Raw genomic sequence first — 57,671 nt, forward strand, 5'->3', positions numbered from 1 at the left:
TCGGAGACGATGCCCTTCACTTGTTCCGGCAGCGGCTCCCCGCTCGTCATCAGCACCGTCCCTCCGCCCATGGAAACCCCGTGCAGCAAAATCCGGACGTCCTTGCCTTTGCGATCCACCAGGTATCGAATCCAGCGAACGTAGTCCTTGCGATCCGGCCAACCGAAGCCGATGTGCCGGCCTCCGCTGCTGCCGTGGCCGCGATTGTCGGGCATGAGCACCGTATAGCCCAGCTCCCGGTAAAAGTGGGCGAAAACCGTCATATCCTCGCCCCGGCCGGAGTAGCCGTGGGCCAACACAACCGCCTTGTTGACGGCGCCCCCGTCCTCCGCCTCCAAATAATGGCCGCGGAGCGTTATCCCGTCCTCCGCCCCGATTTCGACGCGCTCGAACGGCTGTTTGCCGAACCAGTCTTGCGCTTGCTTCACGATCGACGGATCGAGCTGGGGCACGTTCGGGTCCGTTTGCATGAACGTTTTCCGGTTTCGCCCGAACGCAAACCGGTACAAATACAAGCAAGTCGAAACGATCAGAGCCATCACGACGCCCAAGACGACCAACGCGATTGCCCATGCCGGCATGCCAACTTCCTCCTTCGGACCGGATTTCAAGCCGTGTGCCTCTAGTTTCCCGGTCCGGCCGAAAGTTCATACGCGAATAAAAGAAGGGACAGTCCGCAAGGCGCCATGACGCCCGGCTTTTCGTCCCTTCTTGCCGCTATGCGCGGCCGCTGCAAATGTCCGCATACAGCCGCTTGGTCAGCTCCGACGGCTCGATCGCCAATTCGTCGAACCGGTCGGTCAATTGGCGGTACACCCGATGAACTTCGTCGTGCTGACCCAGCCTTCGATGGCCGCTCATCAGCAGCCGGTACGCTTCCTCGTTGTACGGCCAGGTCTGAATGTAGACGCGCGCCGCCTTGATCAGCCGGGCATCGTCTCCTTGCGATTCGTATCTTCGAAGAAGCTCCATCCGCAGATTGGCGATCTCCTGGTCCAAATGCCGAATTTCGGGTTCGGCCCAAGGATAGTCCTCGTCCATAAACAACGGCCCCGCGTACATCGAAAGGACGCGCTCCAGTTCCTTGGTCGAAAGCTGCGACGCCTGCTTCATCGCCTGCAGCGACTCCTTGAGCTGACGGTAATCGGACTCCAGCAAGTCGGAACCGAGCATGTACTTTTCCTCCTCGTAAACGACCGCTTTAACCAGACCGTACTGCCTGAACTCCCTGCGCAAATAGCTGACGCACGTATGCAAATACACTTTCGCCTTATGAAACGGCTCCTCCGGCCACAGCTTGTCCAAAATATGATCGCGGTGCACGAACTCGTGAAGGTGCAGCGCAAGGCAAGCGAACAGTTCCTTTTCCTTCCCGGTCCGCCATTTCAAATAGTCTCCGCGGCCGTTCATCGCCCCGACGCCGCCCAGCAGCTTGATCCGGATCGGCTCGTCTGCCTGCTCCGCATCGCGTCCCGCGGCTTCTTCGGCGCTTTTGCCGACGGATTCGAAGAACGATTTCCCTTTGCGGATGCGCTGCACCGTCTTTTCCAGCCGGCTCGTCTCCAGCGGTTTGAGCAAATAATCGATGGCCGCCTGTTCGAACGCCGAAATCGCATAGCGATCGTACGCCGTCACGAAAACGATCTGCGTTTCCAGATTTTCGGCCAAAATGGTCTCGGCCAGCTCCACCCCGCTCATGCCGGGCATTTCGATATCGAGGAACACCGCGTCCGGACGCAACTTCCGGATCATTTCCAACCCTTCGTACCCGTTCCCCGCCATGCCCACGACTTCGACTTCGCCCGTTTTCTGCAGCAGGATGCTCAAAATGTTGAGCGCATGCTCCTCGTCGTCCACCAGACAAGCGCGTATCATGGCTCATCCCTCCCCTCTTTTTCGTCGCGTTCGTCAAGCGGCAGCCAAAACGTCACCTTCGTCCCCCGGTCCGGTACGCTTTCCAGCAGCGGACGCTTGCCCGTGCGATGCGTCAATCTTTTCATAATGTTTGCGAAGCCGACGCCACGCTCGCCGGCCTTCGGCTCCAGCAGCTCCTTTCGTCGGGCTTCCGGCATGCCGACCCCGTCGTCCTCGACAATCACTTCCGCAAAGCGGTCTTTTCGGCGGATCGAAATCGAGACGGTTCCCCCGTTCACTTTGCGCGCCACGCCGTGCCGGATCGCGTTTTCGACGAGGGGCTGAATCGTCAGCGGCATGATCGACTGTCCGAGCAGCTCTTCGTCGTATTCGAACTTTACGTTGAGCCTTTGGCCGAATCTCGCCTTTTCGATGTCGACATAGGCTTGAATCAGCTCGATTTCCTGCTCGAGCGGCACGATTTCTTCCATCCGGTTATGGTGGAACAAAATCCGCAAATACGTGCTGAGCACGGACAGCAGCTCGCCCGCCCGCACCCCGTCCGTGTAGCAGAGCGACATGATGGTGCCCAGAGCGTTGTAGAGAAAATGGGGCTTGATCTGCGATTGCAAAAACGCCATCTCGTTTTGCGCCGCTTCCCGCGCCAGACGCTTCATCGCGAGCTGCGTGCGAATGCGGACGCGGACTTCCCCGGCGTCGATCGGCTTGGCGATCACGTCGTTTCCGCCCGCCGACAGGCAAGCCTCCACGTCGGCTTGCGTGCTTCCGGCCATCAAATACAAAATCGGAAGCTCGATCTGGGTAAACAGCTTACGAATTTGCCTTCCCGTCTCGTATCCTTTGCCGCCCGACAGCATGACGTCCAGCAGAACGAGGTCGGGTCTTTGCGGCCGGCTGACGAATTCGAGCGCTTCCTTGTCCGTATGGGCCGTAACGACCCGATAGCCTTCGATCGCCAGCAAGTTGGCCATGATCTCGGAATTTTTCCACTCTCCGGCGATCAGGACGGTGTCGGTTCCCCCGGCAACCCCGGCGCTCCCGGCCGAGCGAGCCGCGGGTTCGGAAGCGGCCGCCGTCTCCGCCCGGCTTTTCTCCGCGCCGGCCAGCGCCGTGCCGGATGCGGCCGGAAGCCTGACCTCGAAGCCGATCCCGTCCTCGGAAACGCCGGCCTCCTCCATCAGTTGTCCTCCCATCCGCTCGATCAATTGCCGGGCGACGGAAAGCCCGATCCCGAAGCCGGCCTGTTCCGCCGCGTGCGTCTCCGGCGCGCCGCCGCCCTTCGCCTTGATCGCCACGACAACGTCTTCGCCGCCGCGCGCGCTGCTCACGGCCAGCTCCCCGCGCGCCGTATGCTGCAGCGCATAGCTGACGAGATTGGACATGACCTGCTTAAGGCGCGCTTCATCCGCGACGACATAGCGGGCATCGTCCGCGATTTGCCGGGACAGCGTCACCTTTTTCTCTTTGGATAAAAAGCCGTGCATCTCGAATTGGATCGAAACGACGGCGGCCAGATCGACCGATCCAAGCTCGACTTCCAGCTTGCCGTCCTCGATTTTCGCCAAATCGATAACGTCGTTCACCATGTTGGACATCCGAAATGCCGTGTTGCGGATCAGCAGCAGCTTGTCCCGGTTTTGCCGGACGCCGGCGGTTCCCGAAGGCGCATCCATCGCCGCTTGCGACAGGTTGATGATGCCGTTGAGCGGCGTATTCAGCTCGTGGGAAGTGCGAAGCAGAAATTCGGTTTTATATCGGTCGGCCTCCTTCAATTGCCCGGTCAATTTTTCCATCGAGCGGTAGGTATCGATGTAGCGGACCGCGAACATCATAAAGGTCAAAACGCCGAACGAATAAGCGAGCGCATCGGTTAAAATAAACATGGCCAGGCTGTCGTCCAACATATTGATGACCATATTCAACGGGAACAGCGTCAGGCTGAGAAGCGAAGCGATAAAAAGCTGCATCTCTCTTTTCCCGAAGGCCCCGTACTCCCCCCTCATATACAGCACGCTTAACGCTATGGCTAACAGACCGTAGGAAAGCGGAAGGCTGGCCAGAAAATACTCGAGCGCGTACGCGTAGACATAGTAGGGCACGAAAACGATAAACGCGCAGTAGGCAAGCACGGTGCCGCCCGCAACGGTAAGAACGGCTCGGAATACCGGCAGCTTCCTGAACATCGAATAAACGAAGCCGAGCATGATCGGAAACGGAAGGAACATCGTCAAATCCTTGAGCTTCCAGGTCAATTCGAAAGGGGCTTCGGGAAATACCTGCAAAAACGACCGTTCCCCGTTGAGCAGGATCGTGACGGCAAACAAGAGGTTGAACGCCCCGAACAGCAAAAAGCTTCTTTGGCGGCTCAGGAAAAAATGAGTGAGAAAGTAAAACAGACTGAACGCAAACAGCAGCAGAACGCCCGCCCACTCCAGCGAGATTTGCAGGAACCGGGCAAACTGGATGTCGGAATGGAGGCCGAGCCGGAGATGCGAAACGATGCCCCCGGTTTTGAAATCGAAATTGGCCACCTGGATGACGATATCGAGTTTGCCGTCTTCGGGAACGTAAAAGCTTACCGGATACGGCATGTTGCCCGGCCTGTATTCGTCCCGGGTCGGCGCAGGCTCGCCCGAGCCTCCGACGAGCTTGCCGTTGACGAAAATGTTTTCGGAAAAGCGGATGATCCGCTTTTGGATGGCCAGCAATTCGTCCGTCGGATCCACCCGAACCCGCAGCCGGTAGGTCGCGCTGCCCCAGGCTCCGATGCCTTCGCCGTTCCAAACGCCGGGAACGTTCAACAGCCTTTTGCCCGCGACGCTCCCGGCCTGGAGCTCTTCCGGCGTCAGCAATTGCCCGGGATAGAACTCCCACTCGCCGTCCAACGCGACCCGGCCCCGTTCCTTCAGATCCCACCCGCTCAAGTCCAGAATGCCGCCTTTGGCGACGGGGGAGGGGGCTTTGTCGAATTTATTGACCAACATAATGGCAACGACCGCCGCAACGCAAAGGACCAAAACCGCCAAATAGCCGTCTATGAAAAAAAACGTGCGTTTCCGTTTCAGCTGTCTCACCCGCGCCTTATGTAAAAGATTTGCCTGTCGGGCCGATTCGAGCTTCCCGAAATGAATCGGGTCCGTGCCTCAATTCTACAACGGTTTCGATTGCCCGGATATCCCGTTCTTTTGCCGTCCGGACCGAGATGCTTTTCATTATGCGCCGAGGCGCTTAACATTTGCTGAAAAACGCGGGAGCCCCCATCGATCCTGGACAGCTTTGCAATCTTACGCAGGATTTCGCCAAATCGGAATGGGTAGTCGGCGTGTCGCGATCTTCGTTGAAGTTTTGTCCGATAAAATCCAGTGGAGAGAGCCCCGGCGCAAAAAACCCGTCCTCGGCCGGAAGGGCCGCAAGACGGGCTTTCGCGAAGCGGAATTTTAAAACGTGTTCCAAACCGTCACGTCTTCGACGGGCAGCCGGGAAGTCGGACGCCCCGGGGTGGCCGCTTTGCCGACGGCGATGAGCATGACCGGCACGTAGGGGTCCGGAATGCGGAATTCGGCGATGAGCTGCTCCGCGTTGTAGCCGCCCATCGGAACGGTGTCATAGCCGCGGGCTTTCGCCGCCAGCATCAGCTGCATGCTGACGAGTCCGCCGTCGATCAGCGCGATTTTTTCTCTCCGTTCCGACGGAAGCGCGCCATAGAGCTTGGTGGAATTCGCCGTAAACGTTGCGGCGAACTCCTCCGTCATATACCCGGCTTCGACCGCCAGGCGGTTGATTTTCTCCGATTGCTTGTAAGCATCCCTGTCGCCCAGCACGGCGATGACGGCGGACGCTTCGACGACTTGCTGCTGATTGTTGGCGATCGGCAACAGACGTTTTTTCGCTTCCGGATCGTTGATCACCAGAAAGCGCCAAGGCTGCAAATTGCTGCTCGAAGGCGCCAGCGTCGCCTCCTTCAGCAGATCTTTCAATTCCTGTTCGGAAATTTGCGCCGAGGCGTCGTAATGGCGGACGGAACGGCGTTCCCGGATGACCGATTCGAAGCTTGCCTGCGACTGCGCGGCGGATGAGACGGACATGTTCTCCACTCCTTTTTGGTTTCGATTGAACCCTTATTATTACTGTGCTAATATAATACACAGTAAATGCGACAAATGAACTGTAACGTCATATTGCACAGTATAAACCCCGCCCTATACCGATGTCAATACTAGGATAAATCTCTTTTTCCCAAACTCCCCATGCCTGCCGCGCTGCCGCGACCGGCCGCATCTCAAGTTTTCCCAACCCGCCTGCCGACATGCCTCTTACGAGAACCCGATATCGTCCAGCATCGCTTCTCCGGGACCCTCCGGGAACAAAAACGTGATGCGGACTATCTCGTCCGGATCGAATGCCGGATTCGCTTCGGCGAACAGCTCCAGCGGGAGCTCATACGTTTGAAATACGGCTTGTACGGACTCGTCGTATTTGCCGTTGTCCATCGTCTCTTCCAGCAAGGAAAAATAGGTGAACGTCGTGGCCGGCGAGGGCAAAATCGGCATGACGTCGCTTATCGCCACGCGCGCCGACGCTCCGGACGCATCCGCGAGCTCGACTTCCGCCTCGGACAGCGAAATGCCCGCTTCGCCCGGCTGCGGTTCCGCCGCGCCGCCCTCCGCATCCGGCCTGTCCGGCGACTCCGGCCCGCTTCCGGGCTCGGTCTCCGATTCGCCGCCCCGATCCGCGGCCCCGTCCGACATGGAAAAAACCAGGCTGACGCTGCCGCCTTCTTTCTCCCCCGCGAACGGCCCATCCATCGCTTCCTCCGCAAGAAGCGTATAGCGGGCCTCTTCCTCCCATTTCAAGGCGACCGCCCGGTTGCCGGTTTTACGGCCGTCCCGGTCCGTCGTTTCCTCATGCGTCCAGTAGGACGTTCCGGCCGCTTCCGCGTCGATCCTGTCCGCGGGAGCTTCGATGTCGCTCGCTTCCTCGAAGCGGGCGACGGGCACGAATTCCGCGCTCTCGTAGCGGCTCCAGTATCCCGTATCCGGCAGAAAAAGCGCCCCCGCCCGATAATCGCGGAACAAGGCTTCATAACCGGATTCGCCTTTCAGCACCGTCTCCGCGAACGCCGTCAGGTACGCTTTCGCGATCTGCCGCTGGTCCTCGCCCGAAAGAGACGGAGAGCGCAAAAACAAAGCGGCCGGCATCGCCTCGTCCTTGCTCCCCCACGTCGTATTGAATTGGCCGTGGTTGGCGCCGTCCACGTACAACGAAGCTTTGAACCCTTCGGAAGACGGCGAAAAGCCGGCGCGTCCGTACTGCCTTTCGCCGTAATAACTCGTAATATCGGCATCCGCCGCCCCCTGCAGCACGAGGTACGAAACGTCGGTCAGCCGCGTGACACGTCCGTCTACCGCCGTATCCGTAGGCGCCAGCGCCGCCACGCCCGCGATCGAATAGCTGTCCGGATCCGGCAAGCCGGCATCCTCCCCGAACCACTGATCGGCCGCGGCCGCCATGGCCGCCGCCTGGCCGCCTCGCGAGTGCCCGATCAGCGCGATCCGGTCAAAATCGATCCGATCGTAAAAAGGCGTCGACCCGTCCGCGGCGAAAGCCTGCAGCTGCCGGATATGCTGCAGCAAAAGCCACGCCCGCGGCTTCATATCCTCGTCGGGAATGCCCGACCAGACGGAAAAATTCAAAAAATTTTCGTCGACGGAAACCGCGGCGATTCCCCGACTCGCCAGTTGTTCCCCCAGGTAGGCGTACCCGCCGTCGGAGAAATCCTCCATCAGATGATTGCCGTGCACGATCAGGACAAGCGGAAAAGGCCCCTCCCCTTCCGGCATCCACACTCGGCCGTTCAGCGGAAGGGACGTCTCGTCGAACCCCCAGAATCGTTCGCGGAGCCACGCCCAATTGCGGATATAGGCCGATCCGTCGACGGAGGCCGACACGACGGCCGCCTCCTCGCCGTATTCCGGCCGGTGCCGGTCTTGCCCGCTCCCGTACGTAAAGGCCTCGAACGCATAGCTTCCCGGCCGGGAGGGATCGTCCGCCCGCAAGGGGGCGATCGCTTCGCCCGCTGCCTCCGGCGACGGCAAGGCCGCCGGCTCGGCCGCCGTTCCTCCCGACGCTGCGGTCGTCGCTCCGACGGCCAGGAGCGCCCCGGCAACGGCAAGCCACGCCCCCAGCTTGCGCCGCCATCCGAAGCGGCGGCTGAACGTCATCCGCGCGGCCGCCCCCGCAAGGGCGAGGGTTCCGACCGAAAAGAAGGCGAAACCAAGCGAAAACCACAGCCCGAGATCGCCGAAAAACAAAATCAGCGCGACCTCCGATAACGCAAAAAGCGCGGCGCCGCACGCGAAGCCGGGCAGCGCGAGATGCAGCACCGCGAGCAGCCAGGCGACGAGGCTTCCCGCGAGCAGCAAGCCGATCGTATGAAGCGCGACCGCCCCCGCGATATCGAAGGCGGCGCCGAATCCGGTCGGAGCGCCGAGCGCGCCTACGGCGGCCATCGCCCCGCCGACGGTCCACATGCCGGCGGCGGCGGCGCGCCACGGGGCAGTGTCCTGCGCCAGCATCCGCCTGCGCCCCGGACGCAATCTGCGCCCGAGGCGCGCGGCCATCGGAGAAGGATGTATCGTTTCGTGCCGCAAAGTCGGTTCCATTCGCAACGCCTCGTTCCGCCGTTCTTTTTCGCATTTCAAGCGCCATGAATCGGCACTTACCGCTGCCTTAAGCCTCTTCGTTCCGCCGGGCCACCCGCGCAAGCACATCCTCCAGCTCGTCCGGATACAGCAGCTCGACCGGGGAGAGCCCTTTCTCGAACTCGAACGTATCCCCTTCGATCAGCACGACGTATCGCCCCCTGAACCGGGCGATGTGCAGGCTGCCGCCGTAATCCGACATCCGCCCCTTGACGGAAATGTCGTCCAGCTTGAATTTAAGCTCCAGCTCCGGCTGAAGCTCGACAATTTGCGCCGTCGCTTCCATGACGTCGTCGTGCGTCCATTTTTCCTGCAGCTGCCTTTTGTCGCTGGCCGCCCAGGCTTCATACTGGCTGGCTTCCTGCTGCCGCCCGGGATGGCCTTGCGTCCTGGCGCCCGCGCCGCCGGGCTCGCCGGCATGCGCGCCGTAATCCGGGCTGTAATCCGGGCCGCCGCCGTCGGCGTTCCCCGCTCCGTCGCGCCGCCGATCTTCGGCTTCCGCCCCGCCGTCTTCGGCAAGCCGGAGCGGCGACTCGGCCGCGGGCTCGCCGCCCGCTTCCGGTTCCCGCGCCCGCTCGTACGCCCCGTCGTCCGCGGCCGTTTCGGCGGAAGCCGCGACGTATGGAGCCGCGTAAGGCGGCATCGCGTCCTCTTCGCCTTCCCCGCCTTGCCACTTCGTCTCCATATATTGCTGAACGAGATCGAGCACCTGGTCGGTCACGATTTCGGGCTTCGACTTTTCGTAGGAGACGTACTTGAGAAAGTCCTCGAAATAGCGGGCGTGCGAGGCCTGGTGAATTTTCAGCTCGAACGGCTCCAGCATCCCTTCCTCCGGCATGTTCGGATACTGGATCGATTTGATGTTGCGGGCGCTGATCGCCATTTCGACGTGCGAGATGAGGCTTTTTTCGTCGGAGACGCGCGCGATTTTGGACTCGAAATCGCACTTCAGCACGAAGACGAACGGATCGTCGAACAGCTCGTTCAGCTTGCCCTGCGCGACGATGAAGGCTCCCCCCCGCACCGCGCTCGTGTTCATGTACAGCCGCACCATATCGTCGCAGGCGTAATGAAACTGCTGCTTGTCCCGCGCCGAACGAAGCTTTTGAAACAGATTGTAGTTCGGATTGCTGTCCGGATCGTGCCCCGGCTCCACCACAAACCGGCCGATTTTCGTCGGGGCGTTTTCCGAAACGGCATGGACGTCGGCTTTTCGCTTGGCGATTCGCGCGAACTCCGAGTCCAGAAACGATTTGATTTCGCTTTCCTCGTAATCGAACTGATCCAGCGTCTGGTAGTGCTTGAACCGCCTGCCCGAATCCGGATCGCCGGCTCCTTCCGTCTGAATCACGAAAAACGACAAATATTGTATGGAAAATTTCATGCTCCTGAAAAAGGCTCCTTTTCCGGACGGCCGCGCGCCGCCCGATGCTTCCCGTCGCGCGGGATGTTCCGCTCTTCATTGTATAGCAAGACGGCGCGGTTTGGAAAAGGGGAATTTCGGGACTTCGGCTTGACGGGGCAATTGAGGGGCTAGGCGGGCCGAGCACGGCCCTCAGAGACGACCCGTTAGGATCAAAAATAGCGTCCGGCCAATGTCCGGGAGATGCTCAGGAGAGGTCGGACCTGACCCGGGCCATCGAAATCCGGAGCGACTCGCGCGTGTGGACGAGCATAAGCGGAGTCAGCTTTTGCTTGCTGCGGCTCACGCGGTTCGCCCCTTCCGGATGCATGAACCGCAACAACGTCTGCAAATAGACGGTCGACGTCCTTTCGAACCCTTTGGACGGTAGCGGCTTGCATTCGAACCCCAAGCCGTGAATAAGCCCCCGATGGAGCAGGGTGACGCCCACCAGCGCCTTCACTTCGATCAACTCCGGCCTCGTTTCCATCGCCTCGTCGATCCGTTTCAACGACGCCCGCGCCAGCCTTGCCGTCTGCAAAGCCGCCCGATCGGGCCCTAGCGTCCGCGCCAGCTCCAGCATCTGTCGGTTGTCCAGGTGCAGCTCGCCGATCCGGTCGCCGGGTTCGATCCTCGTGCCGTCCTCGCAGTCGATCGCTTCTCCCGTGTGACGTTTGACCATGACCTTGCAGATGCCGAACTCCAGCACATAATCGCATCCGAGTTTCATACCCCAGCCCGCGAGCTTCTCCCATAGAAGCCATATCTTCTGCATGACCGTATAGTTGGCAGCCCGCGGCGCTCGCGCTGAAGGCAGCGTTTGGCCCGCCGCCGCTGCCGGGCATTCAAGGGAATTCGTTTCCCGTCCGTTCATTTCCTCTCCCCGCTTCCGTCCGTATTCGTTCGAAGATCCATCTTCATTGTAGCCGCGCCGAATCCATTCGCCCCTCACCCGGCGTCGCATCGGATGCCCCACCTTTTGTCCCGTGAGGGACTGGACGGAGATCGGGGTTTTGCATTTTAGCCAAAAATGGTGTTGTCAAAAAACTGCGTATATAATATATTGTTTATGATATATACTGTTTATGAAATACACATGATTCGCGAAGGAGAGGAGCCTATCCATGAACGACCTTGCAATCGAAACGAAAGGGCTGCGGAAATCGTTCGGCCGCCATACCGTGCTTGACGGAATCGACCTGACGGTCCCCGCGGGCGCCGTCTATGCGCTGCTCGGCCCGAACGGCGCGGGCAAAACGACGCTGATTCACATTTTATCGACGCTCGTCCCGCCGGACGAAGGCTTGGTCCGGGTGGCCGGATTCGACGTCAAAACCGAAAAAAACAAGGTCAAACACGCCATCAGCCTTACCGGCCAGTTCGCCGCGGTCGACGAAATGCTGACCGCCGAAGAAAACTTGCGCATGATGGGCCGGCTGTCCGGGCTCTCGCCCGCCGAAACGACGGCCAGAGCCCGCCAGCTGCTGAACCGCTTCGACCTGGCCGCCGCGGCCCGCAAGCGCGTCAAAACCTACTCGGGCGGCATGCGGCGGCGGCTCGATCTCGCGATCAGCCTGGTCGTGCCGAGACCGATTCTGTTTCTGGACGAACCGACGACCGGCCTCGACACGACAAGCCGGCGGGCCCTGTGGGAGATCATCCTGCGTTTGAAGGAACAAGGGACGACCGTTTTTCTGACCACGCAGTACCTGGAAGAAGCCGATCAGCTGGCCGATCTGATTTCCGTCATTTCGGGCGGGCGCGTCATCGCGACCGGAACGGCGAAGGAATTGAAATCGCGCGTGGCCGGCGAAGTGATCGAATTGCGAGGGGCGGACGACGAGCTGCTCCAGTCGCTTCCCACGACCGGGCATCTCGCGGACATTCGGGAAACGCTGGACGGGTTGTATCCGCTGTTTCCGCGGGAAACCCGGGTCGCCATTCGCAAACCGAGCATGGACGACGTCTTTCTGTCGCTCACATCCAAAAAAAAGGAGGGAATTCCGTCATGATGACTCCAACGACAAGCAAGTCCGCCTCTTTTCTCGTGACGAACGCCGTCTTCATCGGGCGCAGCATCCGATTGAGCTTGCGCAATGCCGAAGCGCTGCTTATGGCCATTCTGCTGCCCGTTCTGCTGATGCTGATGTTTACGTATGTGTTCGGAGGGGCGATCGATACGAGCGGAAACTACGTCAATTACGTCGTGCCGGGAATCATTCTGCTGTGCGCCGGCTTCGGCTCGTCCGGCACCGCGGTCGACGTCGCGCTCGATATGAAGAACGGCATCGTCGACCGGTTTCGTACGATGCCGATCCGCAGCCTCGGCGTCATTACCGGGCACGTCGTCGCGAGCCTGGCCCGCAATTTGCTGGCGACCGCCATCGTCATCGGCGTCGCGCTTCTCGTCGGGTTTCGGCCTTCCGCGAGCGCGCCGGAATGGCTGGCGGCGGTAGCCGTCATCGCTTTGTTCATCCTGGCGCTCACCTGGCTTTTCGCCGCCATCGGCATGGTCGCCGGCAGTCCTTCCGCCGCCAGCGGATACGGCTTCATCCTGCTGTTCCTCCCTTATTTGTCCAGCGCCTTCGTTCCGACCGACACGATGCCGGATTGGCTGCAAGGCGTCGCGGACCATCAGCCGATTACGCCCGTCATTGAACTCATACGCGGCCTGCTGATGGGAACCCCGATCGGCTCGAACGGCTGGCTGGCCGTCGGCTGGTGCGCGGCGATTTTGCTCGCGTCCGTCGTTTGGTGCCTCGCCGCGTTCCGCCGCAAGGCCGGGCGCCGGTAAGGCGGGAAGTCGGCAAACGCGGGATGCCGGATGCCGGCTAGGCAAAGGACGCGGACTAAGAAAACGTCTGGACGCGCCCTTGGCAAGCCGGACATCCCGGCCGCTCGCGAACTAAAGGGGCTTGCCGGACTTTCGCGAGGCCCGGCGTGGCTTCATTGGATTTCGTCCAACCAAAACCGCTTTTTTTGCGAAGCTCGCCGGCTCCGTTGGATTTTGTCCAACCAGGCGAGGCCTTTCCGGCGATTTCGGCCTCATTTCAAGTTCTTCGTTGGATAAAATCCACTCTAGACCGAGTTTTCCTCGCTTTTCGCTCTGTCCGTTGGATATAATCCAACATAAGCCCCTCACCTGACCACCGCTTCCCCCGCCGCACGATCGACCGACCGCCGCCATGCAGCGAACCGCCGGCCGGGAGCTCAGTCAAGCGGCAGTTCAAGCTTATCTCATCGAATTCGGCAACTTCGGCAACTTGTCCGTTTTGGCAGGTGCGGAAAAATAACTCATCTCAACGACGGAGACGGGCTTTATTTTTGCTTTCTCCTTGCGTTCTTTGAAGCCTTCGTCTTGATTTAACTTTAAATAACCGGGAAAAATCGGGGATTGCCGAACCGTTATGGTTGAAAATCATCCATACTCCAGGATGGTTCCCTATCGCAGATAAAGCTTAAACGCAGCGGATTCCTTTCGGAGATCCGCCGCACGGATTCTAAAAAATCGCCGGCAAACCTTTCCGAGTTCTCCGCGAAGCCGGGCAAACCGATTCTGTGCCCCGGCCTCGTCTACTCGCCCTCGTTCGCCCCGGCGTTTTTGGAGGCGAGGTAATGCTCGATCCCGTCCAAAATCCGCTCCAGCCCGAAATCGAAATCGTTGCCGACCGTATTTTCGACCTCGCTTTCTTCCGTATACGCGCCGGACGCGACGATCGGATACAGGTCCGGAAAGCGTTCGGGATCGAGCAGCAGCTTGAGGGCGGCCCCGTAGCCGACTCCGCTGAACGTTCCCAGGTCGGAGCCGGCCTGAATGGCCCGGTCCATGTCCCGCTGGAGAATGCCGGCCGAACGCGAGTAGCCGCTGAGCAGCAAGATGATCGACATTTTCTCGAAATCGTTCAACGGAAATCGGCGAAGCGGCCGAAGCGCCCAGTCGACCACCCGCAAATTGTTCGGCCCGAGCGGGACGCCCGTAATCGGAATATCCGCAAACCACGGGTGAACCCGGAACACCTGAATGCATGCCGCGACATATTCCCGCATGCTTTGCCGCCAGTCCTTCTCCGGGTCGTCGGGCGGAATCGGAATCTCGCATACGGCGTCCTGCATAAGGAAAAGCAGGTCCTCCTTGCCGGATATGTACCGGTAGAGGGACATCGGCGTAAACCCGAGCCTGGAGGCGACCCGATTCATCGAAACCGCGGGCAGCCCGTCCGAGTCGGCAATCTCGATCGCCGCGTCGACGATTTTTTTGACGTTTAATTCGCCCTTCGGGCCTCTCCGGGACGGCTTGGCCAATCCCCAACTGAGCTTGGCTCCGTTCGGAAAGTTTTTGAACGCTTCGTGGTCCGAAAAATCATGGCTATCCATCTATCCGTCCTCCGCAGGCAACCCCAAAAAGTGTGTATCCTGTAAACAGTATATCATAATCATGGACCGGGAGCCGGATCGGATCGCCAAAAAGAAGGCCTTTCCCGAACGGGAAAGACGCTTTTAAATCGTTTCGCCGGCCGGCGGCTTCAGGTATTGACCGTCGACGTCGAAGCCGGCGCGAAATTCAGCACTTCGAGCACAACCGGGGAATCCGCAAGGATGGGGTCTCCGCCTGCGGGGACGGCGATGGCAAGCGAACCGACGCCGGTGGCGCCGGGCGTATAGGTGCAAATGCCTTCCATTTGAAGGACGCCGTTGACGTATACGCTGAAATAGCTGTTGTCCGTCGCCAACGCCGGCAGTGCCGCGACCGCCGCGCCGGTATTGTCGAAAAAGCTGGCGGCATCGATGCTGAGCGTCGCTCCCGCGGCCGTTTCCGCCGTCGTCACGTAAAAAAACTTGTCGGAGGCGGGTCCGACCGTCACCGACGTCTGGATCGAGACGGCGAGTTTCATTAGTTGCAATGCCATGAGATGAACCTCCTTTCCCAAAAGGAGTTGCGCGTAGCTTTATACCATATTCAAGGAAAGATTCGACAGCTTGTGCGCATCCCTTGGGAAAAGAACACCGGTTTTCAGGAAACGCGGACGAGGAAGCCGACCGATTCGAGAATGATCGGAGCGCCCGCAATAATCGTCTGGCCCGTCGGCGCCAACGCAACCGAGCGCGAATCCACGCGATAAAGGCTTCCCTCCTGCAAAACCCCGTTCACGTACAAATTATAGTAACCGGATCTCCCGAAGTCCGGAAATTCGGTCGCGGGCTCGCCCTGATCGTTCTCGAACCGTTCCGCGGCCAAAACTTGCGGCTCCGACATTGAAATCGCGGAGGGAGGAACGAAGAAAAACCGCTGCACGACCGGATGAACGGAGATGGCAGGCCATGCGGCCGGATCCGTTGGTCCCGCCGGACCCTCCGGTCCTGCAGCATCCGCAAAGCCTGCGGGACCCGCAGGGCAGGCAAGCCCAGCCGATCCGATCGGCCCGACCGGTCCTGCCTGCCCCTGCGGCCCGGGAGCGCCCGGCGGCGGATCGGCGAACCCGGCCTGCCGGAGCAATCGCGGCGGCGAGACGCGCTTTTTGCGGCATGCCGCGCTCGGCCGCCGGGCTTTGCGGCGGCGCCGCTGGCGCGGTCTCTTTTTGGAGAGAGCCGGGCAGGGGCGGATTTTTCGCTTGCGCCGCTTTTTTTTGCGGGAGATGGACCTCATCGCTCTCTCCCCCCTTTTGGCATGATGTATATTGTATGCGCCTGCCTTGCGAAGCGCACTTCCTTTTCCGGCGCAAAAAGAAACCCCTCCGCTCGCGAAAGGGCCTCGCCGGGCCCCCGCCGCTCAAAGGAGAGGTTGGTTTTATTCATCGAGCCCGCAAACCGCGGTTTAGCCGTTTTGCTTCTTCTCCGCGACCCAGGCGTCCAGTTGCTTTTGCAGCTCCGCATGCACCTTTTCGACGCCGGCTTTTTTCAGCTTGTCGATATATTCCGGCAAATATTCGGCGGGATCGACCGTGCCCGTGAACAGCAGCGGCTCGTATTCGGCCCGGATGGCCGCCACGTTGGCGTTTTCCGCCTTCACCGCCGTATCGTCGAAATTGAACCCGAACGTCGGCTGCACGACGGCGGACTGGTTCCACTCCTCGGTGACCTCCCACGTATCTTCCGCCTGGCCTTCGATCAGATAGCCGTTGAACACGTTGCCGAACACCCAGTTGGAAGCCGTATAGCCTCCGTTCGGATTCGTTTTGACGATGTTGTCGCTCAGCTTCTCGTAGTGCTTCCCTTCCAAACCGAAGCTCAGCAGGTTGAACAGCTCCCGGTCCGTATTGACCAGTTCGATCAGCATCATGGCGCGCTCCGGATTTTTGGAGGTGCGGCTGATTGCCGTCAGCGTCGCGATATTGGAGGTACGGGTCGTCGTCACGTCCGTGAGCGGAATGCCGATGATGTCCCGGCCGCCGTTTTTCGCCTTGATTTCCGCTTCGTAGCCCGGCTTCATCGTGTATTCGATGGACGCGGCGAACGTGCCGTTATGGCTGCTGTCGATCTGCTTGACCGTGGACGCGTCCTCGTTGATGTAGCCTTTTTCGAACCAGCTGTGCATCAATTCGACGAATTGCTTGTATTCCGGCGAAGCTTCCAGGAAATTCACCTTATACGTCTCGTCCCCGAGCTTCACCCCGTAATCGTCGTAGCCCCAGAAAAACGGATGAAACTTCGTCAGCGGGCCGACGAGCATGAAAGGTACGATGCCGGGCTCGTTTTGCTTGATCAACTCGAGGAACGGCTCCAGGTCCTCATACCGTTTGACGCTGGCGGGGTCCAGCCCGTATTTGTCCGCATATTCCTTGATCACGTTGATGCCGTAGCGGGAAATGACCGTCTGGTAGTTCGGAACGGCATAGATTTGCCCCTGGTGCTTCGTCGCGTCCCACGTAAAGTCCGGAATCGCTTTTTTCGTCTCGGGAGCGTATTCGTCGATCAGGTCGTCGAGCGGCAGGAACGCGCCCTTTTTCACGTTTTCGTCGTAGTTGAACGCCCAGTTCGCCGTCCAGACCAAGTCGAACTCCTCGCCCGCGGCGCTTGCCGTATTCAGCTTCGTCGTGTAGCTGCCGAAATCGATCGGCTTCAGCTTGACGGTCGCGTTGAGTTTCGGCTTGATGATTTTGTTGACCTCGTCTTCGATCAGCTGCTGGTCCGGCGACACTTGGGCGACGCCGTAATACCACGTGAGCGTGACTTCGGGCAGCCCGCTCTCGCTTCCCGACGCGGAAGCCGGCGCGGACGATTCGCCGCTTGCCGCGGGCTCGTTGGTTCCCCCGCCGTTGCCGCCTCCGCTGCACGCCGTCGCGAACAAAGCCAGGCAAATCATCAGAATGCCGACATACCGAACCTTTTTCATGCCAGAACCCCTCCGTTAAAAATATAGTTTATCAGAATGGGCAAGGAAGCTTAGCGCCGTTACCCTTTCAACGAACCTACCGTCATGCCTTGCACGAAATATTTTTGGAAAAACGGAAAAATGAACATCATCGGGCCCGCCACCAGAATGACCAGCGCCATCCGCATCGATTCGTTGGGCAACTGGCTCATGTCCAGCCCCAGGCTTTGGATGTACTCGCTGTTGTTGCGGAGAAAATCGAGCGTGTTCATAATCCGGACGAGCAGCAGCTGCAGCGGGACGAGTTTATCGTTGTCGATGAACAACAGCGCGTTGAACCACTCGTTCCAATAGTTGAACGCGATGAACAGGCCCAACGTCGCCAGCGCCGGCGTCGAAAGCGGGAGGATCATCTGGAAAAAGATGCGCCGCTCGCTCGCTCCGTCGACCTTCGCGGATTCGATCAGCTCGTGCGGGATTTTGCCCATGAAGCCCTTCATGATGAGCACGTAGAAGGGAGACAGCATGCCGGGAAGGATGATCGCCCACAGCGAGTCTTTCAGGTGCAAATATTGCGTCATCAAAATGTAGAACGGCACCAGACCGCCCGAGAACAGCATCGTGAAAAAGATGTAAACCGTCAAGGGCACTCTCAGCCGGTAATCTCTTCTCGAAACGACGTACGCGACCATGCTCGTGAGCAGCAGACTCAGGATCGTTCCGATGACGGTGATGAAAATGGTGTTGCCGTACGCCCGCAGCAAAGCGGCCGGCGACTGCAGAATGAAATCGTACGCGACCAGGCTGAAACGGGACGGAATAAACGAATACCCGAAATCCGCCAGCGCCTTCTCGTCGGTCAGGGAAACGGATACGATGAGCAGAAACGGGGCCAGAATCCCGATCGACAGGAGCACGAAAAACAGATGAAAAATCGCGTTGCTAATCCGGCCGCCCTTCAAAGCCGATTCGTTCACGGATGCCTCGCCTCCTACCAAAGGGAATTTTCCTCGTTGATTTTGCGGACGACGTAGTTGGCCGCCACCACCAGCACAAACCCGACCAGCGATTGATACAGCCCCACCGCGGCCGCCATCGACGTGTCGCCGCTGACGCTGAGTGCGCGATAGACGAACGTGTCGATGATGTCGACCGAGTTGTACAGAAGAGGCGAATTCCCCGATACGAAAAAGTGAAGGCCGAAATCGCCGCGGAACATGCTGCCGATATTCATGATGAGCAAAATCGTGATGAGCGGAGCCAGCATCGGAATCGTGATTTTGCGGACCATTTGAAACCGGGTCGCGCCGTCGATCCGCGCCGCCTCGTAATAAGACGGATCGATCGCGACGATGCCCGCGTAATAGACCAGCGCGGAAAACCCGATCGATTTCCACAGGTGGGCCACCGTCAGAATGGCCGGCCAGTTGGCCGGTTCCAAGTACCAGCGAACCCGCTCCGCCCCGAACGCTTGCAGCACCTGGTTAATGAAGCCGTAGTCGTGGTGGAGGAAAATTTCCGCCAAATACATGATGACGACCCAGGAGACGAAGGTCGGCAGAAACATGACGGTCTGGTAATACTTGCTCCATTTTCGCGAAATTTCGTTCAGCAGCACCGCCACGAGCAGCGCGCAGAGCGTCGTCACGATAAAAAACCAGACGTTGTAAAGAACGGTATTGCGGGTAACGATATACGCCTTCTCGGTCAGGAAAAAAAATTCGAAGTTGGCGAGCCCGACCCACTCGCTCCCCCAGATGCCCTTGTCGTACCGGTAATTTTTGAACGCGATGATGACGCCGAACATCGTCAGATAGCTGAAGACGAAAATATAGATCGCCGCAGGGAGCGCCAGAAGGCTGAGCTCCTTGTCGCTGCTCCTGAGCCGGGGCTTTCGGCGGGATTTCGGCCTGCCTTCGGCGGCGGCGCCGGACAGGACGGCTTCGGATTGGCGCATGCGTTCGGTCCCCCTCTCGTATGATGTCTCGCGGACGGCTCGATGCGGCCCGCTCCCTCATCATGGCACACCTGAAAGCGCTGCCGAAATCCTAAAAATCGCATTTCGTATCAATTTCGATCGCCGTATTTGCGAATCGCATCGAAAAATTCGTTTCCACGCTGGCGGCCATCGGCTTGAGGCCACGCAGGCGTCGCGGCCGGGCTTGCCGGAGCACTTTAACCGTCGATTTCGGCCGTTATTGTTATGCCGGCAAAAAGGAGCCGCCCTCGTCGATCCGGGCGGCTCCAGCCGTTACTTCGATTTAGCCGGCATCAGCTCGACCGCTTCTCCGTCCCCGCCGTAGTGGTAGACGTTGAAGTACCCTTCTCCGGCGATCGGGTTGTTCGCATCGGCATCCCATTCGTTCAGGACGACGCGGGAGCCCGATTTCAGAATGAACCGTTCTCCGCCGAAGGAGCGGATGACGCCGATTTCGATCTCGTACTCGCGCCCGGCTTCGAACGCGTCGTTCGGGATGATCCGCACCATCGTTTGCCCCGGCTTCCACGTCTGGAATTCGATCTGATCCTCCTTGATGACGACGAGGTACCCTTTGTTGCCGTTCACCCAGGTCGGATCGCCGGTGCGGTCGGAGCGCAGCGCGAACCCGTACCAGCCTCCGTCATACGCTCCGAACTTGGCGTTGAACCGCAGAAGCTCGCTGCCGAACTTCTTGCCTTCGTACCCGAACACGCCTTCGCCGGCGATGCGGACGTTCCCTTTGCGGAACTCGACCGCGTCCGAATCCGTCCAGCCCTTTTTGTCCTTGATGGCCTTGTTCAGCGTTTGGACCGGATACTTCGGCCACGGCCGGACGGTCACGGCCGATTCGGCCCGGATCTCGCCGTCGTCTTCCGAGACGGCGCGGATTGCCGCCGATCCGGACTTCACCGCCGTCACGACGCCCGCTTCGTCCACGGTCGCGACGGCCGGGTCGCTGGATTCCCACCGCACGTTCCGGTTCGACGCGTTCGGCGGCAGCACGGTCGCCGTCAACTGCTTTCTCTCGCCCATTTCGAGCGTCAGCGCTGCCGGGGACACTTCGATATCCGTGACCGGCTCCCGGAGCAGCGAAAATTTCACGTCGTCGAACCGCATATCCGCTACCCCTTCCACGTAGAACCCGACTTTGCCGCTCGGGCTGTGGGAAGGGTTCGCGCCTTGCAGGCGCAGCTCCCCGTCGACGTACAGGCTTACGTTCGGGCCTTGGACGACGAGCTTGATCGCATGAATGCCGCCGGGCAGCAGGTCTTCGCGGTCCAGCCCGACTTCGGCCAATGTGCGCCATTGCGAATCGTAAAGCGCCCATAAAGAGCCGCCGGCCGTCTTTTTGTAGAAAACGTATCCGCTGCCGTTCGATCCGTTGCGTTCGTACATCAGATAGTTCGCCCCTTCGGGCACCTCCGCGGGCATTTTCAGCCGATATTCGAGCACGTAGTCGGCGAATTCCCGCGGCGATTGGGCGTTCGCTCCCCCGACCAGGCGATACCAATGATTGCCTTCCTCATCCTCTTCGATGCTGCGATTGGGATCGACCGGCCAGCCGTTGCCGCCCGATTCGAAGTCGGTGAAGTGCATGACCCCGTCGCCGTCGGCAACCGTCACCTCGAGCGTGTCCGACAACGCCGGATTCGCGGCCGACCGCGCCGTAATCGTCGCTACTCCGGGCGCCAATGCCTGGATGCCGCCGTTCCCGTCAACCGCCGCAACCGCCGGATCGCTGCTGCCGTACGTCACCGAGACGTCCGCGGCGTTCCACGGAATGGCCTCGGCTTTGACGACGGCCGACTTGCCCAGTTCCAACGTGATCGCCTCGTAAGGGAATTCGACGTCGAGCAGCTCGACGGCATCCGGAGCGTGGGAAATCCCCACTTTCCCCTGCGTGCCGATCGCCTCGAACGGAATGTCGGCGAAGCCGGGAATTTGGCTGAACACCGGCGCGTCTTCCCGCAGGCGCAAATCGCCGGAGGCCAAATTTTCGAAGCCCGGATCCTGCGTCGTCACCCAGTTGTTTTCGTAATCAAGCAGGCCGAGAACGTCCCGCGCGCCTTCCGCATTGACGTCCTGCGACCGCTGAAGCGTCGGGTTGTACACGACGTTGCGCTTGAAATCGTTGCTGTCCGGATAATAGCGGTTCTCTTCGAAAAAGTTCGCAAGCTCCGGATACTTGGTCAAATACGGGGTGCCGATAAAATCGTTGTTGGCTTCGAAGAGCGCCTCCCATTGCGGCATGTAGTCGGTATCGATCTTGTTGCCCGGCGCGTTGCCCAGAAACATCTCATGGTTGTCGAACGGAACGTACGTGTCGACGAACAGGTTGTTGGTCGCCGAAATATAGGAGCCGGCGTTGTTTTTGATCGCGGCGTTTCCCATCTTGTAGAAAATGTTTTTCTCGATCGTCAACCCCATCGTCAGGTTGTCCGGGTAAACCCCCTCCACGCCCGGCTTGCCCTCGCCGATATGGTGGAAGTAATTGTGCCGGATGACCGTTCCCCGCTCCTGCGGAGTCGCCCCCGCGTTCATGTAAATGGCGCCGAGATCGGAAAACAGTTTGCAGACGTCATAAATGTCGTTGAATTCCACCAGATGATCGTTGCCGAAAATGAGAATTCCCGGATGCGGGGCGTCGTGAATTTCGTTGCCGATCGCCTGGTTGCCGACTCCCCGCAGGACGACGCCCGGATTGTAAGCCTTGTTGTAAAAGGCGAAGTCGCGAATATGGGAGTTGACGACCCGGTTGTTCCCGGGTTCGAGCGTTGCCGCGCTTCCGCCGTTGAGCGTGACGGCCAGCGATCCGATATGATGAATATGGGTGCTTTCGATCAAGTGGCCGGTGCCGTTCAGCCGATCGTCCGGGACCGGATCCATCTGCTTGCTCGGGACGTTGACGAAGACGGCGCCGCCCGCGAAGTTGCTGATGTCGCAGTGCGAGATCGTCACGTCGCTGCCCCCGATGATGACCGCCGCCGTGTCGCGGCCGTACTCCAGCGCGAGCTCCTCGAACCGGATGTGGGAGGCCCCTATCGTCGTGATCATGGGCTCCTTCAGCGTCGTTACCGTAACGTCGCCGTTTCCGTAAAGAAAAGCCGCGTTCGGAAGCAAATACAGCACGCCGCTGTTTCGGTCGATGTAGTATTCGCCCGGCATGTCGATTTCCTCAAGCAGGTTTTCGGCAAAATGGAAATCGGGATACCAGTTTTTTTGAATGCCCGACATTTCGCCGTACCGCAGCGTGATCGTCTTGTTTTCGGTATCGATGCTCGCGATCTTGTTGTAGGACCACTCCCAACTGTAGCCGAAAATGCCGTCCAGCCAAATATCGTCCGCCTGCGTCCAATACATCGGACGATCGTATTCGTACTTGAACGTCCCGCCCCTCTCCTGCAGGTCCGGATCGTTCGCCGTCGGTCCGGGATCGACGATATCGCCCATTTGAACGGTCCCGTCATTGGGCCAGCGGGCCAGCGTCATGCCCTGCCCCCCGATGTACAGCTGCATCGGCGGCAGCAGGCTGATATCGCTCGCTTTCCAGTAGCCGTGCCGGCTGATTTGGCCGTAGTCGGTCAACCCGTGAGCCGCCAGGTCGAACCGGACGACTTTGCCGCGCGCGGCCGGATCGATGATCCGCTGCAGCACGGCCGGGTCGGCGACGGGCTCGAAACCGGTACGGTCCAGGTTCGCGCCGCCCGACAGCCGAACCGTCTCGCCAGGGTAGGCGCGATAGACGATCGGAGATTCGGCCGTGCCGGAATCCTCCTCCGTCAGCTCGAACGACTCGCTTCTCGGATACGTGCCTTCCCTTAAGTAGACGGTGACGCCCCCCGCCGGCAAACCCTCCCCGTTCTTGAGCGAGCGAACGGCGTTCCTCGCCGCCTCCAGCGTGCGGAACGGATCGTTCGGCCCTCCTGAATTGGAATCGCTTCCATTTGGCGCCACGTAAAACGCTTTCGCCGCCCCCTCCTGCGCTTGACCGCTCGGGGCGGGAAGCCCTCCCAGCGCTAACGCGAACACCAATAGCGCCGCCAAAAACCGCTTGCTCATCCCACTTCACGCCTTTCCTTTTAGTGTGGATTGCGGTTTCATTCTGACAAAGGGAGTCGGCGGCGGCTATCCCAAAACGGAGACAACATGCCGTTAAACGTATCAGGATTTGCATTTTATATCAATTCCGCGTGCCGTCGAGCCTTCTTTCTTCCCCGAGCGCGACGCTCATCCGGAATTCCTTCGGCGTCATGCCGAACCTTTTTTTGAACAGCGTAATAAAGTAGCTTGCATTGTTGAAGCCGAGGTAATCGGCGATTTCCTTCACGCTGAAGCTGCTGCCGAGCAGCATTTCCCGCGCCTTCTCCAGCCGGTACCCGTTAATGTAGTCGCCGACGGAAACGTTCTCGTATTGCTTAAACAGGCGGCCGACGTAGGCCGAGGACATTTTGAAATTCGACGCGACCGACTGCAGGCTCAAATTGACGTCCAGCGCGTTTTTCTCCACGAATTCCTTGATGGCGTCGACGACCACTTTGTTTTTGTCCTCCTTCTGGGCTTCTCTCTCCGCCAGACAGACCTGCTCCAGAAACAACGCGATCTTCTCCTTCATCCCGGCTAACGTGTCGGAGCGAATGACGCTCGTTCCGAGCGTCTGCATCGCGATCGAGTTGAAATGGCCGGCGAACACGGGCTCGCGAAGCACCTGTCGGACGACCAGCAAAATTTGTTGGACCGCGAACGTCATATCGTCGTACGGAAAAGCGGAGATCGCGTCAAACCACTTGTCGAGCAGCGCGAGAATCGCCTTCTCGTCGCGGGCGCGAATGGCCTCGCCGAGCTTTTTTTCCCATTCGACCGGAATCGCAACGTCGCGGCGGGCCATGTTGCCTTCCACGTCCTCCGGCGCGATGACGGCTCCGGGGCCGTACAGCACGCGGTACATCAGTTGCTGTACCGAGGCGCGGTAAGCGAGGCTGACCGCCCTGAAATCGTTCGCGGGATGGCGAACCGCCGCGGAGAACGTTCGGCGATAAAACTGCCGGCAAGTATCGACCGCATCGCCGAGCAACCTCCGCACCGCCTCCGAGTCCGATCCGTCGGCCGACGTGCGCGCGACGGCGACCAGAAAATCGTTTTTCATATCGAGAACCCGAACCGGAAACGACCGGCCCACCGTTTCTTCGGTAATGTTGCACGCCGCGAACCGGAACAAATCGTCGCGAACGGACGAGCGGGAGCCCGGCGACGGCGGATCCGGCGTCAGGACGGCCACCGTCCAGCCCCGCCGCGCCCCCTCTTCCTTCGGGAACAGCCGGGGGAACGCTTTCCGGCACTCCTCCAATTCCTCCTCGGTCAGCGATTCGCTGTCGGCCATCCAGCGCCGCAAATAATAATCGTGCACGATTTGCTGGTTCCGGTTCTCTTCCTGGCGGGCGAGTCGCAGCTTGTTCAGCGTCAGCTCGTATACGCCGGAAATATAGCTCATCTCGTCTTGCGTCTTGGGCCCCCCCGCTGCCGGGACGAGCGCGCTGCGCTTAAACAGGTCGGTCAGCTTGCGGATCGGCTGGTACAGGCGGTTTGCGACCGCGGCCGAAAGCGCGACGGAAATCGCCAACGCGAATCCGATCAAAATAAAGGAAATATCGCGAAAAGACTCCACCCGCCCCATCACGTCGTCATAAGGCAAAACGCTCACGATCGTCCAATCGTTCACCCCGACGCTCATCTCGGACACGAGGACCTTCTCTCCGTCCATCCGGCTGATTTTGAACATTTCGGACTCCGGCCCGTTTGCGGTTGCCGGGCCGTTTGCGGACTTCCATTCGCTCGCGAACTTCCATTCCCTTGCGGGATCCGGCCCGTCTGCGGACTTCGCTTCGTCCGCGGAATCCGCCCGCCCCTCGGTCTCCCCGGCCATCGGCGCGGCCTCGCCGCGATAGGTCAGCGCCTCCCCGTTCCGATCCAGCACGACGATTCCGCCGCCATGCCCTCCAAGGTTGTTCAGATTGGAAATATTGTCGAACACCCACTCCGGCCGGATATTGACGACGACGGCATTCGGAACCGCGCCGTTCGTCGGGTGGTTTTCGAGGACGAAAAAAGAGAACAAATCCACGCTCTCGTTCCGACCGTCCGTCTTCATCGGAATGAGCCTTCCGCCGGTCGGACGCCCGGATTCCCGCAGGACGCGCAGCGTCATCTCCTCCAGTTCCTTCAAATGCGAGCGGGACCACGCTCCCGAGCCTCCGATGTACATTCGCTCCGCGACGCCGCTGTACACGGCGATGGAATCGACGAAGGAGGTGGAATCGGCGACCGTATCGAGCATCCGCATCGTTTGGAATTTCGTGAAGGGATCCGGTTCTTTTGCGTTTTTCAAATAGACGATGCTTTGGTCGAAGCTCATCATGATCGCGATATTTTGAACGATTTCATGCAAATAATTGATGTTGTATTTGATTTGGGACAACACTTTCTCGTTGGCTTCCTTCTGCGTCTCCAGGACGATGTTTTTGGAGACTGCGTAATAAGCGACGGAGAAAATGACCAGCAGCCCGACGAACGACAGGTTGAAATACAGCACGATGCGCTGCAAATATTTGCGGCTTTTCAGCAGCCGGATGATGCCCACCGGAGGAAGCCCCCCTTTCTTATGTAGAACTATCATTTATGGAATGCGCTTTCATGTCAATCCAAAAATATGCGAATCATATAAAAATGCAAAAGTTATCATCAAAACGGCTTTGCCGTGCTCCGCCCGTCAAACTTTTTTTTGGCTCAGCTTAGCTTGGAGTTTGTCCGATCAAAGCCAGCTTTTTGCTAACTGCGCGGTCCCCCTGATTGGATTTTGTCCAATCTGAAACCGGCTTTTAAGCTAGTCCTGCCGCCCTCGTTGGATTTTGTCCACTCAGGCGAGGCCTTTTCGGCGATTTCGTCCGAAAAACCCGATTTTCGTTGGATAAAATCCACTGTAGACGGAGATTTCCGTGTTTCTCGCTTCGGTCGTTGGACAAAATCCAACGTAGGCTTGTCCTGCATGCATGCGGAAGGACGAGATGAGTCGCAATGACTCATTTGAGTGCGGCTATATGTGTTTGGCGGGCTGAGGTGAGTCACTACGACTCAACTGGATCGACAGCGTTCATGCGGAGGGGTAAGATGAGTCATGAGGACTCATTTGAGCGCGGCTACATGGGGATGGCGGGTCGAGATGAGTCGATACGACTCAACTGCGGCGCTCCTTTGCCCCGCAAGCTTGCTCGAACGCCTTCGCAAGACGAAGAATTTAACATTCCTTCATAAAAAAATAAAGACGCGCCCTCGCGGGCGCATCTTTGGCCTTGCTAACGATTATAAGGGCAGCCGGTCGCTTGGCGCGAGCGGAAGCGTCGCTTCCGGCGATAATCCGCGGCTCGCTTCGCCGGCCGTTTCGCCGGGGACCCGTCTGGCCGTCACTCGGCTCCCGTTCCCCTCTTCCGTGACCATGACCGTCGGCGGCCGCTCCGCCTTCCCGCCGATCGCGAACGAGAAGAGGAACGCGGCTTTGCCGAGTGCGCGAAAATCGATCGTCCGCCGCTCGCCCGCATGGATAACCAAATCCAGGCCGCACGTTCCTCCCTCCCGGACGATTTCCCAGCGCCAATCTTTCCGTTCCCGGCTTTTCTCCGGATTTACCCGAGCCGCTGCATCTTTCCCGTCGGATACGTCTCCCCCGCCCACTGCGTCTTGCCCGTCCTTTGCGTCTCTCCAGGCCGAAGCGACTTTCCCGTCCTTTGCGTCTCTCCCGGCCGAAACATCTTCCCCGGCCGTTGCCGCATGCCGGATCGACGCATCCTTCTCCCCGAAAGCCGCGTACAAAATTTCGAACCGCAGCTTGAGGCCGTCAACGGTCGCGTGCGCGATCCGCCCGGACGTTTCGAAGCCGACGCCGTCCAGCGCCCCGCCGAACTCGAAGCGGAACCGAAAATCCGAGGCCCGAATCGAACCGTCGATCCGGTCGAGGTTCGGGTGAGTGTCACCGCCGTTGGTGACGAACCTCGCCCCGAGCAGCCAAAAGTCCCGCTCCGCCGACGCGCTCAGCACGGCCGAACTGTAATCGTACCCGTCATGCAGGCAGCGCATTTGCAAATAAACGGGCTCGTTCCCGTTCGCGAAATAGGCGACCATCCCGCGCGTCTGATTCCACATGATCTCTTCGCTGAACGTTCCGACCGCGTATCGCGGCGCGATTTGCGTGACGGCCCGCTTCACGTAGCCCGTCTCCGCATTGCGATAATAGGTCGTCTCCACGACCCGCTCCTCCGGCCGGACGAACATGTCCAAATAAGGCTCCGGACATTCGCACCCGATGCCGTACCATTCGGCGCTGTACTCCAGCTCGTCTTCGGCAAGGAGGAGCAGCCTGTTCCCCGAAGCCGCCTGCAGGAAAGACTTGACCGGTTTCGTCAGCAGCGTGCTGTAGCTGCGGCTGTGCGGCCCGGCCCACTGGCCGGTCGCCGGGTGAAAATGCTGGGCAATCATGCGCCAGGCGGCGTCCAGCAGGTCGGAGGCGATTTCCTTGGCCCGCAGCTGTACGGAAAATGCGCGGATTTTGGACAGTTCCACGATGGCGACCATCGTGTACGTCGGGCTGTTGAATTCCTGAAACGTCCCGAGCTCCTCCGTATGCCGCTTCAGCTTTTCCAGCCGTTGCAGGCCATACTCGGCAAACTCCTTCCGGCCGTAGAGCTCCCCTGCGATCAACGTGACAAGCGCGCCCATAATCGCGATATTCGTGTAATGGGGACCCACGTCGCGCTTGATAATCGCTTCGCAGGCGCAGCTTGCCGCTTCCCGGATTCGTTCGTTCAGCTCATCCGGCAGCCTGCCGCCGTGCCGCAAAGCCGCCAGCACGAGCTCCTTGCCGCAAAAATCGGCCCAGTTCCAATCCGGAGGCGCCATCCGCGCCAGCGGCTCCTCGTAAAACCACGGCCAGATGCCGTACGTATCGTTGCCCGGGTCTCGATCCTGCAGGGCGATGACGCGCTCGATGATCGCGGAGGCACGTTCCTCGTACGCGGAAATCCCCGTATTCAGCAGGCCGAGGGCGTACGCCAGCGACGGATAGGTCGGGTGCACCGTCGGATGCGTCTCCTTCGTCAGCGTCGTGTGATACCCGGGACTGCTGAACGGCAGCCGCAGCATGCCCGCATCCGGATCGAAGCTGCTTTCCTGAGACGCGATTTTTTTCAACAGCAGCGCTTCGTGGTCGAGCGCATTTGCCTTATTGCCCATTTTTCCGATCCTCGCTTTCCGTTTCCGAACTTCGTTCATTTGCCGTCACGGTCATTTCCGCGCTTTCCGTAATCCGCTTCAATTGCGATTACCGCATAAACTCCTTATTTTTCTCGTACCATTCCTGCGCCAGCTTCTCGACGTTTTCGCCTCCGAGGCGCTGCCATTCCTTGCGCACCTGCTCCAGGCCTTCCTCTGGGCTAAGCGCGTCGCCGCCGGTGACGACTTTGACCTCGATCTGCGCGGCGATCGGCGCGAACGTCGCGATCAGTTGGCTCGCTTCCGGAAAATCCGGGCTGTACGGAATGTCGCGGCGGTATTCGTTCTTCAGCGCGACTTCGAGCGAAGCCGACTTCGCCGTGGCGATTTTTTGCGAGATCGGATCCTGCGCGGCCATGACCGGAATCCAATCCGGCTTCGGGTCCCACTGGCTCAAAATCGCGTACTCCCGGGCGTAGAACGCTTCTTTCCGATATTTATCCGCGTCGATGCGCTGCGGGATTTCGCCGTTCACCAGCTTGTAATGCACGTTTTCTTCGCCTTGCTTCAGCGGCAGCCAGCCGTCCTCGATCATCCAGTCGAGAAATTTGACGGCCGTCTCGATTTTGTCCTCGTCCATCTTGCTGTTGAAGGCGACCAGAACGTTCGCGGGCAGTTCCTGATAAAGACCGTTTCGGCCGTACTTCGTCGCCACCGGCTCGAGCGGGGCGATTTCGGCGTCCGGCACGTTGGCGAGCAGATCCTGCATTTCGGTATCCATGCTCCAGGAGCCGAGATAGATGCCGGCCTTCCCGGTCGTCCACAGCTGGCGGGAGCGCTGGAAGTTGCTGTCCGTAATGTACTCCCTGTCGATGAGGCCCTGGTCGAACAGCGACTTCTGGAACGCGAGCGACTCGGCAAACCGGTCGAGCGTGCGGCCGTACTTCATCCGGCCGTCCTCCAGGTACCATTGATTTTCATTGTTGAAAAAGAACGCCCGCATAATTTGCACGCCGTTGCCGTTGAAGACGATCGGCACCGTATCCGCCGCGCCGTTTCCGTCCGGATCCTCGTCCTTGAATTTTTTCGCGACCTCGATCAGTTCTTCGACCGTCGTCGGCGCCGCAAGCCCCAGCTTGTCGAGCCAATCCTGGCGGATCCACATGCCGTGGTTGGCGATGACGTCGGTTCCGCGCGCGCTCGTAACCGCATACATTTTCCCGTTGATCGTGATGGCCGATTTCAGCTCGGGGTGCTCCGCCAGGTAGTTTTTCAAGGAAGTGCTGTACTTTTCGATATGCTCGTCGATCGGCTGAATCGCGCCCTGATTGGCGAGTTGGGCGATATAGGTTCGGTCGAACTCCCAGATCAGATCGGGCGCGCTGCCGGAGGCGATCAAGGCGCTCAGCTTCTGCTGCGCCTGGCCGCGGGGAACCGGCACCCATTTTACCTTTGCCGGGGAATTTTCGTCGATCCATTTCGTCCAGCGGTTGCTTTCGTAATTCCCCTCCTCCGTCGGCACCTCCCCGCGATCGAACATGGAAATGCCGATTTCCTGTTTCGTTTCGGCCGAGGCCGAGCTTCCGCCGGACGATGCCGCGCTTCCGGAGGGAGAAGAAGAATTCCCTCCCGATCCCCCGGAGCTGCAAGCCGCCGCGGCCAGCATCAAAAGCGACAAGCCGGCCGCCAGCAGCGGTTTCCTCGTTTTGTTCCGTGCGTTCAAATCGTTCATCCCCTTTTGAAATAGTCTAAACTATATCAAGGACTCATGGCCCTATGATATCATCCTTTGACCGAACCGATTAAGACGCCTTTCACGAAATGCTTCTGCAAAAACGGATACACGACGAGAATCGGCGCCACCGCGATGACGATCGCGGCCGCCTTGATCGCTTCCGGCGTCAGCAGCACCTGCGTGACCCCTTCGCTGCCCGAAAAGCTGTTGAGCAGGCTTTGGTCGACTTGCTGGATCATCTGGTAGAGCTTGAGCGTCAGCGTCTGCAGCGACGACTTCGTAATATAGAGCATCACGCTGAAATAGGAGTTCCACCAGCCGACGGCGTAAAACAGGGACAGCGCGGCGATGATCGGCTTGCACAGCGGAAGGATGATCCGCAGCAAAATCCGCCAGTCCCCCGCCCCATCGATCGCGGCCGACTCCTCGATTTCCTCCGGCAGGCCTTCCATGAACGTTTTCATGACGAACATGTTATACGTGCTGATAAGCGACGGCAGCCACAGCGCCCAGTAGGAATCCATCAAACCGAGCGATTTGATCAAAATAAAGTTCGGAATGACGCCGGTCACGAACAGCATCGTAAATGTGATCAGCATCAGCAGCGCGTTGCGGCCCATCAGCCGCTTTCGCGACAGCGGATAGGCGGCGAGAATCGTGAACGCCATATTGAACAGCGTCCCGATGACGGTGACGACGACCGTGTTGCGCATCGCCAGAAAAAGCTGGCCGTCCTCGAACAACCGTTTGTACGCCTCCACGTTGATTTCCACCGGCCACAGCGACACTTCTCCGGCGGTAATCGCCCTGCTGCTGCTCAAGGACGAAACGATGACGTACCAGAACGGGTACAGCGCGATCAGCGCGCATATTCCCAGGACGATATAGTTGGCGGCCGAGCCCAGACAAGACCAGCCCGGCCGGGCCGCTCTTCGGGTATTCATGCTTACCATAACCCCCTCTCCCCGAACAGCCGGGTCAGCCGGTTGACGCCCAGCACGAGGATCAAGCCGATGACCGACTGGAACAGGCCGAGCGCGGTCGTATAGCTGTAGTTCATGTTGAGCAGGCCGACCCGGTACACATAGGTGCTGATAACGTCGGCCACGTCGAGCACGGACGGATTTTGCAGGACGAGCGTCTGCTCCAGTCCGACGTCCATCATCTGGCCCATGCGGAGGACGAGCAGAATCGCGATCGTGCTGCGGATGCCGGGCAGCGTAATGTGCCAGATTTGCCGGAGCTTGTTCGCGCCGTCGATTTTGGCGGCTTCGTAAAGCTGCGGATCGATCGCGCCCATCGCGGCCAGGTACAGGATCGTGCCCCAGCCGGCGTCGCGCCAGATGCCCGATACCGTGTAGGCGACCGGCCACCAGGACGAGTCCGCCATGAAGTAGATCGGCTCGATGCCGAAGACGTTGCTCAGCAGCCAGTTCACGATGCCGGTGCTGGGCGAAAGCATCGCGACGAAGATGCCGCCCAGGACGACCCAGGAAATGAAATGAGGCAAATAGAGCAGGTTCTGCACCGTCCGCTTGAAGCCTTCCTTGCGCACCTCGTTCAGCATCAAGGCCAAAATAATCGGCACCGGAAACCCGAAGACGAGACTGTACAGGTTTAGAAGCAGCGTGTTCCGCAGCACCCGCCAAAAGTCGATGCTCGCAAACAGGCTTTGAAAATGGTCGAAACCGACCCACTTGCTGCCCAAAATTCCGTCTCCGAGCCGATAATCCTTGAACGCGATAATCTCGCCCGCCATCGGCGCGTATTTAAAGGCGAGATAAAACGCGAGCACCGGCAGCAGCATCAAATATAAATGCCGGTCCCGCTTAAGCCGGCTGCGGATGACGGAGCGGCTTGCGCCCGTCCTTGCCGCCCCCGGGCTTCCGCCCGCGAGCCGCGCGACTCCCGCCGGCGGGCCGCCGCCCCGGCTTGCGGGCGGCATTCTTCCCGGCCCTTTGCCGGTTCGATTTCCGTTCATGTTCGTTCACCCTTTCGTCGATGAGACCGTCTGGTCAGCCGGCGAACTCAGCGTACTCCGGGGCGGCCGTCGGCGATAGAGACACGTTTGGAACACGGTGCTTTTTTTTGCGGAAACGGCGGTGTCTTTTTTTGAGAAGGGTGCCTTTTCTTGCGGTGACAGGCGTATTTTCCTGCGGTTGCGAGGATTCGGCGCGGTTTGAGCCGAGGAAATCGCGCGAAAGGCGGTTCGGGCGAAAGGCGGATTTGGAGAAGGACGGGGAGGGGAGGGGGATCAAGAGGCGGCAAGTAGGAGCCGATTTACCCGCGAAGTTTAAAACGAAAAAGCGGGCGTGCGACGAGATCTACGAGTTCATCATGCGGATTTCCGCGCGTTTTTCTCGTTCCCTGTCCCGCTCACGGCTCCTCCCCCTGTCCCGCCGCGGTCTGCGTCCGGGCCGACCAGTCCCGGTACTCCATCGGCGTCATGCCCGCATACTTTTTGAACGTCCGCAAAAAACTGCGCGCATTCATGTATCCGACCGCTTCGGCGATCTCGTTGACCTTCATGTCCTTGCCCGACAGCAGTCTCTGCGCCTCGCGGATGCGGATTTCGATCAAATAATCGATGAAATTGCTGCCGGTATGCTCCTTGAACTGCTTGCTGATATACGTGGGACTCAACTGGAATTCGTGCGCGAGCCGGTCGAGGGACAAATCGCTTTCCTGAAAATGCTCCCCGATATACCGAAGCATCCGTTCGACGGCGGCGTTTTTTCCTTTTTGGCTGCGCCGCTCCTCCACTTGGCCGGCAAGCGATTCCAGGTAGGATACGACGATCCCGCTGACGTTCGCCAAGCTTCCGCTGCGGTTGATCCGTTCGTAAACGCCGTTGAGACGGCCCGCCGAAGCGCCGATTTCGACCCCCAGGGAGCTTGCGGCCTGCGCCGGTTTCATGACAAGGTCGAAAGCGAGCTGGCGAATGAGCTCCGGGGGCAAATTGCTGTCCGCGGCTTCCTTCAGCGTCTCCTCCACGCAGGCTTTCATTTTGGCGGCATCCGCCTGCTTCAGCGCGTCCGCAACGCGGTCCGCCATCCGGGTCAGCCGGTAGTAATCCTGGCTGTCGAGCGGCTGAAGATCCTCGATCGAAATGACCGAGTGCCGGCCGAATACCATTTTATATTGCAGCGCTTTTTGCGACTCGTCGTACGACTTCGGAATGTCTTTCATTTCTTTGCAGCACCGGCCGACGCCGACGGTCACGACAAGGCCGAACTGCCCCCGCATCACGTCGAGAAGCTGCTCCAAAATCGCGAGCGCCCGCAGGTGGTTCTGCTCGGCGTCCCCTTCGGCGAAGCTGAACAGCACCGCCGCTCTCCCCTGGCCCAAATCGATGGCGACGCCCGCGTTTTCGGAATTGATCAGCTCCTCCGCCACGTTGCAGAACGCATACGTATACAGCGTTTCGTCCCGCGCCTGGAAATCGACCCCTTCCTTGCCGATCTCGGCCGTGCATACGAGGAAACGCTCCGGAAACAGCCGAATGCCCACGGATTCCAAATGGTGCCGGACAGACGGATAATCCGTCCGATACCCGGCCAGCATATCCATCATCATCCGCCATTTCAGCACCGGCTTCGAATCCCGCATATGCTGCTCTAAATTGGACCGGTCCTGCACCAGCTGGTCGAACACCTTTTCCAGATAGGACAGCCCGGATCCCGGCCGCCCCTGCGGAATCCCCGCGCGGAACGACCCCGACATTTTGCCGACGAGCCGGTCGAGCGGCTTGAACGTCCACCGATTCACGTAAAAAAGGGCGAGCAAGGCGAGCGCGACCATGCCGGCGGCGAACGCCATCAGCAAGTTCCGCGTCACCTGCACCGGCTTGTAAATTTGCGACTCCGGCATGATGCTGATGAGCCGCCACCCCGTATAGACGGAGTCGTGATAAAATACCGATTGCCGGATTCCGTCCACCTCGCCCGCGAAATAACCGCTGCCCGTTTTGGACAACGCCGTCCGGATGTAGGGGACCTCCTTCAGATTGCGGTAAATTTGCGTTTTGTCGTCGTGCGTAACGACGTTGCCTTCCTTATCGATGATGAACAGGTGGCCAACCTTGTTGTCCTGAAAAACCTCCTTGATCATGTCGTACAGCACGTCTTCCTTGATGTTGACGGCGACCATTCCCTTGCGGTAGCCCGGACTGCTCAGGGTCGGGTAGGAGCGCACGAGCGTGACGACGTCCTGATTTTCGGTGCCGTCCCATACCTCGTGGGTCGTCAGCCATTTTACATACTCGGGCATGTTCTCGTAATCGTCGAGCCAGTTGTCCGCCAACGCGTCGTCGTCCTTGAAATAGGCTTTATCCGTTAAAATGTCACCGCTTACAGAAGAATAAACGAAAATCGATGCGAATTGGGGATTGGTCGTGATGAATTTTTTCAGCTTCGTGCTCAGGGCGTAAAAGTTCTCGTATCGCTGGGAATCCTCCAGGTAACTGTCCAGCATGAAATAAACGAACTCAAGCTCTTCGGTCAGCGTCAGCAAATCCTTCTCCGACTGGCGGAACGCGACTTCGATCTTTTCGTCGACTTGCTTCAACAGGGCCAGGTTCGTGTTCCGCAAATCGCTTTCCAGCTTGCCGACCGTTCCGACGTAAGAAAGCCAGAAGGTCAGCGCGATGACGAGCAGGAAAACGCCTCCATAGATTAACATCGCTTTCGTCGAGATGCTGGCTTTCATCGTCTCGCCCCCATTCGTCCGGTTGTACCTAATGATAGCGCATGCAAAAATTTCGTCAACGCCGCCTTATTGAGCGGGAAGGAGCCGGATCGGTCGGATGACGCTGGGCCAGCCGCGTATCCGACCCGCGGCTCGCCAATCGTCGGACGCGCCGAGCCGTCCCCCACATGCGAAGCTTGGTTGGATTTTGTCCATTCAAAAACGGCTTTACCGCCGTCCCCCTGCAGCTTAGCTTGTGATTCGAGCTCGATGCCTCTACCGGCTCTAAAAATAGGCCAACCAGAAATCTCTGGTTGACCTAATAATACGAAAGCCCCGAAGCCGCGCAGGCCCCGTTAGTCGTATAATCCTCCGTCAGTACGTCACCTTCCAGTTGCCGTCGCACGTCGCTCGAATCGTTTTGCGGGCGGAAATGTAGTCGGCCATGATTTCCGTCATGTCGGTCGGAACTTCGCGGACGACCGGCTTGCCCCGGAACATGTCGAAGTTGCCGCCGCCCCCCGACCGGTAGCTGTTCATGACGACCTCGTACGCCCCGTCCGGATCGAGCGGCTTTCCGCCTTGATTCAGCTTGACGACCCGCTGCCCCTCCGGCCGCGAAATGTCGAGCTCGTACTCGATGCCTTCCCACATGTCGTAATTGAAATGCTGGGGCTTCGGCGCCAAATAAGCGGGACAGATCCGCACCTGGCGTCCATCCCCATCCCCTTCCTCCAGCATGAAATAGCACGCGCTTTTTTCCAGACCCGCCTTGATGTCGCGGCCGCTCAGCAGCAGCACTTTGAGCGTGTTCGGGTAGATGTAGTTCGATACGATGTCCCGCATCGTGATCCGCTCGCCGAATCCTCTGGCCTCGTCGGTAAAGATCGCCGCGCAGGAGACGGCCGCGCCCGTCGTCTCCATCTGCACCCGGTTGACGAATTCGGTAAACGCATGGTCGGCAAGCCGCGCCGCGAACGGATCGGGGATCGCCATATTCCCCTCCGCTTTCCCGATCGGCTGGTCGAGCCACTCTTGCGTCTTTCGCTCGTCCTCGGCGAACATCGCGAGCAGCTCCGGATCGGCCGGCGTCGCGTCGTCCGCTTCGATGATTTCCGCCCGCTTGGCCGCGACGGACCAGTTGCCCGCTTCGTCCCGCTCAAACTCGATCCGGACTTTGGCGATCGCCTGCCCGGCGCTGCCCGGCTGCGCGATCGTCACCCCGTGCAGCTCGCCGGCCAGCGTCCGGTGCTGATGGCCGGTCAGCAGCACGTCCACGCCTTCAAGCTCGCGGCACATCGCGAAGCCCTGGTTTTCGCCGGTTTGCGGCTCCGTCTCCTCGCCCGTCTCCAAATCGCGCTCGAAGCCGCCGTGATAGCAGACGACGACGGCGTCGGGCTTTTCCGTTGCGCGGATATGGGCGACCCAACGCCGGGCCGACGACAACGCGTCCTCGAAGGCCAGTCCCGTTATGTTGTCCGGATGCTCCCAGTTCGGAACGTAATGCGTCGTCAGCCCGAGGATGGCGATGCGGACGCCCTCCTCCGTTTCGCGGACGAGATAAGGCTTGCCGAACGCCGGCTCCCCGTCCCGGCCGACGATATTCGCCGACAGCCAGGGGCAGTCGGAATCGGCCGCAACCTGCCGAAACAGGTCGAGCCCGTAGTTGAACTCGTGATTGCCCGGCACGGCCGCATCGTAACGCAGAAAATTGAGCGCGCGCGCCGCGGGATGTTCGCCTTGCCGGTCGTACTTGGCGTAGTGGTACATGAAAGGAGTCCCCTGGATCAAATCGCCGTTGTCCAGCAGCAGGAGAGACGGATCCCGCTCCCGCTCCGCGCGGATAACCGTGGCCAGCTTGGCCAGGCCGAGATTCCGTTCCCCGGGCCCGCGGTAATCCGTCGGGAAGATGTGCCCGTGAATATCGCTCGTGAAGAGCAGCGTCGCCGTCGCTGTAGTCGCAGTACTTGGTGAATTCAGACGAAAAACCTCCCCATTCCCTACCAATATATTATATGCATCTAACAATTAACAGAAAGTTTACGGCCATTTTACAATTCCGTCATGACATTGCTGAAATGCTGTGATATGATTACCCCATATTACAATAAATAACAGTTAGAGAAAAGTGGAGGGACACTATGTCAAAGAAATTCACAACACTTGCCATGATGCTTGCTCTGGTATTAGTATTCCTTGCAGGTTGCGGCAGCAACAATTCGAACAGCGGCTCCGGCGGCAACGCGTCCGAAAGCGCGTCTCCGAGTCCCAGCGCGTCGCCTTCCGCATCCGAGTCGCCGAGCGCATCGCCTTCGGAATCGCCGACCGGCTACGTTCCGACCACGCTGACGGTTCAATTCGTACCTTCGCAAAACGCCGACACGCTCGAAGCGAAAGCCAAACCGCTGGAAAAGCTGCTCAGCGATCAGCTCGGCATCGAAGTCAAAGTCAGCGTCTCTACCGACTATAACACGATTATCGAAGCGATGGCTTCCAAGCAAGTCGACGTCGGCTTCCTGCCTCCGACCGCTTACGTTCTCGCGAAGGAAAAGGGCGCGGCCGAAGTAATTCTGCAAGCGCAGCGTTACGGCATCGACGACGCGACCGGCGCGGAAACGACGGAGCTGGTCAACGGCTACAAATCGATGATCATCGTGAAAAAGGACTCCCCGATCCAATCGGTAGCGGATCTGAAAGGGAAGAAAATCGCCTACCAGAACGTCACCTCCTCCGCCGGCTACGTTTGGCCCGCGGCCGCGCTGATGGATGCCGGACTGGATCCGCTGAACGACGTCGAGCCGATTACGGTCAAAGGCCATGACCAAGGCGTCATCGCCGTCCTGAACGGCGACGTGGATGCGGCCGCCATCTTCCAGGACGCCCGCAACACGGTGAAAAACGACTATCCGACCGTCTTCGAGGACACCCGCGTACTGACGTTCACGGAATTCATCCCGAACGACACGATTTCGGTCCGCTCCGACATGGACCCGGCCTTCATCGAAAAGCTGAAAGCGGCGTTCATCGCGATCGGCAAGGATCCGGAAGGCGGACAAATCATTTTCGACATTTACTCCCACCGCGGTTATGTCGAATCCGAAGACAGCATCTTCGATATCGTCCGCGAATACAATGAAAAAGTAAAAACCGAGTAAGCGAACCCCGCGCAACATCCGAACCGAACGCCAATCGGGAGCCCGCCCGGCGCGGCGGCTCCCCAAAATTTCAAACCAGCCAGTCGAATACTCGTTATTCGCTGGCTTGTCTTTTATTTTATAACCCCCATTCAAAGGACTGATTGATCCGTGATCGAACTCCGCAACGTATCCAAGACGTATCCCAACGGAACAAAGGGTCTGAACAACATTAATTTGACCTTCGAAAAAGGCGAGTTCATCGTCATCGTCGGGCTGTCCGGCGCCGGCAAGTCGACGCTGCTGCGTTCGATCAACCGGCTGCACGAAATTACGGAAGGCGACATTCTCATCGAAGGCAAGTCGATTACGTCGGCCAAAGGCGCCGCGCTGCGACGGATTCGCCGCGACATCGGCATGGTGTTTCAGAGCTTCAACCTGGTCAAGCGTTCCTCGGTCATTCGCAACGTTCTGGCCGGACGCGTCGGTTATCATTCCGGCTTCCGTACGCTGTTCGGGTTTCCAAAAGAGGACATCAACCTGGCCCTGCAAGCGCTGGGACGGGTTAATATAGCGGAAAAAGCGTACATCAGGGCCGACCAGCTGTCCGGCGGCCAGCAGCAGCGCGTCGCGATCGCCCGGGTGCTGGCGCAGGAAGCGAAGATCATTCTCGCCGACGAGCCCGTCGCTTCCCTGGACCCGCTGACAACCAAGCAGGTCATGGACGATTTGAAAAAAATCAACCAGGAGCTCGGCATCACGACAATCGTCAACCTCCACTATATCGACCTGGCGCGGGAATACGCGACGCGCATCGTCGGGCTGCGGGCCGGCGAGGTCGTATTCGACGGACCGGTCGCCGAGGCGACGGACGAAAAGTTCGCGGAAATCTACGGCCGTCCGATCCAGGAAGACGAGCTGCTGGGAGAGAGCGCCGTATGAATACCCAAGCGCCCCCTACGCTGCCGAAGCCGCCAAGCAAGCTGAAGCATATCCTGACGGCGGTCATCGTCGTCCTGCTGCTGTGGGCCAGCGCCGTACAGACGGAAACCTCGCTGGGCAAGCTGTACAACGGCTTGCCGAATATGTGGGATCTCATCGAGGAAATGTTCCCGCCGAATTGGGCCTATTTCGACAATATCGCGGGCCCCATGCTCGACACGATCCGCATGGCGATCGCCGGGACCACCTTCGGCGCGATTATCGCCATCCCGTTTTCGATCCTTGCCGCAAGCAACATGATCCGATCGCCGTGGATCTACCAAATTTTCCGGTTTATTCTGAATCTGCTGCGCACGATTCCGGACCTGCTGCTTGCCGCGATATTCGTCGCCATTTTCGGCCTCGGCATCCTGCCCGGCGTTCTCGCCCTGGCCGTGTTTTCGATCGGCCTGATTGCCAAGCTGACCTACGAATCGCTGGAAACGATCGACAACGGGCCGCTCGAGGCGATGACTTCCGTCGGAGCGAGCAAGCTTCAATGGATTTCGTTCGGCGTCGTGCCGCAAATCCTCCCCCACTTCATCTCCTACGTGCTGTACACGTTCGAGATCAACGTGCGGGCGGCGGCCGTGCTCGGTCTCGTCGGGGCGGGCGGCATCGGCCTTTTCTACGAGAAGACGCTCGGCTTCCTTGAGTACGACAAGACCAACTCGATCATTCTGCTCACCTTGGCCGCCGTTCTGGTCATCGATTATATAAGTACGAAGCTGCGGGAGAAACTGCTATGAACCGGAACCGATGGAAACGCTGGCTCATTTTTGTCGCCCTTGTGCTGATTTACGTTTGGACATTCTGGGGCATCGAATTCGGCGGAATCAAAGAAACGGCGGGGCAAATCACGCGAGCGATCCTCGAAGGACTTTTCTCGCCGGACTGGGATTACGTCTATTTGCCCGACGGCGAAGACCTGCTCCGGACGATGCTGGAGACGCTGGCCATCGCCGTGCTCGGCACGTTTATTTCCGCCATCCTGTGCATCCCGTTCGCCTTCTGGGCGGCCGCGGGCAAGAACAAGGCGAGGACGCTGTCCGGAACGGGCAAATTCGTCCTCAGCTTCATCCGGACCTTCCCGGAAATCATCATGGCGCTCCTCTTCATCAAAGCGGTCGGTCCCGGGGCGTTCGCCGGCGCGCTGGCGCTCGGCCTGCATTCGATCGGCATGCTCGGCAAGCTGTTTTCCGAAGAGGTGGAAAACATGGACGCCGGACCGACGGAAGCGCTGATCGCGACCGGGGCAAGCCGGCTGCAGGTGCTCTGGTTCGCCGTCATCCCGCAGGTGCTGCCGGGATTTCTGTCCTACACGCTTTACCGTTTCGAGATCAACGTGCGGTCCGCAACGATTCTCGGCGTCATCGGCGCCGGCGGCATCGGCACGCCGCTCATTTTCGCCCTCAGCACCCGGTCCTGGGAACGGGTCGGCATCATTTTGCTCGGCATCATCGTCACCGTTACGGTGATCGACCTCATCTCCGGCTATTTTCGCCGCAAGCTGGCCTGACGCCAATGCGAAAAGGACCGCAGGCTTCATTCGCAAAAGCCTCCTGCGGTCCTTTCTTTTTTGCCGCTCGCCCGTTATGCGGTTCTTCCTGTCCCCTTCTCGACTGCCAAACGGGTTATTCCAGCGGCCAGACTCGGACTGCCCGTTCTTCGGACGTCCCCGGTTCTCATTTAACCCCAAGCCGCATCCGGTACCCGAACATGACGTCCAGCGTTCGTCCTTGGAAATAGTTTTCAACCTTGGTCTTGAACGCTTGAATCTCACCTTCCAGCTCCGTCGCCCCAAGCTTGAGCGCCGTTTGTACCCCGCCCTGGCTGAGCGCAAGTCCGATATAACGGTCGGCGTCGCACCGTTCCACGTTGTGAAACACCGCTTCTTTCGCAAATCGAAACTGCCCGCTTGCCTTCAAGTTCGCCAGATGCTGCTCCTTGTCCCGCTTCACCGCTCGTTCCGCTTCCGGCACCCGCCTCGCGATCGTTTCGTCCGCCAGCCGGATCAGCTTCCCGTAGCCGCTCTCCGCTTCCCAGCCGGCCTGGGGCGGCCAATCGCAATCGTAAGCGGCGAACACGCCGCCCGGGCGCAGCACGCGGCCGATTTCCTTTAACGTGCTGTCGGGATCCATCCAATGAAACGATTGCGAGCAGGTGACGATCTCCGCCGATTCGGAAGCGATATCCAGCCGGTTCGAATACCCGCGAACAAACGAAATCCGGCTTGCGGCATCCGCGCTCAGCAGCGCTTGCTTCTCCCTCGCCTTGGCGATCATGTCCTCGTTCGGTTCGACCCCGACGATCCGGTCGGCCGCATCCGTCCATACAAAGGTGGACAGTCCGGTTCCGCAGCCGATATCGACGACAAGCGACGGTCTGCCGCCCAGGTAGCCGGTAAGCAGATTTACGACTTGGGCCGGCGCTTGCGGGCGATGGGCGTCATACAAGCTTCCGTAGCCGTTAAACCGATCGACATTGCTTTTCAAATTGCCTTCCGGAATCATCCGACTCCTCCTGTCTTGGGGCGGCTCGGCGGCCATCCGATCTTTTCCTCTATTATACACAAGAAAGAGGCCTGACGGCGTCCTTAGGATGGCACAACTCCCGAGGATCATGATTGTTAGCAGCGCTCAGGAGTGCGATCATGGCCGAGATGAGTAATGGTTACTCAAGTGAGTACGGACATTTGCGCACGTTCGGTCCAGATGAGTAATGGTTACTCAAGCGAGTGCGGCCTCACGCATACAGCCGGTCCAGATGAGTAATTTCTACTCAATTGAGTGCGTTCGCATGCGCATGGCGGGTGGAGTTGAGTCACCTCCGCCCAAAGCCTGCCCCGTCGATCAGCTTTCCGAAGCTACCGTGAAGCGTTCGTTGACGTGCTGCGGATTTTCGATCTCGTCCACGACCGCCACCGCGTAATCTTCGTAGCTTACGTAGCTCTTGCCCTGCGAGTTGACCAGCAAATGGTCCTTGCCTTTCAAATAGGAACCCGTTCTCTTGCCCAAAGCGATTTCCGCCGACGGGCTCAAGAACGTCCATTTGACGCCGCTGGACGCCTCGAGAATGCTCAAAGCTTTGCCTTGCGCCCGGGCGAGCGGCTTGAACATTTCCGGAAAATCCGGCGTGTCGACGACGCGCTGCGTTTTTTCCGGATCGACGAACAGGCTGCCGGCGCCGCCGACCATGATCAAGCGCGCGTCCGCGCCTTTCAGGGCGTCGATCAGCACGTTCGTCACATCGGCGTGCAGATCGACATTGTCGAACACCCCGTAAGCGCTCACGACAACATCATATCCCGCCACATCGGCCGCCTTCAAGTCCAGCACATCCTTTACCACGACGGCGGACGCGCGGGACGGCGCTTTCGAAGCATCGCGGACAAACGCGGTCACCTCGTGCCCGCGGCTTGCCGCTTCCTCCAGAATGCGGCTGCCTGCTTTGCCGTTGGCTCCGATAACTGCGATTTTCATGAGAGTTCTACCTCCGCCAGTGAAATTGTTTTTTCATTCGTAAACAACTAACCTGTAACCATCATAGTTACATATGAGAGGGATGTCAACCGGAGATAACAATTTTGAAAAAGAACGATTCTTGAAAGCTTGAGCAGCGTTCCTGAGCTTGCTCTTACCGCCCGATCGCGATGAATCCTGCAATGGTGCAGGTTTTTTTCAATGAACGAGCCGCCGGCCGTAGACTTGGCCAACCATGCCCGTCCATTAATGCCCCCGGAACGAAAAAAATCCCGCAACCCAAACCGACGGGCGATTCGGGCTTGCGGGACGCTTATCCGCTTCAGAGAGATGCCTGGGGATGGCCGCCGTCGTCCGCGGCGTCGCGATTTCGCATTTCATGCAGCATCATGCCGATATGAAGCTGAAGCCGATCCTTGCTGTTGTCGGCGCTCAGCTCCAGCAGCTCGTACGCTCGCTCCAGCCGGTACATGATCGTGTTGTAGTGCGCGAACATCGCTTCCGCGGTTAGCCTGGCATTTTCGTTATTGCGAAAATAGCACTTCAACGTTTTGACCAGCAGCGTATGGTGCTTGCGGTCGTACTCGATAAGCGGCTCCACGATGCGGTCCATGAATTCCTTGATTTCCTCCGATTCGGGAAGCAGGTACAACAGCTGGTAGACGCCCAGCTGCTTATAACGGATTTGCGGATCGCGAATGCCGCAAACGGAGCTGATGTAATGGATTTTGCGCGCCTGGTCGCAGCTCCGGTACACTTCCTCCGGACGTTCGACCGAATCGCCGACGCAGAGCGACAGTTCCGATTTCAGCTCCTTATGAAAGCCGGCCTCCAGTTCGCGGACGATCCGGTCCAACTGCCCCTGCAGCTTCGCCCCTTTCTCGCTGGCCGCAAGGAACACCAGCTGCCCGTCCAGCAGCGTGACGTAAAGGCCTTCCCGCTCCGGCACCGTCCGGCGGAATTGCTTCGCGGCTTTTTGCAGCTGTTGGACGTCCACGGTCCGATCCAGCCACCGGACGGCGATCGCGCTGTAGCTTTGTCCGTCCGCGATTTTGCAGCCGCACGCTTCGGCCCTCGACATCAAATCCTGAACGGCCACGATTCGCCCGGTCAACCAATCGCTCAAAAACTGGTCGACGTATTTATACTCGACCTCGCGCCGCGCATGCAGGTTGGCCATTTCCAGGCTGACAAGCACCCCGACGCGATCGAGCGTCAACCGGTCGGCCATGCTCAGCTCCTGATTCCATTCGAGCAGCAGCAGGCTGCAGGCGTCAGAACGGCTGTCCGCGGCGGAAATGTAAACCCGGATCTTGCGCGAACCGACGGTCATGTAATTGACGCCCAGCTGAATTTCCTGGCACAGCCGCGCCCGCTCCGGCGAATCGCTCCGCCACGGGAACAGCTCGGCCGCCCGCGGCGAAAAATAAAGCTCGTTCGCCCCGTCCAGCAGCACGACAGGATTGTGCAGCATTTCGTCCAGCTCGCGCAAAAAATCGTCGATGCCGCCGCCGTACAGCAGCTGCTCCGACATTTTTTGAAACCGGTTCTGGAGCAGCGAAAGCTGTCTCGCCTCCTGCACGAGCACCCGCTCCATTACTTCGCGAACGACGTCCGAAAACGACGTCGAAAGCGGGAGCTCGATGATCGGAAAGTCGAACTGTTCCGCCATCTCCAGCACCCGCTCCGGAATCCGGTCGATATAACGCTTCGTTTTGATGCCGAGGGCCGCGACCCCCCGCTCGGCGAGCTGGGGAATCATATCGGCGATCTGCTCCGGCCGGTCGCGAAACGGAAATCCGCTCGTGACCAGAAATTCGCCGGAGCGGACCCAGTCGATGACGTCCGGCACCTCCATGACGTTCACGCGGTTGATCGCGCGATCCATCCCTTTATGCCCGGCCAGCACGACGGCGTGCTGCAGATGGGGGATGAGCAGGAGGTCCCGGCACGTAAACGTCAGGTTTTCGTTAATCATGCGCCGTCCGGCTTCGGATAGTCCGAACTGACGATTTCGGTGTTGAAGAAGGAGTTCGCCGGAACGTTCGGCTCGACCGGCAGAAAGATGCTGATCTGCTCGCTCGGCGCATCGCCGGCGTTCGCGACGGAATGGACGACCCCCGCCGGCACGAGAAACGTGTCTCCCGCCCCGTAATCCTTCCACGTCCCGTTGCACAGCAGCTTCACTTTGCCGGCCGTCACGTGGATGATTTCCGCCACATCGTGAAAGTGGGGAAGCACGGCTCCGCCGACGCCGATTTTCTCCCACAAAATCGAGCTGGACCGGATCCCCAGCGCATCCGCGTCCGCCGCGCTGCAAATTTCTTTATGGTACAGATGCACGTGATTGGGCATCAATTCCCACGTCATGTCCTTGTTTTCGAGTACCTTCGTTTCGGCCGTTTGCGTCTGGTTCATGTTCGTCGTCTCCCCGTTCGGATGATGGATGATGCATGATGAATGGAAAAAGCGCTATGCGCCATAAAAGCAAGAAGACCTTCAGTTCGTGTTTCGCCTGAAAATGACCGCGACCGGCCCGCCGCCCGGCGGTCCCTGATGCTCGGCTCCGCCGGACACGTAAATCATCGGGTCGCCGCACAGGGAGGCCAGCACCGCCCCCACCGCCGCGCGGGCATGGCGGGTATGGTTGATGTCCGAGTCGTTCAGCATCGTATGCCGCCGGCCGCGGATCAAGCCCGACGGATCGGCTTCGGCCTTCGCGAGCACCTGCACGACCTCGGCCGACGCGTTCTCCCGCAGCAGCGACAGCAGCGAAGCCCCGTCGATCGCGTCCTTCATGACGCCGTGGCTCATATACAAGTCTCCGGCCGCCTCGGCGGAATTGCCGAACACGATCACTTCGCAGCAGGCCAGCTCGCTGCCGGCCGATGTCGAAGCGACGCCGCTGTATTTGCTCCAGTCCGCGCAGACGTCGGCTTCCCCGACCTCCCCTTCGCCGAGCTCGCCGAGCGCGATCGCCGCCCCGAGCGCGGAGGCGCCGCGGGAATAGCCCATCGATTTGTACGTATCGTCGACGATCGGCTCGGCGCCGCGGCTTCGCGCGTCCAGCATGCCCGCAGCCGTCAGCAGCGGACATTTGATCTGCACGAAATGCACGTCCGCGGCATCCGCGATTCGCGCGTCGGCCATCGCTTTCCGCACCGCGCTCGCCACCTCGCGGATTTGCGCCTCGCGTCCGAGCTCCTCGGGCCGAAAATCCCGGGTGTGCGCGACGCCGACCGCCAGCGATTTCGTTCCGTCCGCCGCGGCCTCTTCCCCGGCGGAGCGAACGGACCGGCTGATGACCGTATGATGCGGCGCCAGCACGCCCTCGGTGCCGCCCGACATGATATAGGAAATGCTGCCCGCCGCTTCCTCCCCTACGTAGCCGGAGAAGAAGCTCTTGAGCGTCCGAACCGCATATCCGCGGGTAAAATCGTTGACGCAGCCGTTGCCCTCCGTTTTGCCGAGCACGGCGATCACCCGCGAGGGGACGATGTCCCCTTGATCGATCAACCGTTTCAGCTCGGACGTATCGTCCGGCGAAGCGATCGGTACTTTAACGACGGATATGTTCATGCCGCTTCATCCACCTTTTGCCAGAAAATCATTTTTTTCTCGAGCCAGGACAGAATCCCGAACAGGATGAGCCCGCAAACGGCTGCCGCGGCGATCGCCGAGAACATGACCGGCGTGTCCAGATGGTAGGACGACACCAGCACCATGTAGCCGAGCCCTTTGCTTGCACCGACGAATTCGCCGACGATCGCGCCGACGATGGCGAGCGAGCTGGAAATTTTGAGCGCGGACATGACGTAAGGCAGACTGTTCGGCAGGCGCAGCTTCCAGAAAATTTCCCAGCGGCTGCCCTTGTATGCGGTGAACAACTCCCAGGCTTCGTGCTCCACCGCTTTCAGCCCTTTGACGCTGTTGACCAGAATAGGGAAAAAGCAAATGATCATCGAAGCGGCGACCTTGGACCAATATCCCGTGCCGAGCCAGATGACGAGCAGCGGAGCGAGCGCGACGACCGGCGTCGTCTTAAGCGCGATCGCCAGCGGGAACATCCCCTTTTCGACCGGACGCGAATGGACGAAAATGACGGCCGTCACGAAGCCGAGAACGTTGGCGAGCAGAAAGCCGAGCAAAGCCTCGAACATCGTCACCCCCATGTTGCTCAGCAGATCGGCGCCAATCACCTGCACGACATCGCTCGGCGCCGGCAGTAAATACAGCGGCAAATCGAAAATCAAAACCGCGGCTTCCCACAGAATAAGAAGGCCGAGAGCGTAGACGACGGGATACATGATGTCTTTCGCTTTTGCGCTCATTGATCCTTGACCCGCTTTCTCAATTCTTTGACCGTCTGGATGAATTCCGGCAGCTCTTCCATTTCCACTTCGCGCGGATGCGAAAGCGGAACGGCAAGGATGTCTTCCACCCGCGCCGGGCGTTTGGACATCATCACGATCCGGTCGGACATGATAACGGATTCCTGAATCGAGTGCGTCACCATGACGACGGTCTGCAGACTGCTGTCCGGATTTTTCCACAGGCGGAGCAGCTCGAAATTAAGCTTTTCCCGCGTGAATTCGTCGAGCGCGCCGAACGGTTCGTCCATGAGCAGCACCGAAGGCTCCGCCGCCAGCGCCCGGGCGATGGCGATCCGCTGCTGCATCCCTCCGCTGAGCTGTCCCGGGAAGTGCCGGCGGAAATCGGCCAGCCCGACCAGCTCCAGCGCCTGTTCCGCCTTCGCCCGGCGTTCGGCCTTGCCCATTTTCGCCATCGGGCCGATGCTGAGCGGAACCTCGATGTTCTGAATCGCGGTCAGCCAGGGCATGAGCACCGGTTTTTGAAACACGATGCCGATCTCGTCCGGATTGCCGTGATGAACGATCTCCCCGCCGGCGTCCGGCTTGAGCAGCCCGAGCAGCAGCCGGAGCAGCGTCGATTTGCCGCAGCCGCTCGGCCCCAGGATCGAAAGAAATTCCCCTTGGAAAATATCGAGCTCCACGCGATTCAGCACCCGGACGTCGCCGAACGTAAGCGAACAATCGCGGATGGATATGGCCGGCTTCCGGGAAGCCGCGTCCGGGCCCCCGCTCTTTTCCGTTTCCGCCAAGCCGAGTGTCGTCATGGCCTGCACCCTCTTTCTGGCTTTTATTGAATGAACTCGTTCGTAAAGGCGGCTGGCAAGTCCTGCTCCTCTTTCAAGAAGCCGACGTCCAGCAGGCTCGTTTGCAGCGCGCTCCATTCGGACTCTTCCATTTGGCCCAGCGGCGCTTTGTCCGCTTCAAGCAGCGGAATGCTGGCGTTCATCATCGCGGTTTCATGCTCCAGATTGAGGCCGTCGCCGTATTTGACCGTCACTTCGGCCGCTTCGTTCGGATGGTCGATCGCGTACTGCCAGCCCTTCATCGAAGCCTGCACGAAGCCTTTGACCGTCTCCGGATCGTTTTCGATCATTTTTTCGGTCGTAAACAGCGTATCCGCGTAAAAATCGATGCCGTAGTCGGACGGCGCGATCACGTTGACTTCATGCCCCTGCTCCTGCGCGGCGATCACTTCGTTGATGACGTAGCCCGGCCATGCTTTGACTTGCCCCGTCAGCAGCGGGCTCAGATCGAATTTGACCGGCATTTCCTCGATGGCTCCGTCTTCGATGCCCGCCTTTTGCGCCATGGCGCGATACGTAAGCTCCTCGTTCCCGCCGAGCTTGACGCCGATTTTTTGGCCGACCAGGTCTTCCATCGTCGCAAGACCCGATTCTTTCAACGTAAACAGGACGAAAGGAGAGGAACGATAAATGACCGACAAAGCGACGACCGGCGCGCCCTTCTCGCGGGAAAGCAAAATCTGGTCGGCGCCGGTGACGCCGAAGTCCTCGCTGCCGGACGACACCATTTGCACCGACGGGAAGTCCGAACCGCCCGGACGAATTTCGACGTCCAGCCCCGCTTCCTCGTAATATCCCTTTTCCTTGGCGATATAAAACCCGGCGAACTGGGCCTGGTTGATCCATTTCAGGCGAAGCACGACTTTTTTCAGCTCTTTTTCCCCCGCGTCCGTTCCCGCCGCGCCGTCCGCGCCGGCATCGGAATCCGACTTTCCGCAAGCGGCGGCGACGAGCATGACCGCCATCAACAACACGAACATCGATTTCCATTTGCGCATCGTATCCACTCTCCTCCGTTGTTCCCGGTGTGTGCTCTTTTGAGATGTGTTACATTATATCACAATGATTTCTCGATTATATTATAAAAACTCCAAATATAAATCCTGTTTCTTTGTTTATAAATACAAAACACTTCAAAAATCTCAATAAACCTTACATTTTGAGGTATATTTTCGCCGACTCCTCCCCAACTTCGCAACCTGTCATGTAAAGTATTCAACCCCGTCTCCGCCCCCAAGCCCTTCCTCCACCATTCGACAACAATTGACAGGAACGCCGGGCCGTTGTCTAATGAGAGGACAGGCACACGTTCAGGAGGCTCCTTTTATGACGATCAGGTCAAAGCTCGCCCTGTTCATTTCGATATTGATCGCCGTTATTTTAATGTTGAATATTTGGCTCTACTACTACTCCACCAAAAACCAGATGCAGCGGGATGCGGAAAATCAAATGAACGCCGTCGCCAGGCAGGTCGGGGCGACGATGGAAGCGATGCAGCAATCGCGCAGACTTATCGAAGAAACGCTGGGGGAACGACTCCGCATCGCGGCCATCGCGGCAGCGAACCGCCTCGGCCCGGAATATCGCCATGTCGAGAACGATCAATTGGCCGAGCTAAGCCGGGAGCTGGGCGTCGATCACATTACGCTTTGGCGAAAAACGGAGGACGACATCGTCGTCGTCCGATCGTCCGACCCGAAGGAAATCGGGCTCAGTTCCAAAAACATGGATTACTGGTACGACGCGTTCGTCCAGCTTTTCGAACAGGGGAACGTGACGATTCCGCAAGGGCAGAAGCTGGACCGTTTCTGGTCCGGGCCGATCAACTTCGCCAGCTCCGATCCGGAACGCATCAACAAATGGGGATACTATTACGACGGAACGACCGATTATATGATCAACCCCTTCATTCACGCGGAAGTATTCGTCAATTTCGAGAGGGACCTCGGCACGGACTCCATCGTCCAAAAATTGCTGGACAGCAACCCCGATTTGTTGGAAATCACCGGCTTCGACCCCGAATTTTTCGGCAAACCGCCGATCATTAAATACAAGCAAGGCCAGCCTGTGCGCAACCTGGACGTCCGGGACATCGTTTTCGGCACGTACAGCTATGTCAACCAGACGGAAAAAGACGCGGCCCTTGTCGGCCAAGCCGCGAGGACCGGCGAGATGGTAACGGTGCCGGACCGCCTGAACGGCACGAACGTCATCCGCAGCTTCATCCCGATTCAAGGGGATAAAACCTACGTATACGGAGTGACGTTCAACCGGAATTCGATCGACGAGACCCTCAATCGGCAGATGCTGATCCTGACGCTGATCTCCGTCGCGCTGATCGCGCTTTCGATCGTCGCCAGCTACCTGTTGTCGGGGGTTATGATTCGTTCGCTTCATCGGATCGTGACCAAGGTCAACGAGATCGCGGGCGGCATCTTCGGGCAAAAGCTGTCCGTACGCAGCAAGGACGAGCTCGGCCTGCTCGCGTCGCGCGTCAATACGATGGAGGACAACTTGCAGTATTACATGTCCGGCCTCAAAAACACCGCCGCCGAACTAAGCGATACGAAGCAATATCTCGAATCGCTGGTCAATCACACGTCGGACGCGATTCACGTCGCCGATCTGCAGGGACGCGTGACGCAGGTCAATCATGCTTTCGAGGGGATGTACGGCTGGAGCGAGGCCGAGGTGCTGGGACGGCCGCTCGACAATATTCCTCCGGACCAGGTTCGGGATTGGGAGGACATTCGGCGAACCGTTCTGGAGGGGGGAGCGGTTACCGACCGCGAAACGGTGCGCTATACGAAGGACGGCACCCCGATCGACCTGAGCATTACGGTGTCTTCGATCCGGAACGAACAGGGGGAGATTGTCGCGATCGCCACCATCTCCCGCAACATTACGAACCGGAAGCAAACGGAGGAAATGCTGCGCAGGTCGGAGAAGCTGTCCGTCGTCGGCCAGCTTGCCGCAGGCATCGCGCACGAAATCCGCAATCCGCTTACGACGCTCATCGGGTTCGTGCAGCTGCAGCAAAAGAAGGGCTCCTTGCCCGGGGTTTACCTGGACGTCATGCTGTCGGAGCTGGACCGGATCAACTACATCGTCAGCGAGCTGCTCTTCCTCGCCAAGCCGCAAGCGTCCGTTATGGAAATGGCGAACGTGGCCGATATTTTGGGGGACATTTCGCTGCTGCTGGAATCCCAGGCCCGCATCAGCAACGTTCGGATCGTCACGAATATTCCGGCAAACCTGCCGAAGGTAAAGTGCGCGATCAACCAGTTGAAGCAGGTATTCGTAAACGTGATCAAAAACGGCATCGAAGCGATGCCGGACGGAGGCACTTTGCGAATCGAGGCGGAGACGTTGGAGGATAGCGGAGGCCTTCTGCTCCGCGTTTGCGACAACGGGTGCGGCATTCCGGAGGAAACGCTGTCCCGGCTGGGAGAACCGTTCTATTCGACCAAGCCGACAGGCAACGGCCTCGGCGTCATGGTTTCGCAGCAGATCATCGCCAACCATAAAGGAACGATCGATTTCCGCAGCGCTCCGGGAGAAGGGACGACCGTGGAAATCCGCCTCCCTTCCCGCGACGATTCGGACAGTCCCGACTTCGCTACAGCTTGAATGCGGCTTCGATTTCCCGAATCCGTTCATCGTCGATCGCCACGATCGTGCCCAGCGATTCCGCGGCAATGACCGCTTTGGCGCTGTATTCGGCGACCTCGAGCCGGTCGAAGGCGTTCAGCAGGCTTTGCCCCGCGACGATCAGGCAATCGTTCTCCGCGATGGCGATCGGCGTGTCCGGAGCGAAAATCCGCGCGGTCTCCTCCGGGGTCCGGAAGGTCGCGCCGAACGCAAGACGCGGCATGCCTCGCAGCAAAATGGGGCCAAGTTCGGAATTTGCCGCACGATGCTGAACGCGACCAGCGCCGGTGAATACCCCCTTCATCTTTTCGGCCGTTCTTCGCCCCGCAAAAACGGTTTGTTCGCATAGTAATACATAACCCCCATAAACACGCTTCCGCCGACGACGTTCCCCAGCGTCACGGGGATGAGATTGCGGAGGGCCCCTGCCGCCGTGACGGTCTCCGGGCGATCCAGAGTCAGCGAGACGGCGAAAATCGCCATATTGGCGACGCTATGTTCGTAGCCGGAAACAAAGAAGCAAAAAACGCAAAGCATCATCGCAAACATTTTAGCGCCCTCTCCGCGCATCCTCATCGGCAGAAAAAAGGCGAGGCAGACGAGCCAGTTGCACAAAATCCCGCGAAAAAAAAGCTCCGCTACCGGGGCCGCCGCCTTATGCTCCGCAACCTCCAGCAAAAACCCGCTCGCGGAACGATCGGCAAACAGGCCGGCCAACGCGACGAGCGAGGCAAGCGCGCAGGCTCCAAGCGCGTTTCCGGCATAGGTCGCCGCCCAGAGCTTGCCAACCTCGCCCCAGCCGAGTTTTTTCCGCAGCGCTGCAAAAGCCAGATAAAAGGTGTTGCCGGTAAACAGATCCGCCCCGCCGTAAGAAATAAGCACGATTGCGGCTCCGAACGTCAGCGCGGCGGCGGGGTAAGCGAGCGGAGAGCCGGCCTCGTTAAAATAGTTGCCCGTTTTGAACGCCGCGATGACGCCGATGCCGACGAACATGCCGGCCAACGCGGAACGGGCGGCGTAACGGACGCGACTCTGCCGGTACACGCCGCTTTTTTTCATCGCCAGCTTCTCTACCTGCTCCAGCGCTTCGATTTCCATGCCGCCGCCCCCTTGCGACCGATTTTCCCGGGCGCGGTTCGCGCGCATCGATCGCCCCGCCGCGCCCCGCGACGCAAGACCAGCTTACCACATAACAAAACCGCCGGTTATGATTTGCATCATTGAACCGACGGTCGGGAAAACCTATTTTCGGGAGCGACTATAAAGAGACCGATTGGAGCTTCGCCTGCGTGAACAGCAGCAAGTAATCATGGCCGCCTGCCTTGGAGTCCGTCCCCGACATATTGAAGCCGCCGAACGGATGCGCTCCGACCATCGCGCCGGTGCATTTGCGGTTCACGTACAGATTGCCGCAGTGCATCGTCTCCAGCGCCTCCTCGATTCTCGCCTTGTCTGTCGAGAAAAACGAGCCGGTCAGCCCGAATTCCGTATCGTTGTACAATTCGATCGCCTCTTTGTAATCTTTCGCTTTGCCGATCGCCAGCACCGGCCCGAAAATTTCCTCCTGCATGATGCGGGCCTTGCCGTCGACGTCGGCAAAAACGGTCGGCTGAATGTAGTAGCCGTTCCCTTCGGCCTTGCCCCCTCCCGCAAGCAGCCGGCCTTCTCCTTTCCCGATTTCGATATAGTTTAAAATTTTGTCGTACGAGGCCTTATCGATGACCGGCCCGTTCGGGAAATTTCGCTCCGGCAGCCCGACGTCCAGCCGCTTCGTCAACGCGACGACCTTCTCGACCACCTCGTCGTAAACCGGCTCCACGATAAACGCGCGCGATCCGGCGGAGCATTTTTGCCCCTGGAACCCGAACGCGGAAGCGACGATCGCCTGCGCGGCTTTGTCCAGATCGGCCGTTTCGTCCACGACGATGCCGTCTTTGCCGCCCATCTCCGCGACGAGGCGCTTGATCCAGATTTGGCCTTCCGCCGTTTCGGCCGCGAGCCGGCTGATCCGAAGGCCGACCTCCTTTGAGCCGGTAAAGCTGACGAACCGGGTTTTCGGGTGCGTCGTCAAATAATCGCCGACCTCCGCCCCGCTTCCGGGAACGTAGTTGATGACCCCGGGCGGCAGCCCGACTTCCTCCATCAGCTCGACGAACTTGTGCGCGATGACCGGCGTCGCCGAAGCGGGCTTCAGCAAGACGGCATTGCCGGAAACGACCGCGGCCGCCGTCATCCCCGCGCAAATCGCCAACGGAAAATTCCACGGCGGGATAACGATGCCGACTCCGAGCGGAATGTACTTCAGCTTGTTGTCTTCCCCGGCAAGCTTCGTCAGCGGCATCGTTTCGTTAATCGCGTCGAGACGAAGAATTTCGCGGGCGTAAAACTCGAGGAAATCGATCGCTTCCGCCGTGTCCGCATCCGCCTCCGCGTAATTTTTCCCGGCTTCCAAAATCATCAGGGCGGAAAATTCGTGCTTGCGCTCGCGCAGCAATGCGGCCGCCTTGAACAAATATTCGGCGCGCGCGCGGGCGGGAACGTTTTTCCACGTTTCGAACGTCTTCAGCGCGGTTTGCATCGCGCGTTCGGCAAGCTCCCGCCCCGCCTTGCTCACGCGGCCGACGACTTCGTCGACATTGCCCGGATTGATCGAAACGATTTTTTCTTCCGTAAAAATCCGGTCGGCTCCGATGCGCAGCGGATAATCCCGGCCCATTTCCGATTTCGCTTTGGCAATGGCGGCTTCCATCGCTTTCCGGTTATCCTCCTGGCGAAAATCGACGAACGGCTCGTTTGCAAAAGGACCGATGTCGGCTGTCAGACTCATTCCGAAAACCCCTTCCCTGCCCGTAAAGTGAAAAAGATTGGAAATCGAATGCGTTCGGTTGAATTATACAATGAATACAGTAAGTTGTACATATTTAAACAAATAAATGTTCATGATCACCTAATTTTGTACACTCATAAACATATTTATATGCGAACGGTCGACAAACCGTTCCTGAAAAACGACTTTCTTCGCTCGAACTGCCGGATTCCGGTTGACGAACCGCACGTTATTTGAATTGTGTTCAGTTAAGCGCGCTTCTCTACACATGTTCAATTTTGTACAATGTTAGAGTTTCAGGGCCATTCTTTTCCGGAAAAGATCGCGATTCGCTTGGACGAACGGCCCCCCTTCCTGTGCATTTTCCGTAGCCGACACGAAGTGGGCGTCCGCGGCGTTTCCCGGACGGCGGCGCGGTCTCCCGCCATGGCCGGCACGCCGGGCGCAACCGCAACGCAGGCGCGCGGTCGTCCTTGACCGGCGCCCGCCGCCACGGCAAAAAGGGACGCGCGGCGCTTCGCCGCTTCGTCCCTTTTCCTTTTTCGTATTCGTCCGCTTAATAGCCGTCCGTTTTGTGACCCATGTTTTCCGCCTTTTTCATGGCGGCATCGGCTGCGGCGGTGCTGGTGTGGTTTTTGCCCGCCTGCTCCAGCCCTTCCTTCACCCGCCTGCCGTACTCGGGGTCGGCTTGCGTGAAATACCCGACAAACGTTTCCTGGATGTGCGGCGCGCAGATTTTGAGATTGCTCACCAGGTTGGCGATCAGCTCGTCCTTCTCCACGTCGTCGAACGCGCGGTACGTCTTGCCCGCTTGCGCAAAATCGTTCGTGCGGTCGATTTTTTGCCGAACGAGCTTGGCATCGTAATGCGGTTCGTGGTCGCGCCCGCGCTTCGGGGCCTCTTTCAGCCCGTTAAGCGTGGATGGCTCGTAGTTGATATGCGGATTTTGCCCCGGCGCCATGTCCACCCGGTATTCCATCTGGCCGTCGCGCTGGTTGGTCGCCACGTGCTTTTTCGGCGCGTTGATCGGGAGCTGCAAATAGTTGGTGCCGACCCGGTAACGCTGCGTGTCCGAATACGAGAAGGTGCGGCCCTGCAGCAGCTTGTCGTCGGAGAAGTCGAGACCGTCCACGAGCACCCCCGTCCCGAACGCCGACTGCTCGGTCTCGGCAAAATAATTGAGCGCATTTTGATTGAGCACCATTTTCCCGACCGGCAAAAACGGAAACTGCTCCGGATCCCACAGCTTCGTCGGATCGAGCGGGTCGAAATCGAGCTCGGGATGCTCGTCGTCGCTCATGATTTGCACGCACAGCTCCCATTCCGGGTAGTCTCCCCGTTCGATCGCTTCGTACAAATCCTGCGTCGCATGGTTGTAATTTGTCGCCTGAATCTCGTCGGCTTCGCGCTGCAGCAGGTTTTTGATCCCCTGCTTCAGTGGCTCCCAATGGTATTTCACCAGCACCGCTTCCCCAGCCTGGTTTACCCATTTGTACGTATTCACGCCCGAGCCTTGCATTTGCCGGTAATTGGCCGGGATGCCCCAGGGAGAGAACAGGAACGTGATCATGTGGGTAGCTTCCGGCGTTCCGGCCAGAAAATCGAACATCCGCTCCGGGTCGGGCAGGTTGGTGACCGGATCCGGCTTGAACGAATGCACCATGTCCGGAAATTTGATCGGGTCGCGGATAAAAAAGATTTTCAAATTGTTGCCGACGAGGTCCCAGTTGCCGTCCTCCGTATAAAATTTAACGGCAAACCCGCGCGGGTCGCGCAGCGTTTCGGGGGAATGGGCACCGCCGATGACCGTCGAAAAGCGGACAAAAACGGGCGTGCGCTTCCCTTTTTCCTGGAACAGCTTCGCCCGCGTGTACTTGGAAACGGGCTCGTCGCCGACTTTGCCATAGGCTTCGAAGTAGCCGTGCGCGCCCGCCCCGCGGGCGTGGACGACCCGCTCCGGCACCCGTTCCCGGTCGAAGTGCGAGATTTTTTCGAGAAAATCATAGTTTTCCAGCGTTGTCGGCCCCCGGTTGCCCACCGTTCTCACGTTCTGGTTATCCGTGACCGGATGGCCCTGGCGGTTTGTCAGCGAGCTTTCGTCTTCCCCTTCGGCAAACCGGCTATCCGCCGAGCTGCCGACGCCCGTAACGGCCGTCCCATCTGCGTTCAGGTTATCGTTTTCCATTTTGCGGCGCCTCCTGGACAGTTCAATTTCGATTGCTAGGGTACCCGCTTCCTGAAATTTCATGCATTTCCAACGTATCCGACCCGTGGCCGCAAGAAGAAAACGGCTTGCCGTCGCCCGCTGGCTCGGCTTCCCTTGCTCGGCTTGTCTTCGTAGGACTTTGTCAGATTTCGTCCAATCGAGAGCGGCTTTTGCGCACCCGCGCGCTCGACCGGCCGTTCTCGTTGGATTTTGTCCAAGCGGGCGAGGCCCTTTTCGATGATTCCGCCCGTATTTCCGTTGCTCGTTGGATAAAATCCACTATAGACCGAGGTTTCCTCGTTTTTCGCTCCGCTCATTGGACAAGATCCAGCCTAAGCTGCTGGTGCAGGTTTTTCATATTTGCCGAGGGGGCGACATGAGTCATTTTTTATACGAAAATGAAGTGCCGTAAGAAGGCAAAAAAAAGACCCACTCCCCCGAAATCTCAACCCTAATTTTTTTAAAATTTAGGTTGTTCCAGTAGGTTTCAAATCGACATTATATCCAAGCTGGTGCAACTGTTTCGTTAAACGTTCCACCATCTTGGAGGTCGACTCCTGAAATACGATGGATTCAATTTCCTGGTAATTTACCCGGTCTCGAAGCATCGCATAGGCGATTCGCAAAATCAGATGGGCTGTGGCGACAGCTGCTTTTTGGTCACCTCGGCGCTTTCTTACCCTCCTGAAATAGTCGCCAATTCGGTTGCTGCTTCTAGCGTTTGCCCATGCCGCTTGGCATAAGATCCCTTTTGCATATTTGTTCCCTTTACGGGCTTTAGCTTTTTTTTTCACGCCTGCACTTTCGTTGTTCCCAGGGGCTACACCGACCCAAGAGGCCAGCTTGGCATCTGACGAGAAATGCTTAGCCGCATTAGGCGTAATTTCAGCCAGCAGCGTGATTGCCGCTGTGCGATCCATGCCGGGAATCGTATCTAGCAATTTCACCTCTTCTTCGTATGGTTGGATCAGCACTTGAACTTTCTCTTCTAACCGCCCAATTTGATCCTCGAGAAACTTCAGGTGCTCCAGGTGGTACTTGATCATTTCGCGATGATGTTTCAGCAGCTTACCATTCAGTGCGTCCATGAGTGGTTTGACTTTCTTCTTCAACTGGGATTTGACGAGCTGGCGAACTTCCGCCTCCTCCAATACCTCGCCGTCGACAAGTCGGTCTAATAAAGCCCGGCCGGAGACGCCAAACAAATCGGACATAAAGGTGGTGAGCTTGATGTTGGCATCCTGCAAGATTTTGTGAACACGGTTCTTCT

At 59.0% G+C, this 57,671-nt stretch carries 41 protein-coding genes (2 of these 41 only partly in view); 7 read left to right on the top strand and 34 right to left on the bottom strand.

Annotation, left to right across the window (positions count from 1 at the left end; translation table 11 throughout):
- From B7E11_RS06015 to B7E11_RS06045, 7 genes are all read right to left on the bottom strand, one after another.
- A protein-coding gene (locus tag B7E11_RS06015) for an alpha/beta hydrolase (protein WP_080832696.1) crosses the window boundary here: on the bottom strand, positions 1 to 581 show its 5' portion. 499 nt of this gene lie to the left of the window's left edge; 581 of the gene's 1,080 nt are visible here — the first part of the coding sequence; the start codon lies at positions 579 to 581; the stop codon falls past the left edge of the window.
- Positions 582 to 717: 136 nt separating this feature from the next.
- Entirely contained in the window at positions 718 to 1,875 is a 1,158-nt protein-coding gene (locus tag B7E11_RS06020) for a response regulator (protein WP_080832697.1), read from the bottom strand.
- Positions 1,872 to 4,859, bottom strand: coding sequence for a hybrid sensor histidine kinase/response regulator (locus B7E11_RS06025; RefSeq protein WP_139787085.1), 2,988 nt, complete (start codon positions 4,857 to 4,859; stop codon positions 1,872 to 1,874). The genes B7E11_RS06020 and B7E11_RS06025 overlap by 4 nt, the downstream gene beginning before the upstream one ends.
- Positions 4,860 to 5,312: 453 nt before the next feature.
- Positions 5,313 to 5,960: a nitroreductase family protein gene (locus B7E11_RS06030; protein ID WP_080832699.1), complete on the bottom strand. Its 648-nt coding sequence runs from the start codon at positions 5,958 to 5,960 to the stop codon at positions 5,313 to 5,315.
- Positions 5,961 to 6,188: 228 nt separating this feature from the next.
- Positions 6,189 to 8,537: an alpha/beta hydrolase gene (locus B7E11_RS06035; protein WP_139787086.1), complete on the bottom strand. Its 2,349-nt coding sequence runs from the start codon at positions 8,535 to 8,537 to the stop codon at positions 6,189 to 6,191.
- Positions 8,538 to 8,604: 67 nt separating this feature from the next.
- Positions 8,605 to 9,960, bottom strand: a complete 1,356-nt coding sequence (locus B7E11_RS30895) for a DUF3900 domain-containing protein (RefSeq protein ID WP_080832701.1) — start codon at positions 9,958 to 9,960, stop codon at positions 8,605 to 8,607.
- 226 nt (positions 9,961 to 10,186) lie between these two features.
- The gene (locus B7E11_RS06045; protein ID WP_240353156.1) at positions 10,187 to 10,942 is read right to left on the bottom strand and encodes a YkoP family protein; all 756 of its coding nucleotides are present in this window, start codon (positions 10,940 to 10,942) and stop codon (positions 10,187 to 10,189) included.
- Positions 10,943 to 11,102: 160 nt separating this feature from the next.
- On the opposite strand from B7E11_RS06045, the gene B7E11_RS06050 reads away from it, so the two are divergent.
- Together B7E11_RS06050 and B7E11_RS06055 are read left to right on the top strand one after the other, a co-directional pair.
- A complete protein-coding gene (locus tag B7E11_RS06050; protein WP_080832702.1) occupies positions 11,103 to 11,990 on the top strand; it encodes an ATP-binding cassette domain-containing protein in 888 nt (295 codons plus the stop codon).
- Complete coding sequence (locus B7E11_RS06055; protein ID WP_080832810.1) at positions 11,990 to 12,772, top strand: ABC transporter permease; 783 nt, start codon at positions 11,990 to 11,992, stop codon at positions 12,770 to 12,772. The genes B7E11_RS06050 and B7E11_RS06055 overlap by 1 nt, the downstream gene beginning before the upstream one ends.
- A gap of 779 nt (positions 12,773 to 13,551) precedes the next feature.
- On the opposite strand, the gene B7E11_RS06060 is transcribed toward B7E11_RS06055, so the two are convergent.
- The 14 genes from B7E11_RS06060 to B7E11_RS06125 all read right to left on the bottom strand — a co-directional run bounded on the left by B7E11_RS06060 (position 13,552) and on the right by B7E11_RS06125 (position 36,924).
- Complete coding sequence (locus B7E11_RS06060; protein ID WP_080832703.1) at positions 13,552 to 14,352, bottom strand: TetR/AcrR family transcriptional regulator; 801 nt, start codon at positions 14,350 to 14,352, stop codon at positions 13,552 to 13,554.
- Positions 14,353 to 14,501: 149 nt separating this feature from the next.
- Positions 14,502 to 14,885: a DUF4183 domain-containing protein gene (locus B7E11_RS06065; RefSeq protein WP_080832704.1), complete on the bottom strand. Its 384-nt coding sequence runs from the start codon at positions 14,883 to 14,885 to the stop codon at positions 14,502 to 14,504.
- Positions 14,886 to 14,989: 104 nt separating this feature from the next.
- Positions 14,990 to 15,622, bottom strand: a complete 633-nt coding sequence (locus B7E11_RS06070; protein WP_080832705.1) for a DUF4183 domain-containing protein — start codon at positions 15,620 to 15,622, stop codon at positions 14,990 to 14,992.
- Between the two features lie 168 nt (positions 15,623 to 15,790).
- Positions 15,791 to 17,308: an ABC transporter substrate-binding protein gene (locus B7E11_RS06075; protein WP_080832706.1), complete on the bottom strand. Its 1,518-nt coding sequence runs from the start codon at positions 17,306 to 17,308 to the stop codon at positions 15,791 to 15,793.
- Positions 17,309 to 17,367: 59 nt separating this feature from the next.
- A complete protein-coding gene (locus tag B7E11_RS06080) occupies positions 17,368 to 18,264 on the bottom strand; it encodes a carbohydrate ABC transporter permease (protein WP_139787088.1) in 897 nt (298 codons plus the stop codon).
- Between the two features lie 14 nt (positions 18,265 to 18,278).
- On the bottom strand, positions 18,279 to 19,244 hold the full coding sequence (locus tag B7E11_RS06085; protein ID WP_080832707.1) for an ABC transporter permease: 966 nt from the start codon (positions 19,242 to 19,244) through the stop codon (positions 18,279 to 18,281).
- Positions 19,245 to 19,538: 294 nt separating this feature from the next.
- On the bottom strand, positions 19,539 to 23,327 hold the full coding sequence (locus B7E11_RS06090) for an Ig-like domain-containing protein (RefSeq protein ID WP_080832708.1): 3,789 nt from the start codon (positions 23,325 to 23,327) through the stop codon (positions 19,539 to 19,541).
- A gap of 121 nt (positions 23,328 to 23,448) precedes the next feature.
- Positions 23,449 to 25,902, bottom strand: a complete 2,454-nt coding sequence (locus B7E11_RS06095) for a helix-turn-helix transcriptional regulator (protein ID WP_139787089.1) — start codon at positions 25,900 to 25,902, stop codon at positions 23,449 to 23,451.
- Positions 25,903 to 26,621: 719 nt separating this feature from the next.
- Complete coding sequence (locus tag B7E11_RS06100; RefSeq protein WP_080832710.1) at positions 26,622 to 28,544, bottom strand: hypothetical protein; 1,923 nt, start codon at positions 28,542 to 28,544, stop codon at positions 26,622 to 26,624.
- Positions 28,545 to 28,632: 88 nt separating this feature from the next.
- Entirely contained in the window at positions 28,633 to 30,246 is a 1,614-nt protein-coding gene (locus tag B7E11_RS06105; protein ID WP_240353157.1) for an extracellular solute-binding protein, read from the bottom strand.
- Between the two features lie 59 nt (positions 30,247 to 30,305).
- Entirely contained in the window at positions 30,306 to 31,202 is an 897-nt protein-coding gene (locus B7E11_RS06110; protein ID WP_080832813.1) for a carbohydrate ABC transporter permease, read from the bottom strand.
- A gap of 2 nt (positions 31,203 to 31,204) precedes the next feature.
- A complete protein-coding gene (locus B7E11_RS06115) occupies positions 31,205 to 32,239 on the bottom strand; it encodes an ABC transporter permease (protein ID WP_240353158.1) in 1,035 nt (344 codons plus the stop codon).
- Positions 32,240 to 32,634: 395 nt separating this feature from the next.
- The gene (locus tag B7E11_RS06120; RefSeq protein WP_080832712.1) at positions 32,635 to 34,965 is read right to left on the bottom strand and encodes a helix-turn-helix domain-containing protein; all 2,331 of its coding nucleotides are present in this window, start codon (positions 34,963 to 34,965) and stop codon (positions 32,635 to 32,637) included.
- Between the two features lie 354 nt (positions 34,966 to 35,319).
- The gene (locus B7E11_RS06125) at positions 35,320 to 36,924 is read right to left on the bottom strand and encodes a bifunctional metallophosphatase/5'-nucleotidase (protein ID WP_080832814.1); all 1,605 of its coding nucleotides are present in this window, start codon (positions 36,922 to 36,924) and stop codon (positions 35,320 to 35,322) included.
- A gap of 161 nt (positions 36,925 to 37,085) precedes the next feature.
- Between B7E11_RS06125 and B7E11_RS06130 the strand changes: the two genes are divergently transcribed.
- From B7E11_RS06130 to phnE (B7E11_RS06145), 4 genes are all read left to right on the top strand, one after another.
- Positions 37,086 to 38,099 (top strand): phosphate/phosphite/phosphonate ABC transporter substrate-binding protein, encoded by a 1,014-nt coding sequence (locus B7E11_RS06130; RefSeq protein ID WP_080832713.1) that lies wholly within the window; start codon positions 37,086 to 37,088, stop codon positions 38,097 to 38,099.
- Positions 38,100 to 38,249: 150 nt separating this feature from the next.
- The gene (phnC, locus tag B7E11_RS06135; RefSeq protein WP_080832714.1) at positions 38,250 to 39,020 is read left to right on the top strand and encodes a phosphonate ABC transporter ATP-binding protein; all 771 of its coding nucleotides are present in this window, start codon (positions 38,250 to 38,252) and stop codon (positions 39,018 to 39,020) included.
- A complete protein-coding gene (phnE, locus tag B7E11_RS06140; protein WP_080832715.1) occupies positions 39,017 to 39,808 on the top strand; it encodes a phosphonate ABC transporter, permease protein PhnE in 792 nt (263 codons plus the stop codon). Before phnC ends, phnE (B7E11_RS06140) begins: the two co-directional genes overlap by 4 nt.
- Positions 39,805 to 40,578: a phosphonate ABC transporter, permease protein PhnE gene (gene phnE, locus B7E11_RS06145; protein ID WP_080832716.1), complete on the top strand. Its 774-nt coding sequence runs from the start codon at positions 39,805 to 39,807 to the stop codon at positions 40,576 to 40,578. Before phnE (B7E11_RS06140) ends, phnE (B7E11_RS06145) begins: the two co-directional genes overlap by 4 nt.
- Positions 40,579 to 40,744: 166 nt before the next feature.
- Here phnE (B7E11_RS06145) and B7E11_RS06150 read toward each other — a convergent pair whose 3' ends face one another.
- The 8 genes from B7E11_RS06150 to B7E11_RS06185 form a co-directional block, all read right to left on the bottom strand.
- Positions 40,745 to 41,572 (bottom strand): class I SAM-dependent methyltransferase, encoded by an 828-nt coding sequence (locus tag B7E11_RS06150; protein ID WP_080832717.1) that lies wholly within the window; start codon positions 41,570 to 41,572, stop codon positions 40,745 to 40,747.
- Positions 41,573 to 41,911: 339 nt separating this feature from the next.
- Positions 41,912 to 42,541 carry an NAD(P)-dependent oxidoreductase gene (locus B7E11_RS06155; RefSeq protein WP_080832718.1) on the bottom strand — a complete coding sequence of 210 codons (630 nt, stop codon included), beginning with the start codon at positions 42,539 to 42,541 and terminating at the stop codon, positions 41,912 to 41,914.
- A 322-nt stretch (positions 42,542 to 42,863) separates the two neighbouring features.
- Positions 42,864 to 44,519: a PucR family transcriptional regulator gene (locus B7E11_RS06160; protein ID WP_080832719.1), complete on the bottom strand. Its 1,656-nt coding sequence runs from the start codon at positions 44,517 to 44,519 to the stop codon at positions 42,864 to 42,866.
- On the bottom strand, positions 44,516 to 44,959 hold the full coding sequence (locus B7E11_RS06165; RefSeq protein ID WP_080832720.1) for a cupin domain-containing protein: 444 nt from the start codon (positions 44,957 to 44,959) through the stop codon (positions 44,516 to 44,518). Before B7E11_RS06165 ends, B7E11_RS06160 begins: the two co-directional genes overlap by 4 nt.
- 81 nt (positions 44,960 to 45,040) lie before the next feature.
- Positions 45,041 to 46,120 carry a cyanuric acid amidohydrolase gene (gene atzD, locus B7E11_RS06170; RefSeq protein WP_080832721.1) on the bottom strand — a complete coding sequence of 360 codons (1,080 nt, stop codon included), beginning with the start codon at positions 46,118 to 46,120 and terminating at the stop codon, positions 45,041 to 45,043.
- Complete coding sequence (locus B7E11_RS06175; protein ID WP_080832722.1) at positions 46,117 to 46,872, bottom strand: ABC transporter permease; 756 nt, start codon at positions 46,870 to 46,872, stop codon at positions 46,117 to 46,119. The genes atzD and B7E11_RS06175 overlap by 4 nt, the downstream gene beginning before the upstream one ends.
- Positions 46,869 to 47,678 carry an ABC transporter ATP-binding protein gene (locus B7E11_RS06180; protein WP_080832723.1) on the bottom strand — a complete coding sequence of 270 codons (810 nt, stop codon included), beginning with the start codon at positions 47,676 to 47,678 and terminating at the stop codon, positions 46,869 to 46,871. The genes B7E11_RS06175 and B7E11_RS06180 overlap by 4 nt, the downstream gene beginning before the upstream one ends.
- A gap of 23 nt (positions 47,679 to 47,701) precedes the next feature.
- A complete protein-coding gene (locus tag B7E11_RS06185; protein ID WP_080832724.1) occupies positions 47,702 to 48,715 on the bottom strand; it encodes an ABC transporter substrate-binding protein in 1,014 nt (337 codons plus the stop codon).
- A gap of 328 nt (positions 48,716 to 49,043) precedes the next feature.
- Here B7E11_RS06185 and B7E11_RS06195 point away from each other — a divergent pair, with 328 nt between their 5' ends.
- A complete protein-coding gene (locus tag B7E11_RS06195) occupies positions 49,044 to 51,347 on the top strand; it encodes an ATP-binding protein (RefSeq protein WP_245809634.1) in 2,304 nt (767 codons plus the stop codon).
- Here B7E11_RS06195 and B7E11_RS06200 read toward each other — a convergent pair.
- From B7E11_RS06200 to B7E11_RS06225, 5 genes are all read right to left on the bottom strand, one after another.
- A complete protein-coding gene (locus B7E11_RS06200; protein WP_080832726.1) occupies positions 51,337 to 51,591 on the bottom strand; it encodes a hypothetical protein in 255 nt (84 codons plus the stop codon). The two genes, B7E11_RS06195 and B7E11_RS06200, sit on opposite strands and share 11 nt — an antisense overlap.
- Before the next feature lie 77 nt (positions 51,592 to 51,668).
- Positions 51,669 to 52,466: a formate/nitrite transporter family protein gene (locus tag B7E11_RS06205; RefSeq protein WP_080832816.1), complete on the bottom strand. Its 798-nt coding sequence runs from the start codon at positions 52,464 to 52,466 to the stop codon at positions 51,669 to 51,671.
- Positions 52,467 to 52,626: 160 nt separating this feature from the next.
- Positions 52,627 to 54,195, bottom strand: coding sequence for an L-glutamate gamma-semialdehyde dehydrogenase (gene pruA / locus B7E11_RS06210; protein WP_080832727.1), 1,569 nt, complete (start codon positions 54,193 to 54,195; stop codon positions 52,627 to 52,629).
- A gap of 556 nt (positions 54,196 to 54,751) precedes the next feature.
- Entirely contained in the window at positions 54,752 to 56,380 is a 1,629-nt protein-coding gene (locus B7E11_RS06215; protein WP_080832728.1) for a catalase, read from the bottom strand.
- Positions 56,381 to 56,868: 488 nt separating this feature from the next.
- A protein-coding gene (locus B7E11_RS06225; RefSeq protein WP_080832730.1) for an IS110 family RNA-guided transposase crosses the window boundary here: on the bottom strand, positions 56,869 to 57,671 show its 3' portion. It continues 433 nt past the right edge of the window; only the last 803 of its 1,236 coding nucleotides appear in the window; the start codon falls outside the window, past its right edge — the gene reads right to left on this strand; it ends in the stop codon at positions 56,869 to 56,871.

The organism is Cohnella massiliensis (genome assembly GCF_900169535.1).
In the GTDB taxonomy this organism is placed as follows: domain Bacteria; phylum Bacillota; class Bacilli; order Paenibacillales; family Paenibacillaceae; genus Cohnella; species Cohnella algarum.

What these genes read in the sequence shown, in the direction of transcription:
- B7E11_RS06020 (WP_080832697.1), bottom strand. Translation starts at nt 1,875, where the DNA reads ATGATACGCGCTTGTCTGGTGGACGACGAGGAGCATGCGCTCAACATT.
- B7E11_RS06025 (WP_139787085.1), bottom strand. Translation starts at nt 4,859, where the DNA reads ATGTTGGTCAATAAATTCGACAAAGCCCCCTCCCCCGTCGCCAAAGGC.
- B7E11_RS06030 (WP_080832699.1), bottom strand. Translation starts at nt 5,960, where the DNA reads ATGTCCGTCTCATCCGCCGCGCAGTCGCAGGCAAGCTTCGAATCGGTC.
- B7E11_RS06035 (WP_139787086.1), bottom strand. Translation starts at nt 8,537, where the DNA reads ATGGAACCGACTTTGCGGCACGAAACGATACATCCTTCTCCGATGGCC.
- B7E11_RS30895 (WP_080832701.1), bottom strand. Translation starts at nt 9,960, where the DNA reads ATGAAATTTTCCATACAATATTTGTCGTTTTTCGTGATTCAGACGGAA.
- B7E11_RS06045 (WP_240353156.1), bottom strand. Translation starts at nt 10,942, where the DNA reads ATGCGACGCCGGGTGAGGGGCGAATGGATTCGGCGCGGCTACAATGAA.
- B7E11_RS06050 (WP_080832702.1), top strand. Translation starts at nt 11,103, where the DNA reads ATGAACGACCTTGCAATCGAAACGAAAGGGCTGCGGAAATCGTTCGGC.
- B7E11_RS06055 (WP_080832810.1), top strand. Translation starts at nt 11,990, where the DNA reads ATGACTCCAACGACAAGCAAGTCCGCCTCTTTTCTCGTGACGAACGCC.
- B7E11_RS06060 (WP_080832703.1), bottom strand. Translation starts at nt 14,352, where the DNA reads ATGGATAGCCATGATTTTTCGGACCACGAAGCGTTCAAAAACTTTCCG.
- B7E11_RS06065 (WP_080832704.1), bottom strand. Translation starts at nt 14,885, where the DNA reads ATGGCATTGCAACTAATGAAACTCGCCGTCTCGATCCAGACGTCGGTG.
- B7E11_RS06070 (WP_080832705.1), bottom strand. Translation starts at nt 15,622, where the DNA reads ATGAGGTCCATCTCCCGCAAAAAAAAGCGGCGCAAGCGAAAAATCCGC.
- B7E11_RS06075 (WP_080832706.1), bottom strand. Translation starts at nt 17,308, where the DNA reads ATGAAAAAGGTTCGGTATGTCGGCATTCTGATGATTTGCCTGGCTTTG.
- B7E11_RS06085 (WP_080832707.1), bottom strand. Translation starts at nt 19,244, where the DNA reads ATGCGCCAATCCGAAGCCGTCCTGTCCGGCGCCGCCGCCGAAGGCAGG.
- B7E11_RS06090 (WP_080832708.1), bottom strand. Translation starts at nt 23,327, where the DNA reads ATGAGCAAGCGGTTTTTGGCGGCGCTATTGGTGTTCGCGTTAGCGCTG.
- B7E11_RS06100 (WP_080832710.1), bottom strand. Translation starts at nt 28,544, where the DNA reads ATGGGCAATAAGGCAAATGCGCTCGACCACGAAGCGCTGCTGTTGAAA.
- B7E11_RS06110 (WP_080832813.1), bottom strand. Translation starts at nt 31,202, where the DNA reads ATGAATACCCGAAGAGCGGCCCGGCCGGGCTGGTCTTGTCTGGGCTCG.
- B7E11_RS06115 (WP_240353158.1), bottom strand. Translation starts at nt 32,239, where the DNA reads ATGAACGGAAATCGAACCGGCAAAGGGCCGGGAAGAATGCCGCCCGCA.
- B7E11_RS06120 (WP_080832712.1), bottom strand. Translation starts at nt 34,965, where the DNA reads ATGAAAGCCAGCATCTCGACGAAAGCGATGTTAATCTATGGAGGCGTT.
- B7E11_RS06130 (WP_080832713.1), top strand. Translation starts at nt 37,086, where the DNA reads ATGTCAAAGAAATTCACAACACTTGCCATGATGCTTGCTCTGGTATTA.
- phnE (WP_080832715.1), top strand. Translation starts at nt 39,017, where the DNA reads ATGAATACCCAAGCGCCCCCTACGCTGCCGAAGCCGCCAAGCAAGCTG.
- phnE (WP_080832716.1), top strand. Translation starts at nt 39,805, where the DNA reads ATGAACCGGAACCGATGGAAACGCTGGCTCATTTTTGTCGCCCTTGTG.
- B7E11_RS06150 (WP_080832717.1), bottom strand. Translation starts at nt 41,572, where the DNA reads ATGATTCCGGAAGGCAATTTGAAAAGCAATGTCGATCGGTTTAACGGC.
- B7E11_RS06155 (WP_080832718.1), bottom strand. Translation starts at nt 42,541, where the DNA reads ATGAAAATCGCAGTTATCGGAGCCAACGGCAAAGCAGGCAGCCGCATT.
- B7E11_RS06160 (WP_080832719.1), bottom strand. Translation starts at nt 44,519, where the DNA reads ATGATTAACGAAAACCTGACGTTTACGTGCCGGGACCTCCTGCTCATC.
- B7E11_RS06165 (WP_080832720.1), bottom strand. Translation starts at nt 44,959, where the DNA reads ATGAACCAGACGCAAACGGCCGAAACGAAGGTACTCGAAAACAAGGAC.
- atzD (WP_080832721.1), bottom strand. Translation starts at nt 46,120, where the DNA reads ATGAACATATCCGTCGTTAAAGTACCGATCGCTTCGCCGGACGATACG.
- B7E11_RS06175 (WP_080832722.1), bottom strand. Translation starts at nt 46,872, where the DNA reads ATGAGCGCAAAAGCGAAAGACATCATGTATCCCGTCGTCTACGCTCTC.
- B7E11_RS06180 (WP_080832723.1), bottom strand. Translation starts at nt 47,678, where the DNA reads ATGACGACACTCGGCTTGGCGGAAACGGAAAAGAGCGGGGGCCCGGAC.
- B7E11_RS06185 (WP_080832724.1), bottom strand. Translation starts at nt 48,715, where the DNA reads ATGCGCAAATGGAAATCGATGTTCGTGTTGTTGATGGCGGTCATGCTC.
- B7E11_RS06195 (WP_245809634.1), top strand. Translation starts at nt 49,044, where the DNA reads ATGACGATCAGGTCAAAGCTCGCCCTGTTCATTTCGATATTGATCGCC.
- B7E11_RS06200 (WP_080832726.1), bottom strand. Translation starts at nt 51,591, where the DNA reads ATGCCGCGTCTTGCGTTCGGCGCGACCTTCCGGACCCCGGAGGAGACC.
- B7E11_RS06205 (WP_080832816.1), bottom strand. Translation starts at nt 52,466, where the DNA reads ATGGAAATCGAAGCGCTGGAGCAGGTAGAGAAGCTGGCGATGAAAAAA.
- pruA (WP_080832727.1), bottom strand. Translation starts at nt 54,195, where the DNA reads ATGAGTCTGACAGCCGACATCGGTCCTTTTGCAAACGAGCCGTTCGTC.
- B7E11_RS06215 (WP_080832728.1), bottom strand. Translation starts at nt 56,380, where the DNA reads ATGGAAAACGATAACCTGAACGCAGATGGGACGGCCGTTACGGGCGTC.